59 protein-coding genes and 4 pseudogenes (2 of these 63 only partly in view) are annotated in these 56602 nt (G+C 42.9%); 23 read left to right on the top strand and 40 right to left on the bottom strand.

Translation table 11 applies throughout. The features are described 5' to 3' along the window. The 4 genes from V5G28_RS21170 to V5G28_RS21155 all read right to left on the bottom strand — a co-directional run. Positions 1 to 1460, bottom strand: the 5' portion of a protein-coding gene (locus V5G28_RS21170; protein ID WP_332988121.1) for a serine/threonine-protein kinase. Its footprint begins 304 nt before the window's first position; 1460 of the gene's 1764 nt are visible here — the first part of the coding sequence; its start codon is at positions 1458 to 1460; the stop codon falls past the left edge of the window. Positions 1461 to 2401: 941 nt separating this feature from the next. Then, positions 2402 to 4084, bottom strand: a complete 1683-nt coding sequence (locus tag V5G28_RS21165) for an iron uptake porin (protein WP_336231278.1) — start codon at positions 4082 to 4084, stop codon at positions 2402 to 2404. Positions 4085 to 4238: 154 nt separating this feature from the next. Then, a complete protein-coding gene (locus V5G28_RS21160) occupies positions 4239 to 4844 on the bottom strand; it encodes a Crp/Fnr family transcriptional regulator (RefSeq protein ID WP_332988148.1) in 606 nt (201 codons plus the stop codon). 518 nt (positions 4845 to 5362) lie between these two features. Further along, positions 5363 to 7609, bottom strand: a complete 2247-nt coding sequence (locus V5G28_RS21155; RefSeq protein WP_332988119.1) for a PhoX family protein — start codon at positions 7607 to 7609, stop codon at positions 5363 to 5365. Between the two features lie 496 nt (positions 7610 to 8105). On the opposite strand from V5G28_RS21155, the gene V5G28_RS21150 reads away from it, so the two are divergent. From V5G28_RS21150 to V5G28_RS21140, 3 genes and pseudogenes are all read left to right on the top strand, one after another. After that, complete coding sequence (locus tag V5G28_RS21150) at positions 8106 to 8507, top strand: transposase (protein WP_332988118.1); 402 nt, start codon at positions 8106 to 8108, stop codon at positions 8505 to 8507. A 121-nt stretch (positions 8508 to 8628) separates the two neighbouring features. Beyond that, a complete protein-coding gene (locus tag V5G28_RS21145) occupies positions 8629 to 9780 on the top strand; it encodes an IS4 family transposase (RefSeq protein ID WP_336231280.1) in 1152 nt (383 codons plus the stop codon). Positions 9781 to 9981: 201 nt separating this feature from the next. Then, positions 9982 to 10887, top strand: a pseudogene (locus V5G28_RS21140) (RNA-guided endonuclease InsQ/TnpB family protein); the annotation flags it as partial. A 353-nt stretch (positions 10888 to 11240) separates the two neighbouring features. Here the strand turns inward: V5G28_RS21140 and phoU are convergent. Genes phoU through V5G28_RS21125 form a run of 3 tightly spaced genes read right to left on the bottom strand, consistent with a single transcriptional unit; the run spans position 11241 to position 14045 of the window. Beyond that, entirely contained in the window at positions 11241 to 11927 is a 687-nt protein-coding gene (gene phoU, locus V5G28_RS21135) for a phosphate signaling complex protein PhoU (protein ID WP_332988147.1), read from the bottom strand. Positions 11928 to 11937: 10 nt separating this feature from the next. Then, a complete protein-coding gene (locus V5G28_RS21130) occupies positions 11938 to 13251 on the bottom strand; it encodes a sensor histidine kinase (RefSeq protein WP_332988116.1) in 1314 nt (437 codons plus the stop codon). 41 nt (positions 13252 to 13292) lie between these two features. Further along, positions 13293 to 14045, bottom strand: coding sequence for a response regulator transcription factor (locus tag V5G28_RS21125; RefSeq protein ID WP_332988115.1), 753 nt, complete (start codon positions 14043 to 14045; stop codon positions 13293 to 13295). Positions 14046 to 14578: 533 nt separating this feature from the next. Between V5G28_RS21125 and V5G28_RS21120 the strand changes: the two genes are divergently transcribed. Continuing rightward, on the top strand, positions 14579 to 16504 hold the full coding sequence (locus tag V5G28_RS21120; RefSeq protein WP_332988114.1) for a GMC family oxidoreductase: 1926 nt from the start codon (positions 14579 to 14581) through the stop codon (positions 16502 to 16504). A 16-nt stretch (positions 16505 to 16520) separates the two neighbouring features. Here the strand turns inward: V5G28_RS21120 and V5G28_RS21115 are convergent, their stop codons facing one another. Then, complete coding sequence (locus tag V5G28_RS21115) at positions 16521 to 16727, bottom strand: hypothetical protein (protein WP_096567584.1); 207 nt, start codon at positions 16725 to 16727, stop codon at positions 16521 to 16523. A gap of 849 nt (positions 16728 to 17576) precedes the next feature. Between V5G28_RS21115 and V5G28_RS21110 the strand changes: the two genes are divergently transcribed. Continuing rightward, positions 17577 to 17723: a hypothetical protein gene (locus V5G28_RS21110; RefSeq protein WP_332988113.1), complete on the top strand. Its 147-nt coding sequence runs from the start codon at positions 17577 to 17579 to the stop codon at positions 17721 to 17723. A 125-nt stretch (positions 17724 to 17848) separates the two neighbouring features. Here V5G28_RS21110 and hisA read toward each other — a convergent pair. The 4 genes and pseudogenes from hisA to V5G28_RS21090 form a co-directional block, all read right to left on the bottom strand. Continuing rightward, a pseudogene (gene hisA / locus V5G28_RS21105) lies at positions 17849 to 18621 on the bottom strand (1-(5-phosphoribosyl)-5-[(5-phosphoribosylamino)methylideneamino]imidazole-4-carboxamide isomerase). Positions 18622 to 18664: 43 nt separating this feature from the next. Next, positions 18665 to 19855 carry an alpha/beta hydrolase gene (locus tag V5G28_RS21100; protein WP_332988112.1) on the bottom strand — a complete coding sequence of 397 codons (1191 nt, stop codon included), beginning with the start codon at positions 19853 to 19855 and terminating at the stop codon, positions 18665 to 18667. A gap of 9 nt (positions 19856 to 19864) precedes the next feature. Continuing rightward, a complete protein-coding gene (locus V5G28_RS21095) occupies positions 19865 to 20212 on the bottom strand; it encodes a DUF3593 domain-containing protein (protein WP_332988111.1) in 348 nt (115 codons plus the stop codon). After that, positions 20209 to 20556, bottom strand: a complete 348-nt coding sequence (locus V5G28_RS21090; protein WP_332988110.1) for a DUF2499 domain-containing protein — start codon at positions 20554 to 20556, stop codon at positions 20209 to 20211. The genes V5G28_RS21095 and V5G28_RS21090 overlap by 4 nt, the downstream gene beginning before the upstream one ends. Before the next feature lie 39 nt (positions 20557 to 20595). Between V5G28_RS21090 and csaB the strand changes: the two genes are divergently transcribed. Then, positions 20596 to 21639, top strand: coding sequence for a polysaccharide pyruvyl transferase CsaB (gene csaB / locus V5G28_RS21085; RefSeq protein WP_332988146.1), 1044 nt, complete (start codon positions 20596 to 20598; stop codon positions 21637 to 21639). Here csaB and V5G28_RS21080 read toward each other — a convergent pair. The 5 genes from V5G28_RS21080 to V5G28_RS21060 all read right to left on the bottom strand — a co-directional run bounded on the left by V5G28_RS21080 (position 21632) and on the right by V5G28_RS21060 (position 25100). Next, on the bottom strand, positions 21632 to 22198 hold the full coding sequence (locus V5G28_RS21080) for a Uma2 family endonuclease (RefSeq protein WP_332988109.1): 567 nt from the start codon (positions 22196 to 22198) through the stop codon (positions 21632 to 21634). The genes csaB and V5G28_RS21080 overlap by 8 nt on opposite strands. Positions 22199 to 22242: 44 nt before the next feature. Continuing rightward, positions 22243 to 22593: a luciferase domain-containing protein gene (locus V5G28_RS21075; protein WP_332988108.1), complete on the bottom strand. Its 351-nt coding sequence runs from the start codon at positions 22591 to 22593 to the stop codon at positions 22243 to 22245. Between the two features lie 133 nt (positions 22594 to 22726). Then, on the bottom strand, positions 22727 to 23440 hold the full coding sequence (locus tag V5G28_RS21070) for a rubrerythrin family protein (protein WP_096567572.1): 714 nt from the start codon (positions 23438 to 23440) through the stop codon (positions 22727 to 22729). Positions 23441 to 24034: 594 nt separating this feature from the next. Beyond that, on the bottom strand, positions 24035 to 24334 hold the full coding sequence (locus tag V5G28_RS21065) for an antibiotic biosynthesis monooxygenase family protein (protein WP_332988107.1): 300 nt from the start codon (positions 24332 to 24334) through the stop codon (positions 24035 to 24037). Between the two features lie 22 nt (positions 24335 to 24356). Beyond that, positions 24357 to 25100 carry an SDR family oxidoreductase gene (locus V5G28_RS21060; RefSeq protein WP_332988106.1) on the bottom strand — a complete coding sequence of 248 codons (744 nt, stop codon included), beginning with the start codon at positions 25098 to 25100 and terminating at the stop codon, positions 24357 to 24359. A gap of 236 nt (positions 25101 to 25336) precedes the next feature. Between V5G28_RS21060 and V5G28_RS21055 the strand changes: the two genes are divergently transcribed. The 7 genes and pseudogenes from V5G28_RS21055 to V5G28_RS21025 all read left to right on the top strand — a co-directional run bounded on the left by V5G28_RS21055 (position 25337) and on the right by V5G28_RS21025 (position 30116). Next, positions 25337 to 25765, top strand: a complete 429-nt coding sequence (locus V5G28_RS21055; RefSeq protein ID WP_332988105.1) for a MarR family winged helix-turn-helix transcriptional regulator — start codon at positions 25337 to 25339, stop codon at positions 25763 to 25765. A 103-nt stretch (positions 25766 to 25868) separates the two neighbouring features. After that, positions 25869 to 26483 carry a Crp/Fnr family transcriptional regulator gene (locus V5G28_RS21050; protein WP_332988104.1) on the top strand — a complete coding sequence of 205 codons (615 nt, stop codon included), beginning with the start codon at positions 25869 to 25871 and terminating at the stop codon, positions 26481 to 26483. Positions 26484 to 26657: 174 nt separating this feature from the next. Beyond that, on the top strand, positions 26658 to 27554 hold the full coding sequence (locus V5G28_RS21045; RefSeq protein WP_332988103.1) for an AraC family transcriptional regulator: 897 nt from the start codon (positions 26658 to 26660) through the stop codon (positions 27552 to 27554). A 10-nt stretch (positions 27555 to 27564) separates the two neighbouring features. Next, positions 27565 to 28296 (top strand): annotated as a pseudogene (locus V5G28_RS21040) (aldo/keto reductase); the annotation flags it as partial. A 616-nt stretch (positions 28297 to 28912) separates the two neighbouring features. Next, positions 28913 to 29323 carry a response regulator gene (locus V5G28_RS21035; RefSeq protein WP_332988102.1) on the top strand — a complete coding sequence of 137 codons (411 nt, stop codon included), beginning with the start codon at positions 28913 to 28915 and terminating at the stop codon, positions 29321 to 29323. Positions 29324 to 29512: 189 nt separating this feature from the next. Further along, positions 29513 to 29665, top strand: coding sequence for a hypothetical protein (locus tag V5G28_RS21030; protein ID WP_332988101.1), 153 nt, complete (start codon positions 29513 to 29515; stop codon positions 29663 to 29665). A 16-nt stretch (positions 29666 to 29681) separates the two neighbouring features. Next, entirely contained in the window at positions 29682 to 30116 is a 435-nt protein-coding gene (locus V5G28_RS21025; RefSeq protein ID WP_332988100.1) for an RrF2 family transcriptional regulator, read from the top strand. Positions 30117 to 30140: 24 nt separating this feature from the next. On the opposite strand, the pseudogene V5G28_RS21020 reads toward V5G28_RS21025, so the two are convergent. From V5G28_RS21020 to pgeF, 10 genes and pseudogenes are all read right to left on the bottom strand, one after another. Next, positions 30141 to 30251: pseudogene (locus tag V5G28_RS21020) on the bottom strand (peptidoglycan editing factor PgeF); the annotation flags it as partial. Between the two features lie 152 nt (positions 30252 to 30403). Next, positions 30404 to 30877: a hypothetical protein gene (locus V5G28_RS21015; protein WP_332988099.1), complete on the bottom strand. Its 474-nt coding sequence runs from the start codon at positions 30875 to 30877 to the stop codon at positions 30404 to 30406. Positions 30878 to 31175: 298 nt separating this feature from the next. Then, complete coding sequence (locus V5G28_RS21010) at positions 31176 to 31433, bottom strand: hypothetical protein (protein ID WP_332988098.1); 258 nt, start codon at positions 31431 to 31433, stop codon at positions 31176 to 31178. Positions 31434 to 31842: 409 nt separating this feature from the next. After that, positions 31843 to 32244, bottom strand: coding sequence for an HNH endonuclease (locus V5G28_RS21005; protein WP_332988097.1), 402 nt, complete (start codon positions 32242 to 32244; stop codon positions 31843 to 31845). Beyond that, entirely contained in the window at positions 32241 to 32603 is a 363-nt protein-coding gene (locus V5G28_RS21000) for a hypothetical protein (RefSeq protein ID WP_332988096.1), read from the bottom strand. The genes V5G28_RS21005 and V5G28_RS21000 overlap by 4 nt, the downstream gene beginning before the upstream one ends. 123 nt (positions 32604 to 32726) lie before the next feature. Continuing rightward, positions 32727 to 33146 (bottom strand): putative toxin-antitoxin system toxin component, PIN family, encoded by a 420-nt coding sequence (locus tag V5G28_RS20995; RefSeq protein ID WP_332988095.1) that lies wholly within the window; start codon positions 33144 to 33146, stop codon positions 32727 to 32729. Then, entirely contained in the window at positions 33136 to 33369 is a 234-nt protein-coding gene (locus V5G28_RS20990) for a hypothetical protein (protein WP_332988094.1), read from the bottom strand. The genes V5G28_RS20995 and V5G28_RS20990 overlap by 11 nt, the downstream gene beginning before the upstream one ends. Before the next feature lie 76 nt (positions 33370 to 33445). Further along, the gene (locus V5G28_RS20985) at positions 33446 to 33817 is read right to left on the bottom strand and encodes a hypothetical protein (RefSeq protein ID WP_332988093.1); all 372 of its coding nucleotides are present in this window, start codon (positions 33815 to 33817) and stop codon (positions 33446 to 33448) included. A gap of 24 nt (positions 33818 to 33841) precedes the next feature. After that, positions 33842 to 34030 carry a hypothetical protein gene (locus tag V5G28_RS20980; RefSeq protein WP_332988092.1) on the bottom strand — a complete coding sequence of 63 codons (189 nt, stop codon included), beginning with the start codon at positions 34028 to 34030 and terminating at the stop codon, positions 33842 to 33844. Positions 34031 to 34182: 152 nt separating this feature from the next. Continuing rightward, positions 34183 to 34986 carry a peptidoglycan editing factor PgeF gene (gene pgeF, locus V5G28_RS20975; RefSeq protein ID WP_332988091.1) on the bottom strand — a complete coding sequence of 268 codons (804 nt, stop codon included), beginning with the start codon at positions 34984 to 34986 and terminating at the stop codon, positions 34183 to 34185. A 78-nt stretch (positions 34987 to 35064) separates the two neighbouring features. Here pgeF and V5G28_RS20970 point away from each other — a divergent pair, with 78 nt between their 5' ends. Then, positions 35065 to 35877: a biotin--[acetyl-CoA-carboxylase] ligase gene (locus V5G28_RS20970; RefSeq protein ID WP_332988090.1), complete on the top strand. Its 813-nt coding sequence runs from the start codon at positions 35065 to 35067 to the stop codon at positions 35875 to 35877. A 146-nt stretch (positions 35878 to 36023) separates the two neighbouring features. Next, positions 36024 to 37742: a M23 family metallopeptidase gene (locus V5G28_RS20965; protein ID WP_332988089.1), complete on the top strand. Its 1719-nt coding sequence runs from the start codon at positions 36024 to 36026 to the stop codon at positions 37740 to 37742. A 59-nt stretch (positions 37743 to 37801) separates the two neighbouring features. Here the strand turns inward: V5G28_RS20965 and V5G28_RS20960 are convergent, their stop codons facing one another. After that, positions 37802 to 38482, bottom strand: coding sequence for a riboflavin synthase (locus tag V5G28_RS20960; protein ID WP_332988088.1), 681 nt, complete (start codon positions 38480 to 38482; stop codon positions 37802 to 37804). Between the two features lie 338 nt (positions 38483 to 38820). Between V5G28_RS20960 and V5G28_RS20955 the strand changes: the two genes are divergently transcribed. Further along, positions 38821 to 39318, top strand: a complete 498-nt coding sequence (locus V5G28_RS20955) for a bifunctional nuclease family protein (RefSeq protein ID WP_096567512.1) — start codon at positions 38821 to 38823, stop codon at positions 39316 to 39318. A gap of 74 nt (positions 39319 to 39392) precedes the next feature. Further along, positions 39393 to 40520: an aldo/keto reductase gene (locus V5G28_RS20950; RefSeq protein ID WP_332988087.1), complete on the top strand. Its 1128-nt coding sequence runs from the start codon at positions 39393 to 39395 to the stop codon at positions 40518 to 40520. A gap of 17 nt (positions 40521 to 40537) precedes the next feature. Here the strand turns inward: V5G28_RS20950 and V5G28_RS20945 are convergent, their stop codons facing one another. The 3 genes from V5G28_RS20945 to V5G28_RS20935 form a co-directional block, all read right to left on the bottom strand. Continuing rightward, positions 40538 to 40984: a DUF3574 domain-containing protein gene (locus tag V5G28_RS20945; RefSeq protein ID WP_332988086.1), complete on the bottom strand. Its 447-nt coding sequence runs from the start codon at positions 40982 to 40984 to the stop codon at positions 40538 to 40540. Between the two features lie 483 nt (positions 40985 to 41467). After that, the gene (locus tag V5G28_RS20940; protein WP_332988085.1) at positions 41468 to 42070 is read right to left on the bottom strand and encodes a Uma2 family endonuclease; all 603 of its coding nucleotides are present in this window, start codon (positions 42068 to 42070) and stop codon (positions 41468 to 41470) included. An 86-nt stretch (positions 42071 to 42156) separates the two neighbouring features. Then, complete coding sequence (locus tag V5G28_RS20935; RefSeq protein ID WP_332988145.1) at positions 42157 to 42507, bottom strand: winged helix-turn-helix transcriptional regulator; 351 nt, start codon at positions 42505 to 42507, stop codon at positions 42157 to 42159. A gap of 200 nt (positions 42508 to 42707) precedes the next feature. On the opposite strand from V5G28_RS20935, the gene V5G28_RS20930 reads away from it, so the two are divergent. After that, positions 42708 to 43424, top strand: a complete 717-nt coding sequence (locus V5G28_RS20930; protein WP_332988084.1) for an SDR family oxidoreductase — start codon at positions 42708 to 42710, stop codon at positions 43422 to 43424. A 98-nt stretch (positions 43425 to 43522) separates the two neighbouring features. On the opposite strand, the gene V5G28_RS20925 is transcribed toward V5G28_RS20930, so the two are convergent. Together V5G28_RS20925 and V5G28_RS20920 are read right to left on the bottom strand one after the other, a co-directional pair. Continuing rightward, positions 43523 to 44539 (bottom strand): ribose-phosphate pyrophosphokinase, encoded by a 1017-nt coding sequence (locus V5G28_RS20925; RefSeq protein WP_096567499.1) that lies wholly within the window; start codon positions 44537 to 44539, stop codon positions 43523 to 43525. A gap of 521 nt (positions 44540 to 45060) precedes the next feature. Beyond that, positions 45061 to 45312 carry a hypothetical protein gene (locus V5G28_RS20920; RefSeq protein WP_332988083.1) on the bottom strand — a complete coding sequence of 84 codons (252 nt, stop codon included), beginning with the start codon at positions 45310 to 45312 and terminating at the stop codon, positions 45061 to 45063. Positions 45313 to 45484: 172 nt separating this feature from the next. On the opposite strand from V5G28_RS20920, the gene V5G28_RS20915 reads away from it, so the two are divergent. Then, a complete protein-coding gene (locus tag V5G28_RS20915; RefSeq protein ID WP_096567495.1) occupies positions 45485 to 46090 on the top strand; it encodes a DUF3318 domain-containing protein in 606 nt (201 codons plus the stop codon). An 80-nt stretch (positions 46091 to 46170) separates the two neighbouring features. On the opposite strand, the gene V5G28_RS20910 is transcribed toward V5G28_RS20915, so the two are convergent. After that, positions 46171 to 46362: a hypothetical protein gene (locus tag V5G28_RS20910; RefSeq protein ID WP_332988082.1), complete on the bottom strand. Its 192-nt coding sequence runs from the start codon at positions 46360 to 46362 to the stop codon at positions 46171 to 46173. A 59-nt stretch (positions 46363 to 46421) separates the two neighbouring features. On the opposite strand from V5G28_RS20910, the gene V5G28_RS20905 reads away from it, so the two are divergent. Then, complete coding sequence (locus V5G28_RS20905) at positions 46422 to 47600, top strand: RNA-guided endonuclease InsQ/TnpB family protein (protein WP_332988081.1); 1179 nt, start codon at positions 46422 to 46424, stop codon at positions 47598 to 47600. Between the two features lie 65 nt (positions 47601 to 47665). On the opposite strand, the gene V5G28_RS20900 is transcribed toward V5G28_RS20905, so the two are convergent. From V5G28_RS20900 to V5G28_RS20875, 6 genes are all read right to left on the bottom strand, one after another. After that, the gene (locus V5G28_RS20900; RefSeq protein WP_332988080.1) at positions 47666 to 49456 is read right to left on the bottom strand and encodes a glycosyltransferase family 39 protein; all 1791 of its coding nucleotides are present in this window, start codon (positions 49454 to 49456) and stop codon (positions 47666 to 47668) included. Between the two features lie 61 nt (positions 49457 to 49517). Then, a complete protein-coding gene (locus V5G28_RS20895; RefSeq protein ID WP_332988079.1) occupies positions 49518 to 50768 on the bottom strand; it encodes a glycosyltransferase in 1251 nt (416 codons plus the stop codon). Positions 50769 to 51072: 304 nt separating this feature from the next. Beyond that, the gene (locus V5G28_RS20890) at positions 51073 to 51639 is read right to left on the bottom strand and encodes a hypothetical protein (protein WP_332988078.1); all 567 of its coding nucleotides are present in this window, start codon (positions 51637 to 51639) and stop codon (positions 51073 to 51075) included. After that, the gene (locus tag V5G28_RS20885; protein WP_336231277.1) at positions 51593 to 52042 is read right to left on the bottom strand and encodes a hypothetical protein; all 450 of its coding nucleotides are present in this window, start codon (positions 52040 to 52042) and stop codon (positions 51593 to 51595) included. Before V5G28_RS20885 ends, V5G28_RS20890 begins: the two co-directional genes overlap by 47 nt. Positions 52043 to 52088: 46 nt before the next feature. Further along, positions 52089 to 52448 (bottom strand): hypothetical protein, encoded by a 360-nt coding sequence (locus tag V5G28_RS20880; protein WP_332988076.1) that lies wholly within the window; start codon positions 52446 to 52448, stop codon positions 52089 to 52091. A 70-nt stretch (positions 52449 to 52518) separates the two neighbouring features. Continuing rightward, positions 52519 to 52743, bottom strand: coding sequence for a hypothetical protein (locus tag V5G28_RS20875; protein ID WP_332988074.1), 225 nt, complete (start codon positions 52741 to 52743; stop codon positions 52519 to 52521). Positions 52744 to 53229: 486 nt separating this feature from the next. Here V5G28_RS20875 and V5G28_RS20870 point away from each other — a divergent pair, with 486 nt between their 5' ends. The 3 genes in view from V5G28_RS20870 to cofH are tightly spaced (at most 46 nt apart) and all read left to right on the top strand, a layout consistent with a single transcriptional unit that may run on beyond the window. Then, positions 53230 to 54831, top strand: a complete 1602-nt coding sequence (locus tag V5G28_RS20870; RefSeq protein WP_332988073.1) for a glycosyltransferase family 39 protein — start codon at positions 53230 to 53232, stop codon at positions 54829 to 54831. Positions 54832 to 54867: 36 nt separating this feature from the next. Beyond that, positions 54868 to 56121: a glycosyltransferase 87 family protein gene (locus V5G28_RS20865; protein ID WP_332988072.1), complete on the top strand. Its 1254-nt coding sequence runs from the start codon at positions 54868 to 54870 to the stop codon at positions 56119 to 56121. 46 nt (positions 56122 to 56167) lie between these two features. Further along, positions 56168 to 56602, top strand: the beginning of a protein-coding gene (gene cofH, locus V5G28_RS20860; protein WP_332988071.1) for a 7,8-didemethyl-8-hydroxy-5-deazariboflavin synthase subunit CofH. 708 nt of this gene lie beyond the right edge of the window; 435 of the gene's 1143 nt are visible here — the first part of the coding sequence; the start codon lies at positions 56168 to 56170; its stop codon lies off the right edge, out of view.

The following is a 56602-nucleotide window of genomic DNA, read 5'->3' as shown; positions in this document are numbered from 1 at the left end:
ATCGTGTATCTACCAGTAAAAGGCAATGTTCCTTGGTAGAATGAAAACTCTCTGGCTGCATTATCGATTGGTTCTTGATTTGGAGCCAAAACTGATAACAAAACACTGCCTTTTTGAGCAAGCAATACTGTTAACTGTTGCCCTTCTTCACCAGAAAAGGTGTACTTAATTGTTTGATTAGCTTTGAGAGTCCCCTCAACGTTAGCAGTGTTAGATGTTCCAAAATTTAGGCGCTTGCTATAGACAACAGGTTCATTGTTGGTAGCTGTGGGTGTCGGCGTAGGTGTGGATGTGGGTGTAGGTGTTAACGTAGTTTCACCAGGAATCACAGGTGAAGGGAAAGCTTGCGGCTGTGTTGATGCTGTTTCTGGTGTTGCTTGTGACTTATTACGGATGGACATCACCACCGCCCAAGAACTGAATCCAGCGACAAGAATAACAATAATCGTGATTCCTAAAAGTGCCAAAGGATTATCTAAAACTGAACGGTTGGTTTGTTGTGGAATGACTGGCTTAGGTTTGTTGGGAGTAGATGGTTGTACTGATGGTTGTACTAAATCCGGGCGGCGACCAACGGCAATTGTTTGTACATTGGACAGATTAGGAGTTGAAACGTTGGGTTGTTGGGGAGCTTGTAATGCTTGTAAGACATCAGCAGCATTTTGGTAGCGATCGCCCGGTTTTGCATTTAACATGCGATTCAACACAGACGCAAATTGTGGATTGACACTCACCCAGCGTTGCCAATTCCAAGTAAGATGGTGTTCATCGAATAAATCTTGAGGTTCTTTCCCAGTCAGCAACACGATTGCTGTCACGGCTAGCGCATACAAATCACTGCTAGGATATGCTCGACCTGTTTGGATTTGCTCACTAGGGGCATAACCATATTTTCCTACAGTGGTTGCTGGCGTTGTCTTATCTGGAGATTTTAACTTCGTTGCCAGTTCTTTGACCACCCCAAAGTCGATTAACACTGGTAAATTGTCCCTGTCTCGCAGAATAATATTATCTGGTGCGATATCCCGGTGAATAATTCCTTGGCTGTGAAGATACTCCAACACTGGTAACAAAGAGCGTATAAGTTGCAGCACTTCTTCTTCTGTAAATGCACCTCCAGAGGCTTTGCGCTCATCGAATAAAGTACGATAAGTTTTTCCGGCTACATAGTCTTGCACCAAAAACAAGCGCTGGTCTTGTTCAAACCTTTCCCGGAATTGAGGTACTTGCGGGTGTTTTATTTGATACAAAATTGCGCCTTCTCGCTCAAACAGTTCTTTTGCCTTCTCCCAAGCGTAACCCCCCGTTACTGTTGGAATTAATTCCTTAATGGCACAAAGTTCGTTAAAGCGTCTTTGGTCTTGAGCGAGATAGGTTCTACCAAATCCGCCCTGACCGAGAGTTTGAGTGATCCGGTAACGGTTTTGCAAAACAGTGTCAGCTGTAATGGGTGGTTGCATCGTCAATGAATTGAGTGTAATAGCAACAGAGGAGGACTTCACTAGGATACGGATAGTTTCCAGACCGACACCGTAGATAGAAGTTTATATATTTATAGCGATTTTCAATTGGATCGAACACACTCACCTATTTGCGCTGCGGAGGCTGCCACTGTACCTGAAAGCTCAGTGGTGAGACGGCAGGCGCGGGACTGTCGGGAAACCCGCAAGGGCGGACTGCCTCAGGAATTGCAGGTTTCGCCGTGATCTCAGCCGAACGGTTAAAAACGAAACCCCCCGTGACCAATTTCTTGCCCTGGACAGGGAAAGGGGGCGGGGTCTTATACCAATTCAAAATTCACTCGTTCCCAGGCTGGAGCCTGGGAACGCCGTCATTCCTAGGCTCTTGCCTCTCGTGTTTGGAGGAGGCAGGGGCTAGGCTGTTGATTCTGAGGGTTTTGAGTTAAATAAGAGTTTCGTCTAGGGATTTCCAAAAATAAATTATTCATCTTGTGAGGTGAGCATCGGGTGCCCGCCCTCGATCTGAACAGGCGAGACGGCCGTTCCACAATAGATTAGATTTTTGGATACTTTTTTATTTGGAAGTCCCCTAAGAATTGACCGCATAAAACCTGGATGAAAAATTTTCGGCTAATTACCCACAAAATCAACACCCTAGGCAGGAGCCTCCAAAAAAAAGCATTCCCAGGCAAAACCTGGGAACGAGGGAGGGGACTTACGGCGAATTAGTTAAGACGCTCCCCATAAATAGAATTTATTTGCTGTGCGCCCTCGGATATTCGGACATCATTTAACCCGGTAAATTCTAGTAACAGGTACTAGTTTCTACCGTGTATCGGGCTATGTCCTGGTCGTAACGGTGATATTGAAAAAGCCTGCTTAGGCAGGCTTTGTTTGCATAACCCCACTCCATAAGGGTGAGGGTTGCCGTATGACTAATTTTAGAAAGTGAAGGTGGTACGCAGTGTACCTACATAAATAGTGTCGTTGTTGTCGTTGTGTTCTGGGTTCAAGATGACTAGTACACCAGGGGTGACAGCAATATTGTCACTGAGTTGCAGTTTGTACAGCGCCTCTAGGTGATATGAGGTGTCCCTATCTTGACGACGAATGCCATTTGCTTGGACGAAATCGTTGCCAGTCGCTTTGGGTGGTTGACCAAAGATAAAAGCAAGCACGCTACCTTGTCTGCCAAAGTCTCTGAAAGAGAGGGTAGCAGCATAGGTCTCAAAGTATGCATTATTACCACTTGCAGCCCCCTTACCTTGTGCCTCACTGTAACCATACCAACCACCAATGGTAATTTTGGGTCCTAGTCTCAAGGCGGCTTCTACGGCGTAGTGGTCAGAACTCAGAGCAGCACCACCGAAGGGGTTATTGGCATACTGACTACCAGTGGAGTCAAAGAGGCTAATAGTACCACCACCAGCAAGACCTCCTGTATTCTGATAGGTATGAGCGTAGGTCAAACCGATGTTGAACGCTTGATTGGGCTGGAAGGCTATCTGACCGATAGCTGAATAACCACCATCGAACAGACCTGAGCCATCGTTAGGGTTATTCGCTCTGTTCGATAAATAACCCGCTGACACAGTGATAGGTCCTTTGGGGTTCACGGTAATTGTCGCACCTGAACCGCCATTACCTTGGCGGTAAATGGGGTTGAAGCGACCAAAGCGGGAGATGGCACCTCTACCAGAACTCGCGAGGTCTGGGTTGAAGGTGTTGATGTTCTCGTAGAACTCACCACCAAATGCATCAACCTTGATGCGTATAGCCTCACTTAAGTTAAATGCGTAGTTGAGTTTGTCAATCTCAATGTCGTTGGCACCTACGTTTCGATTAGCGCCAGAGCCGGCATCCCCATCAAATGCCAAACGGGTCATGTTAGTACCCGTTACGTTTGTACCGTATGGGGTGATATTGCGAGCCTGTAAACGGGTTTGTAACTGGTCTGTGCCAAAGAAGCTAGTGTTCAAGTTCAAACGAACTCGGTTAGCGAAAATGGTGTTGGAATTTAACTCAGGAGCTGTTGCCGGGTTGACACCAGAAGGAACAGCCCTATCATCGCTACCAAAGATATCAGATATATTGAAAATCGCTTCCCCAACCAGCTTGGTGGTGGTGGAGAATTGATTTGCTTCCAACTCAGCAGTACGAGCTTCTAAAGCATCGACACGACCGCGTAGGGTAGCCAATTCAGCAGAGAATTCTTCTTGCAAGCGCTGCAAAGTAGCTAAGTCTTCTTTTCTTACCAGATCAGCGGTAGCTGTTGCAATCAGTTCGTTCACCCGATCCAAACAAGCATTCAAACCAGCGGCAAACTCATAACGGGTCAAAGCACGGTTCCCGCGATAAGTCCCATTGGGATAACCAGCAATACAACCGTAGCGCTCTACCAGAGACTGCAATGCTTGGAATGCCCAGTCTGTTGGTTGTACGTCGGAAAACTGAGAAACAGATGTTACTTGGCCGAGGTTGTCAGATTGTGCCGTCAACTGGGACACGGAAGTCACCTGTTCGTTAACTTCAGAAGCCATAGCGCTATTTGCAGCGAAAAATGTGGCGGCGACAACAACTGGACTCAGCTTGAGAAAGTTTTTAGCCTTAAATAGTTTCTTCATGATTTATGTCTCACTCACACCTACCGACTTAATCATGGTATAATTCCCTAAAGCAGATAATTTTTTGGGAATTTACTAATGATTTTCTGTCAGAATTGTACCAGATGTGAGTGGTGATTAAAACAAGTTAATCACCACTTAATTTTTCATATCGCTATTTGCATTCTTTATTTGATAAACGCAGAATAATGCGACGTTTGTGACGTACAAGGGTTCCTTCTTCCTCAAACTGCTGGAGCAGTCGAGTTACGGTTACCCTTGTTGTATTTAGCACCTCTGCCATTTCTTGATGAGTCACATTGAGGTCGATGAGCTTTCCTTGCTCGACGTCGCGACCGAACTTTTCACTTAGCCAGACCAGAAATTGCCATAAGCGCAAAGACATTGGCTTACGGTGTACGATGCTCAGTAATTCTTCTGCCTGTTGGATGTGAGACAATAGAGCCTCGACATCCTGATTCCACAAATGAGGTGGTACGACACTCACTTCGACGCTAGTCAGGCATTCAATTTGATAAGGCTTGACTTTGGACAAAGGATAACCAACCAAATCCCCAGTTCCCCAATAACCCAAAGTGATAAACGTTCCGTCTTCACTCCAGGTTAATGTGCGAACTGCTCCGCGCTCAATGCGCCACAGTACGTCATTCCGCGCCGGAATAATTTCGCGTCGCGTCAGCAGTCGTTGCGGCAATTGTCCAGTAGAGGAAGAATGATGAGACTGGGCAGAATTTTGAGAACGACTTGTGGAATACATCATGATATTTTGTAGACTAAAACTAATTAAGTGCTCAATTTCGAGGTTGTAGTCGCCATCTGGGGTAGTTGGCATCAGATGTTGCCTCATGGCGAAATTGGTTCAGTGAATTACACTGGCGCTTTTTGCCATCAAGCTAAGCCATAAGGTAGATTTCAGCACTCGGAAGACTTTGGTAGCTTAAGAACACCATTAGGCTGGTTGACTAAAATAGTAAAAGTGGGTTAATAACTAACAATTCAGACTCTATGATTGCTGTAAACACGCTAACCAGTGGAAAACTTGAGTTGACGGTAGGTATGTAAGAACAAGTCATAGGGTTAACTAGTGTTCAGAGCATACTGTTGTTGTCTGATATGAAATCATTTTCGTGTAAAGTTGATGCCTTGTGTTATTTTTATTTCTAAAGATTTATTGAGAAATGATCTAAAAAGCAAAAACGCGTGTATAAAAAGTAATTCTTTCAGCAGAGAAAAAGAAAGATAGATAACTTAATATAATAACATTTTTCAGTTTTTTTGTCAAGTCAATTGGGATTTTGATATAGCAACAACTGCTGGTTTGGGCGAAGCATCAGGATTTTTGTTGGGCCAATTGGAACCAATAGGAACCTGACGAGATTGTAAAAATTCTTCACCTGTCGTAGTCGTGATCAGAAATTCTCTGGTTTCAGAAGCCTGGTTTTTACGAGTTCCATTGGCTTCTCCAGGATGCTGTATAGAAAGAAACATAGTCTGCTGATCTGGAGCGAAGCAAGGTCCTGTGGTTTCGCATTCCATTGGTCCGATACTAAAGAGAAAAGCTTTACCTGCATCCTCCCCGCTTGTGGGGATGTACCAAAGGGCGTTGTTACCAAACAAACCAGATAGATTTGCTGGTTTTCCCTGATCATTTGCGCGGCTTTTGACAGATTTATTCATTTTGCTAGTGGACATATCTGTTACCATCCAGACATTACCGTTGTTATCTAGCAGTAAATTATCCGGATTAGCAAAACCCAAACCACCCACAGATGGCTCACCGCCAGTTGCTACCATTTGCCAGCGAAAGGTATTTGCGGCTGGATTGTTACCGTCTTCTGTTAGGCGCATCACCCAGCCATACTCGTAGGGAGTTTCGTCTTTGGGACCTTTGAATACTCGTATATCTGGACCACCTTCATTGTCGGGAGAACCAGAGGTGAAGCTAATGTACAAGTCGCCATTAGGAGCAATTTCTGTATCTTCAGGACGAGCTGTGCAGGTTGCACCAGCAGCATTGGCGGCATAATGGGCGTCAATGAGAATCGCACCTTGTTGTTCTTCAGGGTTTCCAATGTAAAGGTCGCCCAGTTTTTTGAACCTCTGCTTGTACTGAGCAATTTCCTCGTCCTTACTCACTTCAAAATCACCGCCTTCGACACGCGGCGGTAACGGCTGGAAACTTTGTCTTCCTTTTTCTTGAGCTTTTGCAGGACCTTTTGGCAAACGAATCAGGTTTCCAGCAATTGTGCTAGGAAGGTCTGGATTGATAGGTGTGTCAGTTTTTAAAGGTATCCAACGACCTGTACCATCGGGGTTGAATTTTGCAACGTAGAGCATTCCTTGGGAAAGTAACCGGGAATTCGCTTTGTCTTTGGGGTCGTTCACCTGATCGCGGCTGACAAATTTGTAAATGTGTCCGCCTCGGCGATCGCATCCTGAATAAAAAGCCAATGGTTTCCCCGCCTCTACACGGACACCCACCGCTTCATGATGATAGCGTCCCAGCCAAGTATGTTTCGTTCCGTAGTCGTTGGGATTAGCGGGATCGACTTCGACGATCCAACCATATTTATTTCCTGCTAATCCAAAAACGTTACCTTGTCCGAAGAGTTCCTCATCACCTAAACCGAAAGGTCGCTGACCAGGGTCAAACGACGTGCCATCAGCATACACTGGTTCTGGGACTTGTGCCTGAAAGTTTTCTTCAGCGCTGAGGACTGTCCCCCAAGGTGTGGTTCCACCAGCACAGTTACCATAAGAACCAATGATGCGATCGCCTAACTTATCTATATATCCCAATCCCTGCTGCTTGCGGAAAACTGCTACCGCAGGTCCAGTTGATTTAAGATAACGCCCATCTTCTAAACCAGAGATACCACTAATTCGTCTATCTGCTTTGGAACTGGTACGTTCCCACTTTCCGTCGGCTGTTTTGCGAATGGAAATAACACCTAATCCTTGGTCTAGCAGTGCTTCTTTGCTAATCTCGCGTATTTTCGCTTTTATCGGGTCTGAGTCTGGCAAAGAAAAGGCGTTTATCTCGTTTTTTCCTGATTTCTTTTCTTTCAGCGCTGCTTTTACCTCATCAAACGGCAGTGATTTCCCAATCACCTGTTCGTAAGTTTGCATCCAAGGTATGGCGCTGATGTATTCAAAGTTTACTGACAGATACCCTTCATTGTCACCAGTTGGGACGAAAGACAGATAGTCGTTGTTGTAACCGAAACGAGAATCACCGACTTTATCACCCCACGCCGCAATCACTTGGTACTGATATCCTTGTGGCAAGACCAAATCATCCCGCACTTCATAGGCACTATATTGCTCTTTTTGCTGTTCGGGTCGGAACCCAGCTGTTTCTAGGGGAATCGGACCTTGAATTGGTTGAAATGCAAATGCTGCTTTCACTTCTTTTGTGGTAGGTTGCACTGCGATTTTTTTTTCGCATCCTACTAAAGAATTGAGCGCTACTGCACCTGCGCTGCTTCCCAGCAACAACAGGAAATCCCGACGTGTGATGCTCATCTGGTTTATCGATTACACTGAAGCCATCTGTTGGATAGCTCACAACTTTCACCTGGTCATTGCCTAATCTAAGCGGGAAAGTTTAAGAATAGGTAAGTTTTTTGTAAAAATTTTGTTAAATAGTGAATATTTAAGCCAAAGATAATGTAGTGTCTTTCTATTTTCAAATTAACAAGGAACAGGTTACAAGGAAGAAGGTCTTCTTTGTGACCAAGCGGGGGAAACATCACACGCCTGTTGAAAATTCGCGGTCTATAATTCTGTCTGTGATCCGCTACTAATTGCCTTCTTCGTTCTTTCTTCCATCTTCTTCCTTGGGCTTTAACTTACGGGGAGTTTGAGGGGCGGTAAGTCCCGCGCTGTACATGCAAGGTCAGCGTCGGGATACACGGATCCCTCATGCCAATATTGGGGACTCGATGTCCGCAATATTGGTATTTAGAATCTCGACTTTTCCTGTTAATATGGTTTTCTTTCGTTGATAAAAACCTGATTCATGAGCCTAGTTCTGAACTACACCTACCGACTATATCCAGATGCTGAGCAAGAAGCTAAGCTTCTTGACTGGCTAGAGATATGTCGTGGTAGTTACAACTATGCTCTGGGAGAAATCAAAGATTGGTGTAATTCACGCAAGTGTGCAGTAGATCGTTGTTCTGTGTCGTCAGAATATATCATTGCCGCCGATGCTCCATTTCCTGGATACTATCGGCAACAAAATGCCCTGCCTCAGGCAAAGAAAGAATATCCAAGGCTTGGTGAAGTTCCATCACAAGTATTGCAAACCACCATCAGGCGACTTCACGATGCTTGGGAATTCTTTCAAAAACAAGGATTTGGCTTTCCAAGATTCAAAAAGCAATACAGTTCAGTTAAGCCCCAAAGTCGTGTAAATTAAGGATTATCCCCAAGAGTGGAAATTAACCGTGGTGCATCTCAAAGATTTCTCACTGTTGTCTCCAACGATACAAAATAGCGATTTACTCAAAGCGATAGAGACAGCCATTCCTGCAACTGCGATAGAGCGAGCGAGCATAACAAGCAAGGCCAGTGAAGAAAGAAATCGTTCTTTACCAGCACATTTGGTAGTCTGTCTACTAGTAGCAATGAGCCTTTGGTCGAGAGATTCGATGCGGGATGTACTCAAAAACTTAATTGATGGGATGTCTGAGGCATGGGTAAAGGTTGGTAAATATTGGCGAGTGCCATGTAAATCAGCAATCACTCAAGCTCGGCAGCGGTTACGGCCAGGGGTAATGAGCCGATTATTTCACCAGTTAGTACAACCAATGGCGACTGGGGAGACAATAGGAGCATTTCTAAATGGACTACGAATTGTGGTGATTGATGGCACTTGTTTTGATGTTCCAGACAGTGATGAAAATGCGAGAGTTTTTGGTCGCCCCAGTAGTCGTCCTGGGACAGTTGCCGCGTTCCCTAAAGTTAGATTAGTGATATTAGTAGAAGCAGGAACACATATAATATTTGATGCATTGATGTGTCCGTATCGCATAGGAGAACGAGTGCGGGCATTAAAATTATTACGCTCTGTCACATCAGGGATGTTGTTGATGTGGGATCGGGGATTGCATTCGTATGCAATGGTATATGCAACAGTGTCTAAGGGGTGTGACTATTTAGGGAGAATTCCTGCCAATGTTAAATTCTTGGCAGAAAAATCGTTGTCAGACGGCTCTTATCTGTCATGGATTTACCCATCTGCAAAGCTACGAAAAAAGGGTTGTCAGCCAATATCAGTACGAGTTATCGAGTACACAATTGAGCATCCTGAAAACCCAGAAGAACAAGTGACATATCGCTTGATTACTAGCCTATTAGATATTGAAAAATTCCCAGCAGAGTTGTTAGCGAGGGAATACCATCAGCGTTGGGAAGTAGAAAACACGATTGATGAATTGAAAATACATCTTTTGGGGCGAAAAACTCACGTTCGTTCCCAAAAACCACGCGAAGTCGTGCAAGAAGTATACGGTTGGTTGTTGGGACATTGGTCAGTAAGGGTGTTAATGTTTCAAGCTGCAACCACTACCGGGGTTGCACCATTACGTCTAAGTTTTACAGGGACATTACGAGTCATCCGTCGTGCTATCCCTAAGTTCCAACGTTTACACCAAGAAGAATTCCCCCTTTTTTCGATTGGTTGCTCGTAGAGATTCTAGATACATTGTTACCCGAACGGGTTCACCGAAATAACCCTAGAGTTGTGAAAAAACCTGTATCAAAGTTTCGTTCTAAAAAGCTAAAACACAGAGGTACTGGACAACAAGTCGAAGCTCCCAAATTCCACATCACTAATCAGCCTTTTAGCCTTAACTGAACCGTATTGATTCAAAAAGTACGGGCAACTTAAATCAATCTTGTTTCCTCAGATAGCTCCCGATGCTATTACTGGGTGGCAGGTCAAGATTCCTAAATTAGGATTAGTACGCATTAACTTACATCGACCAATCCCAGAAGGATTTGTTGTTAAACAGCTAAGAATCATCCGTAAAGCAGTACGATGGGAAGCTGTGATCACAATTGAATCCGATGTAAAAATCCCTACTGTTCAACCACATGGTCGAGCGGTGGGGATTGATCTAGGGCTTAATAAATTCTTGACAACGTCTGAGCGAGAATTCATCGGTAGACCCAGGTTCTTTGTAGACAAGCAAAGGAAGCTGAAATTGCTCCAACGCCGATTATCTAGAAAGACGAAACGGTCTGCAAATTACGAGAAAGCTCGCTCTAAGGTTGCCAAGCATCACAACAATATAGCCTTCTCACGCAAAAACTACCACTACAAGACGGCACACCATCTGTGTTCCGACAAGCAAGTAGGGATGATATTTGCTGAAGATTTGAATTTGAAAGCAATGAGTCGAGGAATGTTGTGTAAACATACTCTCGACGCTGCTTTTGGACAGTTCTTGAATATCCTTGAATTTGTGTGCTGGAAAAAGGGTGTATTCTTTGCGAAGGTTAATCCGAATGGCACGTCTCAGACTTGTCCAATGTGTTTGGAGGAAACTGGAAAAAAAGACTTATCGCAACGAATACACGAATGTTACTTTTGTGGCTATAAAACAGACAGAGATCACGCTGCTGCTGAAGTAGTGCGACAACGTGGTCTTGAGCTTATTAGTACGCAGGGACTCTGCGGAATGGAAACTGCCTGTGCAGTCGGTCTGCCGGGGGTGGAGAAAACTTCATCTAGGTCAGAGGCGAAATCTGACTCTCGTAAGGGAGGCAGAAGAACCAGGAATGCCCAACCGTAAGATTGGGAAGCCCGCGCTGTACCGTAAGGTCAGCGTCGGGAAGATGTCACTAATATGCAATACGTATTGCCTTTAGCTTGTCTTTTCGATTGAAGGGTGATTGATGCGTTTTAAGGGGCAGCAAGCTAATTTGCAATAATTATATTACATCTAATATTTAACTATCTTGCATACATCTATCTAAAGTACTATTTTGAAGAGAGTAGTCAGCTTGTGACCAATTCGGAGTCCCCACAGAGGAGCCAAGGCGTTCCAAATGAGGGATTGTAGGCAGAGTGGAACTGCTTCGCCATAGCTTACACCCATATCGGCACAATACCTTGCGCTCCTACTTCCTAGCTATGAAGAAATATCTAACTCCGTTGACCAGTCACAATATATGCCACACGTTGACCGATGTTGGTCGCATGATCTGCCATGCGCTCCAAACAACGAATCGCCAGTACTAGTAGCAAAATAGGCTCAACCACACCTTGGTCGTACTTTTGATGAGCTAAGGTCTGATAAAGCCGTTCATAAGCACTATCTACAGCATCATCGAGTCGCTTTATACCTCGTCCGTTGACTTCATCTAAATCTGCCAACGCCACTAAGCTCGTTGCCAACATTGCTTGGGCATGGTGAGACATGACTGCAATCTCTGGTACACAGGGATGAGGCGGATACGGAAGGATTTTTATGGCAATTTCAGCCAAATCCTTGGCATAGTCGCCAATACGTTCGAGATCGCGCACGAGCTGCATAAAGGCACTCAAACAACGTAAATCTTGAGCTGTAGGAGCTTGCAGCGTCATGATTGCTGTACAGTCGGATTCTATTTGTCTGTAAAAGCGATCAATTTTTTTATCTAATACAGGAAGTTCCTCAGCTGCTGTCAGGTTGTTGCTAAACAAGGCTTGGTGGCTTAGGCGAAATGATTGTTCGACCAAAGCCCCCATACGCAAGACATCCTGCTCTAAGCGCCTAATTTCGCGAGCCAGCTGGGGTCTGTCAGGATTGGGACTATACAGGGGGAGTTTCACACTTGTAGTCTCAAACATGAAGATATTTTCAAATATAGTCTTGGCTGTCATAATTTGCCACGATGCCAGGTAGTTCTACTTGCAACCAAGCACCGCCTGTCTCCGGATGGTTCATGGCTTTTATAGAACCGCCATGTGCTAGAACAATTTGCTGGACAATTGCCAAACCCAAACCACTACCAACAGTTGCTGTAGCGGGATTACTCTCTGAGGGTGTCACACGCGAGCGTGCTTGATCCCCTCGGAAAAAGCGCTCAAACACATGGGGTAAATCTGCTTGGGAAAAACCCATTCCAGAGTCAACAATGTCAATTTCTAGCGTTGATTCCTGATTATTCTGTCCCGGAACGATTTTTGCTTCAACGAGAATGGTTGTACTTGGAAGACTGTATTTGATACTGTTGTCCAGCAAATTGAGAAACACCTGGTAAATGCGAGATTCATCGGCGTTGATCCAGATATTTTCTGGACCACAATACCTTATTTGAATCTGATGTCGCTGTGCTAGGGGTGTTAAAGTTTCCCACACAGAGAAAATCAGCGATCGCACTTCCACTTTTTGACGATGCAGTTGGATGGTTGGGTTGGTTTCCAGTTGAGTGAGTTCTAACCAACTTTGCACTAAGTGAATCAATCTGTCAACCTCCTGTAAGAGGCGGTTAACCCAACGATCCAAGGGCGGTTGCATCCGGTCTTGTAATGTTTCGACAACCAGACGTATGGAAGTCAGGGGAGTTCTGAGTTCGTGAGCCAGATCAGAAAAAGCGCGATCGCGTGCTAAATTCATATCCAGCAAAGGCTGACGGTTTTCTATAAAAACTCCCACTTGTCCCTTGTCTAAGGGTAAGCTTGTCGCCTGTAACATCAAAGGCTTGACTTCTGATATCGCCGCTGCATTCTCGTAAGAAGGATGGAACACCCACTCCTTTGACTGTGGCTTTTGGCGATCGCGAGTTTTCTCAATTAATCGGTCAAGTTCGTAAGACCTGACTAACTCTAGCAACAAGCGCACTTGTCCGGGTTGCCATCTTTGCAGATCCAACATTTTCCGCGCCTGCTCATTACACCAGAGCAATTGATTTTCTTCGTCAACCTGTAAATACCCCACTGGCGCGAACTGCAGCAGATCTTGATATGTTTTGAGCAACTGCTGCAATTGTTGGCGTTGTTGCTTGACCAATCGAATTTCGTGCCGCAACCCAGGAATCAGCAGCGCCAAGTCAGAAGAATGCCCGCTTAACGGTCGCAATACTTGCCCTAGGTAGCGGTTCAGTTGAAACTGTTGCCACACCCAAAAACTTACGCCTACCGCTAAACCCAGTAAAAATCCTAGTATAAGCATTGCTAGTTGTTAGTTGTTCTCTGACAACTAAAAACTAACAACTATCCAAATCGATAGCCAAAACCTCGTACTGTCACAATATATTCTGGACGACTCGGGTCTTGCTCTAATTTTTCGCGTAACCAGCGAATATGAACATCCACAGTTTTGCTATCGCCAACAAAATCTGGTCCCCAAACTTGATCTAACAATTGCTCGCGTGACCATACCCTCCGGGCATAGCTCATAAACAGTTCCAGCAGTCGGAATTCCTTAGGCGACAAATTCACCTCTTGAGCGCGAACCAGTACGCGACATTCTTGGGGATACAAACTAATTTCTTTATACTGTAGCACTGGTAGCTGAGGCAAAGTGCTTAAGCGTTGGCGGCGGAGCAAAGCACGACAACGAGCCACCAGTTCCCGCATACTAAAGGGTTTGGTGAGGTAGTCATCTGCTCCCACTTCCAGCCCCAAAACGCGGTCTGTTTCACTCCCCTTAGCGCTCAGCATTAATATCGGTACTGGGTTTCCTTGATATCGGAGCAACCGGCAGATATCTAGCCCATTGATTTGAGGCAGCATCAAATCAAGAATCACCAGATCAAAAGAAAGTTCTCCGGAATTTGGTTCATAACTTTTCAGGTATTCTACAGCCAACCGCCCATCAGTGGCAGTTACCACTCCATAACCTTCTTCTTCCAAAGCTAAAACAAGCATTTCCCGGATAAGTTCTTCATCTTCTACTACTAGGATGCGGCTTCTTTGTCCAATTTCTGCTGTATGGGGATACTTGGGTGATTCGCTGGTATACATTGATATCACAGAATTTCCTGGTTGTGATTGTATCAATATTAATTATCTAATTTCAGTGTATTTACGCTTTTTCAAAGCGATTTTACTTTGCAATTTGTAACATAAGCAACAGGATTGCTTTTATTATAAACCAATACAACACAAAGCTAACAATTGTTTTTTTACAGTTCTGCTTTTTTAACGTTAAAAATACAACAAATAACCATAGCTAAGGAAACTTCGCGCCCCGGATTTATGACAAAGCTGATATGAATTTATGTAGCAACTAACTTGATAAGTAGGTCGGCACAAATTAAAGTTAACTCGTTCAATGCTACGGGGTCAGCAGCAATGGTAAGTGCATAAGTTGATGCGTGCTTCACCTATAAATTCACGTCCACTTTAATCATGCTCCGTGGGCAGCGATTGCCCGAAGGGCAGACGCCAAAGGCGTATCGAGCGATCAAAAGCGAGCTGCACTCTTTTGATGACAAGCATGAATAACTTGACAAACGAATTTGTCGCTCTATACCGATTAGGATGAGGAAAAATCTATGCTCGATCAGTTTTATAACCGTCGTCGCTTTCTTCAAAATGCCGCTCTATTCTCTACTGGTTTAGTAACTTCATTAGCTTATCAGAAGAAAGCTACTGCCATTAACCCGTCAGCGCCTGTCGAATACATAGTAGTTGGTTCTGGTGCTGGCGGCGGTCCTCTGGCGGTCAATCTTGCAAAGGCGGGGCATAAGGTAGTTCTAATAGAAGCTGGCGGTGAGGACGGTGATGATCTGATCTCGGTGCCATTATTCAGCCCGCTCGTTGGCGAAGATCCAAGAGTGAGATGGGACTACTTCGTTCGGCAGTACACCGACGAGGCGCGTCAAAGCCGCAATAGTAAATACACCGCTGACCGAGGCGGTGTCTTGTATCCACGAGCGGGTACGCTTGGCGGATGCACTGTGCATAATCTGATGATTACGATTTATCCAAATAACAGTGACTGGGATGCGATCGCAGATCTGACTGGCGACCCCAGCTGGAAAGCCGAGAATATGCGAAAGTACTTTGAGCGGCTTGAGGAGTGCCGCTATGTTGAGCGACCAATAAGCACGGACAACCCAACACGTCATGGATTTGATGGTTGGCTGACAACCGAGATTACCGATCCCGCGCTGTTCTATAAGGACAGCAATATGCAGCGGATATTACTCAGTGCTGCCATTGAGGCTGGTGACAAAAGCCTACTTGACGCATTTTTACGCAAAGAACTCGATCCAAATTCTTGGGCGCGTAGCTTGCGGGATACCGAAGGATTCTACAACGTCCCGCAAGCTACTCGCAATGGTCGGCGGCGTGGTCCGCGTGACCTGATTAGAGAGACTGCTGCCGCCCTCCCAAACAACCTGATTGTTAAAACCAACACCCTAGTAACTCGCGTACTTTTCCGTGGCAGGAATGCAGTTGGTGTTGAGTACCTTGAGGGCGCTCATCTTTATCGCGCCGATCCCCAGGCTCCGACCGATGGACCTGAACCCGGACCTAGAAAGGTAATGTATGCTTCTCGCGAAGTGATCCTGGCGGCAGGTGCTTTTAACAGCCCGCAGATTCTTAAGCTCTCCGGCATTGGTCCGGCAGATGAACTGCGCAAACATGGCATTAAGCCAATCATTAACCTTCCGGGAGTTGGCGAGAACCTGCAAGACCGATACGAAATTGGTGTGATAACGCAGATGAATTCGGATTTCACCCTCACTCAAAACTGCACCCCCGGACAACCGTCAGATCCTTGCATGGCTGAGTTTGAGCAGGGTCAGGGGATTTATACGAACAACGCCACCTTCGCAGGTCATATCCGCAAGTCAGATCCAGCGCGACCCGTTCCCGACCTCTTCATCTTTGGCTTACCTGTACCATACCAAGGCTATTATCCTGGTTGGTCTACACCCCTCGCACAAAATAAAAACCAATTCAGCTGGACTGTTTTGAAAGCGCACACCCGTAATCGCGCCGGAAGCGTGAAACTGCGCTCACCTGACCCACGGGATACTCCTGAAATCAACTTCCATTATTTTACCGAAGGCAACGACATCGAAGGCGAGGATCTGGAATCGGTTATTAAAGGTGTCGAATTTGTGCGTCGTATGAACGCGCATATCGCGGATATCTCAAAAGAGGTGATTCCCGGTCCAACTGTTCAATCACGCGAGGAGATTATCAAATTTGTGGAGGCTGAGGCGTGGGGTCATCATGCCTCATGCACTAACAAGATAGGTCCAAAGAATGACCCAATGGCTGTGGTTGATAGTCAATTCCGCGTTCATGGTACGCAAAATCTGCGTATCGTAGATGCTTCGGTCTTCCCGCGCGTTCCCGGCTACTTTATCGTCACACCAATCTATATAATTAGTGAAAAAGCAAGTGACGTTATATTAGCAAGCGCTAAAAGTCAAAAGATCTTGCCTATATATGAAAGTAGCTGAGTATCCTTCAAGCTGCTTACCGAAAAATTGGGTTTAAAGCCCCGTCCTTCACTTCGACAAGCTCAGTGACCACTAGGACGGCTTTATTGATTTCAAGCACGATGCATGAGATTATGGTGATGGCAACGCGGTAATACGCCCAGATAGCCAAGGTTGGTAGCTCGCCCTTCGGGTTCAGCAGTCGCTCATGGGGGAAACCCCCAAGACCGCGCTGCTTCACCATCCACAATGTTCAGCTTCGTGCGACATACTGTGGGAATGAAAAATAGAAAATTTGAATAAACCCTTTCAAACGCGGTCGGACAGTCCGTGTGCGCTTGTGGACGTATCCAAACGGGGATATTTAAGTGCTTGCATTTGGATATCTAGGGAGGACGGATGAAGCAAGAATCCTCATGCCTTCAGGCTGAGGAGTGTCAAAAAGACAGCGATAGTAAATGCATACTAAGGGTGCATTTGTAGAGTGCATAAGTCCTGCACGCAGCCGTTTCAAGGCGACCTGAATCTATCCCACTAAGGGACTTGCAAAAAATAAAATCACCAGGTATAAAAATCATAATAATTGTGATAGGGAGGAGCAGCCTTTAGCTGCTCCTCCCTCCCCCTTTTTGGCGTAAAAGTAGCGAAGGTACATTTTGCCGCCCAGCTTCTTATAAGAGAGGGAGGAGCAATGTAAAAATTATGGTTTTAATAAGGGAGAACGCGTTGAATATTCTGACTCCTGAGTTCTTTCTTGGTCAAAGTATTTTTTTTATGGAGTCAGTCGATTTTTTCTTGAAATCTGAATTAATGAAACCAGGTTCAGTCTTTTTTGGTTTATCTTTTGGTTGTGGAACTGATTTTTCGGTAGCCATATTATTATCCTCGCGATTAAGTACAAAGTTATCTACAATGTGTTTAGGAATAATTCCGTAAAAAGAATTTTCAAGAAATTGATTTTCATACAAAAGAAAATAGAGACGCATAAATCAAGCGTCTCTACCAGAGAGGAAACCCATTAACTATAAAAATTAAAAATTAAAAATTAAAAAATTTCTTTAATAAGCGCCTGATTTTAACGAAGAATCTTTTAATGTTGATTTTTTTGAACCTCGAAGTACCAGGAATCATCGAAAATCTTTTAATGTCGGAATTTATTAACCTGGTAGCACCAGAGTTGGTTTTGACTGGTCTACCTTTGTTAGGAGGTTTTTTACGAGCCATATTAAGAAATGGATAATTGCTTACAAGTTGGGATACACGGCGGGAAATGACTAATCCGGAAAATTTCCAAAAAGAATTGGGTTAAAGGAACAAGAGACGCGCTAGAGATGAAAGCGTCTCTATACTGCAGGGTAAGTGATATTAGGCAAATGCGGAAAAATCTATATTAGGTGGAATATCCTGAATCCGCCCTTGACCTACCGCACGCAATGCTTCTCTAAGAGAAACATCACCAGTGTACAGTGCGCGACCGACAATGACACCAATCACGCCTTGTGGTTCTAATGCCAATAGACTTAACAAATCGGTGACAGAACTGACACCGCCAGAAGCAATGACAGGAATGGAAATTGTCGCCGCGATCGCTCGCAAAGCTTCTATATTTGGTCCAGAAAGAGTACCATCACGTTGGATATCGGTGTATATTATGGCGGCTGCTCCTAATTCTTGCATTTGTACAGCCAGTTGAGTTGCCAAAACTTCCGAAGTTTCTTGCCAGCCGCGAGTTGCTACCATTCCGTTACGCGCATCGATACCGATAACAATCTGTCCGGGAAATTCTTGGCACAGTTCTTGTACGAGTTGGGGTTGTTCTACGGCTATAGTTCCCAAAATGACGCGCTGTACGCCTAAATTCAGTAACTGTTGCACACGAGAGCGATCGCGCACCCCCCACCAACTTGAACGGGTACCGACACTGCTTGAGTTATTGCCTCAATTGCTGGCAAATTAACTAATTCACCTGTTTTTGCTCCATCCAAATCAACTACGTGTAGTCTAGTGGCTCCCTGTTCCACCCACTGTTGAGCCACTTCAACTGGATTGTCGTTGAAAACTTGCGATTGTTCATAATCTCCCTGATAAAGTCGCACGCAGCGACCTTCTAGTAAGTCTATTGCTGGAATAACTTCCATTTATAACTTCTCCTTTTTTCCCAGTGTAAAATTTCCTAACAAATCAATTTTTATTTGCCGAACCACTTGCCAAAATTTCTAATAACGCTTGGCGATAAATCTTTAAACCTTCGGCATTGAGATGGTCGCCATCACTTGTTAAATTGTCTTTTAGAACATTATTTTCATATAAAGATTGTATGCCTGACGATTGAACTGGCACATTTTCCGTTGTCGCAACTTGATTGATCACAGTATTAATTTCCTCCACTTTCGATTGTGGAGCGGCGACAGTCGGATCTTTGCTAGCAGCAACTGTTGAGTAGAAAGCAGGAATGAGAAAAATTTCTTTAGTTCCCATTCCTCTTACTAACGAGATAGCCTCTTTCAATTTTTCGGTAAATACCTCGTTACTTAGCCCATACAAAGCATCATTTCCACCAATGGCAATAATGGTTTTTTGGCATTTTACATTGCCTGTAGCTAAACTTTTCAGTTGTTCAACTAATGAAATTGTACTCAATCCATTTAAGGCAAAATTAAAAGTTCCTTCACCAAGGGAATTCCCAAGTTGAGCAGAAACAGAATCTCCAAATAAGCAGCCTGAAAATTGCTTTCCTTTACTTGCCAGTCTTTGATATTGGGTTTGAATTTGCCATATAGGTGTAGAAGTTAGGTTATCCTTTTGTGGCGTATTTTGTGACCCATTAGATGAACTCGAATATAATTTTGATTGATTCAGTATTTCTAAAGCTTGCGGCAAATCCACTACTAGTTTTTCGCTAGGATAAGCTTTTAGAAAGCTGATGATTCCCAGACCTTCTCTTGATTTGGCTCCTAGGATAATGGCTGAACGTAGTGCTTGTATCCCAGCTTTGTCGCGACGCGTAACGCTTTTAGAAGCAGCAGATAAAAGCATTTTGCCAAGACTTGTGTCTAATAGCTTATCCACAGCCACAATATCAAGAGACATATTTACGTGAAGTGCCTGTTGCAATCTCTGTTGCTGTTTAGGATTTAGGTAACGCAGGAAAGAGTTGAGTTCGGAAGAAACCTGTTGAGTTTCAGCATACTTACGCAAATCTTCCACAGGAAGTGATTGCTCAAACAATCCATACCTGACAACAAATTTTTCAGCCGCAAAACTAGAAGATGAACTCAGAAGACTATCAACAGCTAAAAATGTTACACAACCTGATAGACCTAACAGAGTGCGGGAAAAATATTTAATAACAGAAGATAGTTGCAATGACATAGGTGATTTTTAATCTTGAGAAGTAGGTGATGACATTTGCGATGACATTTGCTCAGGGGGAGTAGCGACAACAGCTTGATTTTGAATCACAGCTTTTCGGAAACCTAGGACAATGAAAATATTAAAAAATGTCAAGAAAAATTCTGCGCTTCCGTGCAGCCAATCAACATTTGCTAGAGACTTACCATAATGGACTTGGGCATAAATTCCCGCTGGAATGGTAATGGCGACAAACACGAGAGTACCGTAGAAACCATACAGCGCCAAACGAGGCATTTGACTACTGCGGCTGATAAACCACAAGAAACCCAAGTAGGGAAACAATGAAAGGGCAAACAGGGCTTCTTTTGAAATCATCGCTCTAATTTTATAGTTTTTGTAGACACAGGATTGCTATCAGTTCTGATTGACTGATTGGAACGCCAAATTAACACCGCAGCTGCCCAAAGCGTAAAATTACCGACTAAGGTCATACTTGCTTGCAACGTTACCAGCCATTCTAGAGATTCGGAATTATCAAAATAGTGCCAAGTGCAAGCACACATGGCGCTGACTAGAGCAGGTAACATAGCAAAGGACAATGCCCACCAAGCACGGTTACCTGTCACTTCTCCGTATTTCCAGATTAACCAAATAGCGGCAATCCATTCTATAACGCTAGATATATGAATAATCCAAGTAGGAATCGAAAGAGCGTGCATAATATTCAAGATTCAAAATTCAAAATTCAAAATCAAAGTATGCGGGTGTTGTTGTCGGGGTATTACGGTAAGGGAAACGGTGGGGACGAAGCTTTATTAGCAACGCTTCTACAGATGCTACCACCATCAGTCACGCCTGTGGTTCTCTCTGGCAATCCCGAGGAAACTCGCGATCGCTACAACGTTGAAGCGCACGATCGCATGGCACCTTTCACCGTACTACAAGCTTTGCGCTCCTGCGGTGCTTTTATTTGGGGTGGTGGTAGTTTGATTCAAGATACAACCAGTGCCGTTAGCCCATTTTATTATGGGGGAATCATGGCATTAGCTCAAACAATGGGTTTGAAAACCGTTGCTTGGGCGCAGGGAATTGGTCCATTGAAGCGTCCTGTGACTCGTTGGTTAGCACGGCAAACTTTTGGTGGTTGTACAAAAGTGAGTGTCCGTGATCGCGCTTCTGCGGCTTTGCTTACTGATTGGCAAATTCCTTTTATACTGGCTCCAGATCCCGTCTGGGCGTTGGAAAGTAAACCCGTTCCTGGGCTTTGGGATTTACCTGCTCCCAGAGTTGCGGTCACTTTACGAACCCATCCCCAGTTAACCCAAACTCGCCTTGCTCATCTGACTCGCGCACTGGTTGATTTTCAAAAAGCCACACAAACTTTTATATTACTCTTACCTTTTCAAAAAAGTGAAGATTTAGGCATAGCCCAAGCAATTCAACCGCAACTCAAAGATGTCAGCCAAATTATGTGTTTAGAAGAACCGCAACTTTTGAAAGGAGTGTTTCGCGGTGTAGAAATGGCAATTGGGATGCGTTTGCATAGCTTAATTATGGCAGCAAGTGAAGGGTGCCGCTGCTTTGCTCTGAGTTACGATCCCAAAGTGAATCGATTGATGGAAGATGTAGATATGCCTGGCTGGGATTTGGCTAATTTGCCAGATGATCCCAATCTCATTGGTAAAACATGGATAGAACACTACGCCAATGGCGACCCATTGTCAACAGAAAAAATTCAGTTTTTGCTAGATAGAGCACTGATTCACCGCGAGGTGTTGAGCGAAGCATTGACTTTTAGCTAAATATACGGGCAACAGGGCAAGTGAAACCAGGTAAGAGTGGTGAATTCAATTCATCATTGCTTAGTAAAGTTCCCACTAACACCAGTGTAGCTTGCTGTCGTCGATAAACTTGAATTTGCTGCAACTGCCAATCAACAATCCAGTATTCTTGCACACCTTGAGTTGCGTAAAGCTTGAGCTTCACTTGTTTATCGCGTCGTTCATTGTTCTCGCCAGGAGAAAGTACTTCAACCACTAACTCTGGTGCAGCAGTAAGGTGTCCTCCATCATCTATCACTAATGCTAGTCGCTCATTGCTGATCCACACCACATCAGGAATGACGTTATCAGCATCCGTGAAGATAATACCAGCTGCTGTAACAGCTTTTCCCAAACCCGTCTGTCGAGACCATAGTTTTAACTCTGTACAAATGCTGTCTGCAGCTTCTTGATGTTCCCAGTGTGGTGCGTGTGTCACAAATAACTCTCCATCTACAATTTCGTAGCGCTTACCGTTATCTGGGAACAGTTCTAGATCGGCAGTTGTCCAGCGTACCTGCTTACTCGTAGTCTGGTTCATATGGGCATCTTTTGAAGTCTGTTTTTCTAATGTACCAAACAATACTAATGTACTAACAAAGCTGCCTCAGCTTTAACTGTCAACCGATTCTTTGCCAATCGGTCATAATTCATCCGCAACAGTTCTAGCAGCAGAGAAACATCCTCAACACCATGAATGTAAAAAGAAATCCAACCACTGTTGGGATAAATGTGATGCGCTGAAGCTTTATCTGATTCTACGAGTTCTTTGCGTATGCGAGCGGTAAAAGGAATGTCTGCTTGATAATCCCCATGCAAGTGACCAATTTCCCGATTGTTGATCTGAAACTCTATACCTCCAAAGCGATGGGGTGCTACTGTCACACCTTGCCAGGTTTGTACTTCCCCCACAATTGTGTCTTTTATATTACTCATAGTTATCAGTTCTCCTAAGGCATAACTTAAATCTTCTCAATATTTTTAATCTAAATGATTATAAGTTGCAATAAGACCTGAGGCGATCGCATAAAGCGCGATCGTCTCACGCACCCTCTGCTATAGTGAATGCTTACGCAGCAACTGCTTCCTGATAAGGGACAAACGTTTTCTTCGTAGCGCCACAAATTGGACACAGCCAATCTTCAGGAATTGCCTCAAACGCTGTTCCAGGAGCAATTCCAGAATCAGGATCGCCCTCCACAGGATCATAAATCATCGAACACTGGCGACAAATCCATTTCTGAGTTGCAGGATCGCCACTTGCTGCTTTCGCTGTTGGAGCGATACCATCAAGAGCTTGGAGTGCTTCTGCATATTGATTCGCGTGATGATGTTCGATTGGTGTCAGCAATCCAAAGTTGTGTGCTGCTTTGCGGAAAATTTGGGCGTGTTCGCGAGACTCTACTTGTTGTGCTTCAAACTCTACGACAGCCTTATCGTCCCGGTCTGTACGCGCCGCTGCGGTAAACTCTGGATACATGGTAGTGTACTCATAGGTTTCTCCCTCAATCGCTAACTCTAAACAACGAGATGCGATCGCCTTCTTTTGTTCATCAGTTAACGAAGCGACATCCTCCACCACCAACTCTGGATGCATTAACCGGAAGTGAGCAAAAGCGTGTTCTGTCTCCTGGTTTGCAGTTTCCCGGAACAGCTTTGACAATTCACTCAGCCCCAGCTGGCGAGTCACTTCCGCAAAGAACAGATACTTACGATTTGCCATCGATTCTCCAGCAAAGGCTTCAGACAGGTTCTTTGCGGTGTTCGAGTTTGATAAATCCATTATTTCTCCTCTCAATTATTCACTCATAGACTGCCTTTACAATAGCAGTCTGTTGAAAACGTACTCATAACGACTTCGTTTAAATATATTGTACTCATTATCAGTATGAAATGCCAGATTTTTCACAATATCTTTATGCACGCAGGTTTAAAAACCTATAGCGATTGCCACTTAAGTGAGGTACAGGAGGAAACAATTAACTGTAGACGAAGGCAAATAAATTTGTACTTCAGTAGACTAGGAAACGCTATGATTTCATTTTTTACCTAATTTCTACTTCACACCAGGCAAGATAAACATTTTTAGTATTAATTTTAGAAGCGATCGCATCGCTGACGAGATTGAAGCACGGCTGTTCTCGAACTTCAGCCCACAGGAGCAAGAATGTTTAAACGAGTACCTCCTGCGCTGCATCGACACTTTGGACACAAATAAGTTTGAGAGGAACAACAAGTGGAACGTAGGGGAGAGACTTTTGTTAACTACTCAATGGAGAAATTTCTAAAAAATCCTGTCTAACAAGTTGGTAAAGCGATCTGCAAAGTGCAGCAGCGCACTCGTGCAAAGCACACGCTCCGCCTAAGCATTGCAGAATCAGTACTCCACCTCGACTCTGTAAAGAGCGGGGTTTTGCTCGAACGGCAGCTGTTTGACTATTTCTTCTTGAAGCGCCAGCTTAGAGAATGCTGCCTTCCAAGCTTCCTGGCTTTCCCAATGCGCTACGTTGATAAATTGAAACCGTGCACCTGAATCTAGACTGCGGTGAAGTTTTGCGTCGATGAAGCCTGGCTCGTTTTTTATGAATTCCAGAGCCTCAGTCCACATATTGACGAAATCCTCTTCAGTGCCTTTAGGTATAGAAAATGTGTTGATCAGTACCACAGGTAATGTCATGTGTGCTCCTAACGAACTAAAGCTATGCCAGCCCACCAGTAACGTGGAGGACGTGTCCAGTGACATATCCGGCTTTGTCACTGACTAGAAAGGCGACGACATCTGCAACATCACTAGGTTCTGCCAGACGTTGCAGGGGAGATATCCGTTTTAACTCAGCTTGCTCCTGGGACGAAACCATGTTGCTGAAAGACTCGGTGGTTGTTGGACTAGGCATGACAGCATTGACTGTAATGCCGCGTCCACCCAATTCCCTTGCCAGTGCAAAGGTAAATTGCTCCACGGCTGCTTTGCTAGCTGCAGTCACCCCCAAGTTTGGCTGCGGTTGTACAGTGTATGGAGTCGAAAAAGTGACAATACGTCCGCCGTCTGCCATGTGTCTTGCTGCTTCCTGCAATGCGAAGAAGTTGCCTTTGGCATTGAATGCGAACGCATAATCGAATTCTTCCTCTGTGACTTCAGCAACAGGCTTAACGACCCTGGGCGCACTACCGCTGATGACAAGAATGTCTAGTTTGCCGAAGTGACTGATTGTCTGTTTGAACAAGCCTCGGATGTCATCAAGTTTGGTGAAGTCCGCACCAACAGCAAGCGCCTTTCCACCGTCGCTTTCAATTGCTGCGACTACCTCCTGTGCCTTGTCTGCGCTTTTGGCGTAGGTGATGACGATTGATGCACCCTCGCTTGCCAAACGCTCGGCGACACTTTTGCCTATTCCTATTGAAGCGCCAGTGACAATCGCGACTTTTCCACTTAGAGATGTCATAAGTAATACCTTTTACTTGAACAGAATGCTAAAGTTTCTACTTAGTCATGCCACTAAATGCTTACTAACTGCATCAAATAGAGATTACATGAGCTAGGGCTGGCTGTCTTGCCTAATATTGCTAAAAATATTCCAATGCCTGCAAAATCTTGTCGGGTTTTCTACACTAACGACAAGTTGCTAAATGTTCATCAAACATTGTAAATTTTATTTAGCTGGCTAAATATAACTCATGTATGTCTGAAAAACCCATACAAGAAACCATGTGCTGTTTGATGGTGCAAGTGTGTAAGGCACACCGCAATCAAGCTGCTACCGTTTTGGCTGAACTAGGATTGCATACTGGGCAAGAAATTTTGCTCATGCATCTGTGGGAACATGATGGCTTAATTCAATCTGAATTGGCTTCATTGATGCAAGTCGAAGCCCCAACTCTCACAAAGATGATACACAGGATGGAAAAAGCTGGATTTTTGGAGCGACGTAAAGATGGAGAAGATGCGCGAATTTGCCGGATTTACTTGACACAGGCGGGGCGATCGCTCCAAGAACCAGTCACCTGTGCTTGGAATCTTCTAGAAAAACGGATATTAGCTAACTTGACACAGGAAGAGCAATTTGTGTTTCGTCGGTTGCTTTTGCAGGTTCGCAATAACCTAACTTGAAGCTTGTTTTTTAACCATTTATTTAGCCAGCTAACAAATTGCGAAAAACGACAATCTACTCTATTCATCCAAAATCTAAAAATCCAAAATCGGAGAAGGCTGTATGGATTTGTTGACGTTGGATACCTTGCCAGTAGAGTTACGGAATGCAATTGTACACCGTGACTTAGCAGCAGGAGAAAACCTCTTTCAACAAGGAGACTTGGCATTATCTTTTTTTGTTGTAGAAACGGGACGAGTTAGACTTGTCCGCTACACCAGTGGCGACAAAGAGGTGACTTTACAGATTGCTGGTTCTGGGGAGGGTATAGCTGAAATTGCCTTGTTCTCAGAAACCTACCCGTGTACCGCAGTTGCAGAAGTGAATTCGCGGGTGATTATCTATCCCAAAGAACTTCTTTTGTCAGCAATCCGTAACAATTCAGACTTAGCAGAAGATTTCATGGCAATGCTAGTGCGGAAAATCGAGGATTTGAAAATACGCATAGAGTTGCGAGATATTCGCGCAGCGCACGAGCGACTGCTGCGATATTTACGCTATCAAGCACAGTCTGAAGAGCAAACCGTCGTTAACTTTGACCGCCCGCTCAAAGATATTGCTGTTGATTTGGGTCTTACGCCTGAAACCCTCTCCCGGGCATTGACGAGGCTAGAGCGCGATGGGATGATTACGCGAACACGTCTTTCGGTCACGCTTGTGAATTCACCTGCAGCTTGATTTAAATCAATGCAATTTTGCTACCAAATTGATTACCATATCAAATTGGTTTGAATATTGGCTAAAGTCTGGAAATCTAGAAAAATTTAAGTATGACTCACATAGCGCTTGCTCCTGTTGTATCTAGCTTACCCAAAGATGAGCAACTGCCAGCGATTAAACCAGGAAAAGCCTTTGCTCGTTGATTTCAAAGAGCAAGGAGCTTCTCTTGCAATCTTTCCTAACCCACCTCTGTTAACCAGTTTGCATACAGAATGGAGCGGTATTCATTTTGAACATCATCATCAGCCTAGTCACGATACCCCAGAGCATTGCCTGACAATGCATACTATCAGTATTGCCTTAGACGTCGGTTCCACAGAAAGATGGTTTGACGGACATAGAGAAAGCGAATACCAGACGAAAGGAACCACAGCGATTATTCCAGCTGGGACACTCCACCGTTGCTTGTGGCAAGAAGAGGTTCAATTCATGTTTGTGGCAATTGACCCCAAGCTTTTGATACAGTTAGGTGTGGAAGTCGCAGCACCTGAGGACATTGAACTGATTCCTCACTTTGCCACATTACAAGATCCACTGATTTTGGGTATATTATTATCGCTTAAAGACGAACTAGAGTCAAGCAATCAAGGAGATAATTTGTATGTTGAGCAGTTGAAAACGACGCTAGTTCTTCATTTGTTAAAAAAATATTGTGCTAAAAAACCTCAAATATCAACGTATGTTGATGGATTATCTAAGTCTCAATTAAGACAAATCATTGAGTATATTCACAGGCATATTGACTCGGAAATAAAATTGACTACGCTAGCAGAAATGGCGGGAATAAGCCAATACTACTTCTGCCAACTCTTCAAGCAATCATTGGGTATAAGTCCTTATCAATACGTCCTTCAGTTGCGGGTAGAACGAGCAAAGCAGTTGCTCAAGAGCCAAAAGATGACGATTTGTGATATTGCTTTGGCGTGCGGTTTTGCCAATCAAAGCCACTTTACCAAGCACTTTCGCAAGCTGACAGGGACGACACCCAAGGCATATTGGAAAAATTTATCAATGGTAAGCGCACAGTAAGTCTAGCGACTGGCACACACAGAGAGTTCAACCCGCAATAAATGCAAATGAGCATAAGGTAAAACAAGGAGAAAGTATTGACCTTTACTATCAGCATCGAGTTGACCCGAATGTGCCAATTGAAGAAACGATTGGAGCGATGGCAGAACTTGTACAGCAAGGCAAAGTGCGTTACCTCGGTATTTCCGAAGCAGCTCCTGCGACAATTCGTCGGGCAGCTGCAGTTCATCCGATCACGGCGTTGCAGACGGAGTATTCCCTTTGGAGTCGCGAACCAGAGGATGAAATTCTATCGACTTTGCGAGAGTTGGGCATTGGCTTTGTCGCCTACAGTCCTCTGGGACGGGGATTTCTCTCAGGAGCAATCAAGAGTCCAGATGACTTAGCACCAGACGATTATCGCAGAACTTCTCCCCGCTTTCAAGGCGAGAACTTTGACAAGAATCTGCAATTGGTAGAGCAAGTCAAAGCGATTGCCCAAAGGGCAGTGCGCAAGAGCGCAATCGCCGCTGAAAAAGGTGTTACACCAAGTCAACTAGCATTGGCATGGATTTTAGCTCAAGGCGACGACATTGTTCCTATCCCTGGCACAAAACGCCGCGCTTATTTGGAAGAAAATGTAGGAGCAACCGAAATCACGCTCACCCCAGAGGATTTGCGTCTCCTTGATGAGGTGGCACCTAAGGGAATTGCAGCGGGTGAGCGGTATCCAGAGGAACATATGAGTGTAGTCAATCATTGACATCCTCTCACCGCTAACCCCAACGCCACTACCGCCAATCCTTAACGGATGTGGCGGGAGTCTCCTGGGGGTGCTAGATGAAGCTGGTTAATGTTTCATTTATGACTGTTGTGATGTGTGTTGCATCGAGAGCGATCGCTAAGGAGCGTAAGTTACAGTCTGCTGACCCTGCTGATATTTTCTAATTCTTACTCATTACTAAAAAAAGCCCTCTTTAAAGAGGGCTAAAATGTAATATGCTATAGTGCTATATATTCATAATTTAACATTGTTATTACGTATTCTGTAGCCCCTTTAGATAGAGGTATTTCAAATTTTATTTAATTAATAAAAACTAAAATATACATTAAGAAATCCCCCCTATCGGCAATGGAGGAAAATAGCAGGGGGGATTGGCGTGATGTTGGTGTTTATCCTTTTTCTAGTATTAGTAAACGTTAGCGAATCTTTTACCACCATCTGACAGATATAATTGTTAACTTATTATGTACTCTCGGTTACAAAATATTCACAGACACAGAAAAATTTAATAATAATCAATTCCAACAGTAGAAGTTAGAGGAGAACAGAACTAGTTAGTTTGTAAAATGTGGAGTATTTGGGTTGCATTTTACTAATGGGTGAAACCTGCAAAACCATTTTGTTAGTCGAAGACGAGCCTGATGCACGATTTTTAATCGTCACTTCATTTGAATTCGCTGAATTACCAATCTCTTTTCAAGTCGTTGAAAATGGGCAAGAAGCTATAAACTACTTGTCGGGTAAGGAACCTTACGGTAACACAGAGCGTTATCCAGTACCAGTGATGATATTGACAAATATCAGGTTGCCCGCTGTGTCTGGTTTTGAGTTACTTGAATGGGTTAAGCGGCATCCCAAATTGAAACATTTACCAGTTTTGGTAATGAGTGTCTCTGACGATCCAGATGATTTGATTCAAGCCGCTAGTTTAGGGGCTTGCTCCTACTTTGTTAAAACGTCATCTTACGATGATTTGATAGACATTGTGGTAAAACAAATATTGTGACAGCAATGTTCCGTTAGCTTCATATTGCCAATATTTATTAAGTCAAAGTAACGCTAACTATTCTTAAGCACTGCACTTTTTTCTGTTTTTCCCGACGGTAAGAAAAGAAAGTGAGGTGTAGGGTGGATTGTAAGTGATGATTTTGGTGTGATTCCAAGTGCGCCACTTAGTCGCAGACTGGGTTCAGCGATGAACAAACCGTACTTGACACAGGGTTTAGGGGCAATTCTTGAAGCAATATTTTCAAGTAGTGTTTTATTAATAGCTTGTTTTTATCATTATAATAAAGACAAACATTTGCTTTTATCAATAGAAGTTTCTAAAGTAAAAGCAACCAGCTAGTAAGGGCTGTACGCTGATGAAACTTTCAAACAAACTTGAATATGCAATTTTAGCCCTCCTAGAACTGGCTAAGCGTTATCATAGCGACGAATCTTTACACATTCGAGGAATAGCAGCCCTACAAAGTATACCAACACGTTACTTAGAGCAGATCCTAGCAACATTGAGGAATGGGGGTTTGATTAAAAGCGTTCGCGGCTCAAAAGGTGGTTATGTCTTAGCACGAGACCCCAAAAAGATTACGGTTTTGGATGTCTTGAACTGTATTGAAGGTGTAGATGCTGTGTCTACTCCCGATTCCACTCCTCAAACAGTAGACAATGAGGTGATTGAGGAAGTTTGGGAACAAGCAAATCAAGCAGCTTACTCTGTGTTGCAAAAATGTACGCTTCAAGACCTTTGTGAGCGACAAGCAACTAGGCAACAAATGGAAAATATGTACTATATTTAAATTTAATTGAAAAACTTTTACCAACTAAGTATAATTGACGCTAACAATACCTGACGAGCGCACTTTTTTCTGTTTTTCCCGGCGGTAAGAAAAGAAATACTCTGGTATTTGATAAGTACAATAAGGGGCGATCGCTCCCTCAAAAACGATGTTTTCTATGAAATTTATGACTTTTTTTAAGTAGTATTACTTATTGACAAAGGTGCTAATATCTTGTGAAAAGAATGGCACCAGAAGGTTTCGTTCATCCGCTGCATTGCAGTGTTACCTCGTTCACGACAATGCACTTATATAGATTCAATGATCCTAAGAATCTCTTCATCAGTAGCGAAACCATTATTATCAATAATCGCATCCCATTTATGGTTAATGCTTGCTGCTATCTTATTGTATTCTTCTACTTTCTCATCTGATACTGGTATGTGATCTGAATTGTCTCTATTTCTCACTCTTCTCAAACACTCTTCTAAATCAGTAGACACCTTTATCAGTTTTACTTCGTATTTATTTCGTAATGATGAATGCAGCCGATTGAACCCTTCTCCTGCCCCTAAACTTTCAATCATCACCTTACTATGCTGCTGAAACTCCTTATTGATTTCCTGTTCCACTCTTTGCCAACCATCTTCATCAGGCGATAATTTCAGCCATATCGGCTCTACTCTTAAAAACTTTATGTTTGTATTTTTATTTACTTGACTTCCAATATATGTTTTTCCTGCTCCTTTTGGACCAATTAATATGTAGAGTATTTTCCTCATCTTCTTATTACCTCTAACGACTTCTTGCGCTCACTCCATTCACAATGCCTCGATCAACTTGTTGGCTTGTTGGTAGGAAACAAAATTCATAGCGCAAGAATCAAACGAAGGTCATTTTCAACAAGCAAGCCTCAGGTAGCGCCTCAACCTGGAGCCGAAGCCGCCTAACATTCCGAGTCAGCGGCTGCGAGCAACCTTTGCAACTATGCCAGGGACTGAAGGAATTCCCTTAAACTGGGGTTGTTCTACCGCAAAAATACATAGAGTGATGCGTTTTTTTGTAAAAAATACTTATTACTTAGAATGCTCCAGTCTCCAACATACCTCTTATTACGTTGAAAAAGCGTTTTCCAAAAATAGCTGACAGGACTCCACAAATCAAGGATACTGATACAAAAAAATTGATAGTTGCATTATTCCACGTCCAATCGTCTAATGCACCGGAAGAGAACAGATGAAGCAAAACTGGAATTAAACCAAGTACAGCCCCAATCACGAAACGACGTATTATGCCAATTAGAACCTGTTTTTGAGAATTCTTATCTTCAGGTGTCATGCTGGAAAATTCTCCTTGATCGCGCATGGAAAGCTAACGATTGAGTTGAGCCGCCGCAGATAACCTCAATACGGTCAGTTCCAATGACTTGTTAGCTGTTTGCTATCAGTAATTTATCTCCATTGGTTGCATTGCACTTACTCTGTAACATTATTCACTTGTCTCGCAAGCTGGAGTATAAGACGCATAAAGTTTCCTGTGAGGTAAATCATGAACTCCACTTCATCTAAGGAAAACGCTTCATTATGCTTAACAGCATCATTCTGATAGTCCTGATATGTGCTTAATAGTTTTTCATATAAATTGACCACCTGACTATGTAAGCTGAAGTTTGATAAGTACAATAAGGAGCGATGCCAACGCTTAAACCAGCACTCCGGTGCAGCGCACTGTTGGGCTGCTGACGCATTTACGGAAACAAACCTAAACGAATCCATAATTGTCGTGCTGCTAATTGAGAAGGGCTGTTTATCTCCAAATACTCTACAGTCACTTTTCCAATTGAAGTGATACCCGTAACTGTACCAGACTCCACACTGGCTTGGAAATGCTCATCCCATCGGTCTTGTCTTGGATGAAAGAAACGAGCTTCAGTATTTGAATTAGGTTCGATACCACTGATGCGAGTTCCTTTACGGAGATTACATGAGCGACATGCAAGAGCTAAATTGGACTCATCATCTGCACCTTGTCTAGAGAGCGGAATAATGTGTTCGACCTCAAAGGGAAAGTTGAATACGAGTTCAGGTGCATGACAGTACTCACAACGATGATTAGCTCGTTCTGCAACCGCAGCGTAATAAGGGTTCATTGGCTCAATTGCTGCATCAATGCGGCTGTCCGGGCTGTTGCAGCTCTTAGTTCAGTATCAACGAGATTATCTAGCTCTGCTTGTTGCTCTGGCGGCAATGCTTGTCCTTGATCTCGTGCTGTCCGCCATAGACTCATCAACTCCGATAACCGTTTTTGTTGCTCGGCACTGAAGAACAAATCGGGACGAAAGCTTTGAATAACGAGCAGCGCACTGAACTCAGTTTCACCTAACTGAGCCGTCAACGCATCTAGCGCTTGCCCCGCAGTTTTGCCAACCGATTGCTTGTCACCTGCAATAGCGCGATAAGACTTTTCACCGTTTGGATTAGAGATTGGCAAAATAGCTACTGTAGTCATTCTTCCAATTGGGATTCGCTTGCCTCAAATTATAGCCCTAAGCAATATTGCTCTGTGAACTGAGCTACATGGAAAACTAACGATCACGGTCAACTCCCGTGTTAGCCTGCTGTTTGCTGGCGCTTAAAGCAATTCTAATTCCAAAAACTCCTGAACCACCATAATCGGAATATCTCGAAATGGATTTAATATCAACAAATCAGCGTCTCCACTGACAATACAGATTGCATTGCCACTTACAGCCAACTCCAGATACTTGTCATCTTTTGGATCTCGGCAAGCCTCAATCTTTTCTCCAACTTCCACAAATTTTACTGTTTTCACGAAACCTGCTAAGAACAACTTCCGCTCCATTACGGTTACATACTTGTCAAATTTAGGTCTAGCTAAAACTTCTTCCAATTCCGATAAGACAGGCGTTGAGATCAAAACTATACCAGTTGCCTGAGCTTTATCCAAAGCTTGCCGCGCTCTACTTTCCTTGATGAGAACTGCACTGACAATAATATTGGTATCAAGAACAAATAACCGTTCAAGGCTCATTGAGAATAGACTCCAGAATTTCCGGCGTTAAGCCTCTGGCTTTTGCTCTGTCGCTGATTTCATCCATCAGTTCTCGAAGAAAAGCCACATCTTTATCTACTTGTTTTTGGAGCAAGATACTGACTATGGCTTGAATCTTCTTGCGCTCTTGAGGAGATGCAGACTGGTAAGCTTCTGCAACCTCTGGGCTAACTTCAATCGTAATCTCTTGCATGGTTTCCATAAGCGAGAAATGAATTTCTGAATTGAGCCACTGTGAGTAGTTGGATATCAAATAAATCAAATCGGCAATCACAGAACTATAAAGAACTATGACTCAATTGCTGCATCAATGCGGCTGTTCGGGCTGTTGCAGCTCTTAGTTCAGTATCAACGAGAGTATCTAGCTCTGCTTGTTGCTCTGGCGGCAATGCTTGTCCTTGATCTCGTGCTGTCCGCCATAGACTCATCAACTCCGATAACCGTTTTTGTTGATCTCTACTGAAGAACCAATCGGGACGAAAGCTTTGAATAACGAGCAGCGCACTGAACTGAGTTTCACCTAACTGAGCCGTCAATGCATCTAGGGCTTGCCCCGCAGTTTTGCCAACCGATTGCTTGTCACCTGCAATAGCGCGATAAGACTTTTCACCGTTTGGATTAGAGATTGGCAAAATAGCTACTGTAGTCATTCTTCTAATTGGGATTCGCTTGCCTCAAATTATAGTCTTCAAATCTTGTAACGCCTTTTCAGCTAATGTATTAAGCCGACCTGCAGCAACATCGGCTTCAAATTGTTGATCCCACACTGCTGCATCAAACTCGGCAAACCAAGCCCGAAATGCAGCTAGTTCTTCGGGTGAAAGCTGGCTGACAGCACGTTCTATTTCTTGCAAAGTATTCATGCTCAGCAATATTGAACTTAGATACCATTGATCTAACTATACAAGCACCTCCAGAACTGAAACCAGCGCCTTGGACGTATAATCGCCCCACAAATACCCTGTTACATCAAAGATAGACGTCTGGCTGATAACAATTCGTTAGTTCCAGCCACTCAGAGGTTATTGCTAACAATACCTGACCACTGCACTTTTTTCTGTTTTTCCCGACGGTAAGAAAAGAAATACTCTGGAGTTTGATAAGTACAATAAGGAGCGATCGCCACCTGCTCTAAACTAATTCCCATTTGTTCCATCTGTAAAGCATTCACCCGGCGCACATCCAGCCGCACCCGTCCTGGTTCTGGATCTGGAAGTAAGGGTGAATTTGCTAACTCGTACAATGCAGCTACAATTGCTTTTTCGTCATTTTGTGGTATAATACTTTTCCCAACTTCTGCAGCGACTTGCTCGGAGACTTGATAAACCTCACCTGCGATCGCAGGTCCCATCGCTATTCGCAAATCTTGAAGTTTGCTACCTTGTGCTTGCATTCGGTTGATGGCTTGCGGTACTATCTTGAGCGAAGTCCCACGCCAACCCGCATGGATTGCTGCCACCCGTCCCGTTTTCTCATCAACAATAAGCACGGGCGTGCAGTCAGCGCTCGCTACCCATACTGCTTGCAACGACTGGTCAGTGACTAAACCATCTCCCAATGCAACGGCAGAATCACCAACGCCCTCGATCTCGTCTCCACCTTCTGTTAACTTACCTACAATTTCTGTTGGAGTGAGGACAGTATTGCCATGTACCTGTTTTAAGCGATAAACTGATGCCTCAGGATACAGCACCTTTGTGAGTTCCAAAGGAGAACTAGGCGAAAACTGCTGAGTAAAAAAGCCGTGGTGCCAGGATTCCAGTAGACTGCAGGTCAGATAGGGTAGTCCTTCCCAAGTGCGCCAGTGCCAAGAGTGCATCTTCAACCAAACCTAAAAACAAAAATAAATAGCAGTCAATTCATCCTAACTTGAACGAGTAAATTTAGGTAAACTGTTGTGGGATTGGATCGGCAAAAGTTGGAAACTGCCCTGGAAGCAGGGCGCAAAAATACTTATTTACCATTTTCGCTACATCTTTTTGAAACTGTTTCTTCAACGAACCAAATCCTCTGGGACTTACTGGCTCAAGGCGCTGAATCAGGATGTGCCGTCATTGCTACTGAGCAGACAGCCGGACGAGGACAATGGGGTCGTCAGTGGATGTCCGAAAATGGGGGATTATATCTTTCGGTGGCAATAGCTCCCCAGCTAAGCGCGACGAACAGCTACCAACTTACGCTAGCGACGGCTTGGGGAATTGCCAAACAATTGCGAAGCTGCGGCGTTCCTGTTGAAATCAAATGGCCGAATGATTTGGTCTTGCTGGACCGCAAACTATGCGGTATTTTAACAGAAACCAAAGTGCAGCACTTCCAAATCACCCAAGCAGTGATTGGTGTGGGGATGAATTGGGCAAACCCAGTACCGGAAACTGGAATAAATCTGGCAATGTGGCAAGCAAATCAGCACACTAAACTTATCCCATCTTTAGAAATGCTGATCGTTGAAGTGTTAATTGGAATAGAATCTGGTATACAGTGCCTGTTTGAAGAAGGAGCCAATATATTAATATCACGCTATCTAGAGTTGCTAACAAACATGGGTGATAGAGTCTACGTCAATGAGACTGTAGGCACTGTAGTTGGTGTGACAAATACTGGGGAGCTTCGGGTTTGCATGGAAACAACAGAACTTAAATCAGTAAAAACACCAGAAATTTACCTTCAGCCCGGTACAATCAGTTTGGGTTACTTTCATTCATCTGATTAAGGAAGAACTTTACATTGGATAATGGTTTCGTAGTCAGCGCTTCAGCACTTACTACAAGCAAATCTCCCATCCAAAATCTAAAATTAACTGACAAATTACTGAGTTAATTTCTTTAAGCTAAATCTACACACAACACCAGAGAAACAATGACGCAGCGCAATCACTCGACCGAGAACCGTTTGCATCAATTGTGGCACCGATGCCTATCAACAAGACGCTTTGCGTCTACGCTCCCAGCACAAAGCCTGTCTTGGCTTGGCACTATCAGTATGCTCACAAATGGTGGCTTGGTGTTTGCTCAAACCGAATCAGCAATAGACAACATCGTTCCCACTGCTGAAAGCTCGCAACCAGCCTCATCTGCAAATACAGTTAAAAAATATTCTGTAGAACAGAACAATAGCACTTCCGGTTCAGAAGGTACTGGAGGACAACCAGAATTTTCTCAACGCCGCGCTAGACTCAGACAGAGATTATCCAAGTCAAAAGCGTCGAGTCCTGCGGTAGTTATCAGAAATTCCAGATACCAAGCAGAAAGTTCCAGCCCTGCGGTAGTGATCAGAAAATCAAAACGTCAAGCAGAAGATTCACAACCAGAGGTAGTAATTAGAAAATCAAAACCTCAGGTAGAAGTTTCTGTGCCTAGCGAAAGTGTGAGAAAGTTGAGAGCAAGGTTAGGGAAAAAACCTCAAGTAGAGGATTCGCAGCCAAATGCAACTGTAAGAGAAGAAAAACCCCAACAAGAAATTTCCCAAAAGAACTACCCCACTGCTCCTTCTGCTGATTCCACCAGCAAAGATTACAATAATTCCTACATTGACCCCACTGATTATCAAGTAGGCGCGACCAATAAATATGAAGCACCCAGTTCTGTGGTGATCACACAACGGTCTAGTACTTGTAGAAGATTAGTGGGGGAAAATGTTCCCAACAGCGTTTGTGCTAAGCTTCCATATCAAAATCAGCGTGTAGCAGATTCCGATACTGAATCAGCCGACAAGAAAGCGCCTAGTTGGATTAGAAGAAGCAAACCTACCACATTAGCAACTGTTCCACCAGTTAGACGTGTGAAGAGTGAAAGAAACTCTTTGATGCGTCCCACTCGTGGTATTGGTTCTGGTGTTTTGACGAGTAGTCTCAGGCGTCACACTTCTGAAGAGGCTTCTGGTGGTGTAACTAAAAGTACATTCCGCCCGAATCGATTTATCCCCAACTTCAACCAAACCACAACAGTGAGTTCTGTACCGATTGCTCCAGCAGCAGGTGGTTTATCAGCGCCGATGACCGCTGACAATGTTGCTCCTCGTCCCAGTAATCTCACTTACGACATCCCACTGGCAGCAGTACTGCCGCAAATCAACTACGGTGGTGTCTATGGTGGTAGACTCGCTTATGGTGGTACGGGATTGATGTATCCCCTTTCTGCCCCTTCTCCAATTACTTCTTTGTTTGGTTGGCGAGTTCATCCGATTACAGGCGATCGCCGTTTCCACTCAGGTACAGATATCGGTGCCGCAATGGGAACGCCTGTTTTAGCTGCCTACTCTGGTAAAGTAGAGAGTGCTGACTGGTTGGGCGGCTATGGCATGACGGTAATACTTAACCACAACAATGCCCAACAAACTCTTTACGGTCATATGTCAGAAATTTTTGTTCAACCCGGTCAGGTGGTCGAAAAGGGAACCGTCATCGGGCGAGTTGGTAGTACTGGTAACTCCACAGGTCCCCACTTGCACTTTGAGGTGCGCCAACTGACAGCAGAAGGGTGGGTTGCTACTGACCCAGGTACTCAATTAGAGTACGGACTCAGCCAATTAATTCAATCGTTACAGACAGCTCAGGCTCCTCAGCAATCGGGCAGCTAGAATTCGTAATTCGTAATGACCTACTCAATTACGAATTACGAATTGGCAATTACGAATTATCAACCATACCCGTGTTCAACCAAAAACGCGGGTGATATCTCATTTGGGATTGTGTCTGTGGCTTGTGTAAGTTCTTGATTGCCAAAAGAAACGAATTTTTCCACGTATTTGCCGAGAATATCCCCCTCTAAATTCACCCAACCGCCCGGACTTAAGTACTGGAGATTGGTTTCGTCATAAGTGAGGGGAATCACTGCTACCATAAACTGCGAGAGTTCTGGCTGATAGTCCGCGACTGTAAGGCTGATGCCATTGATGGCAATACTGCCTTTGGGAACAATATAACGGGCGATCGCTTTTGGCGCTGTAAACGTCATTTCCCAAGAGGTTGCTGTAGCTTGTGCTGACACCAGTTCACCTACACCATCCACATGCCCCATCACGAAATGACCGCCTACTTTACCCCCTACCCGCAGCGATGCTTCCAAGTTAACGTAGCTTTGTTGTGTTTCCTCTTGTCCTAACGTTGTACGGCGCAGGGTTTCTGGTGAAGCCGTAGCGATAAATCCATCTTTTAAAATTTTTTCTACCGTTAGGCAGATGCCATCGACAGCAATGCTGTCGCCCGTCGCCAAATCTTGCATAATGGCATTAGATGACTCACTCACACAAGTAATTTGCCAAGAATCCCCCCCTAGGGGTCTTACGGTTCCTAATGCTTGGATTATTCCTGTAAACACGGCTTTTTTGCAAAACTAACTCTATTTATTACCTATTTTTGCCTAAAAGCACCTCGTAATTATCTCAAAATTTTAGCGAAATTGAGTATAAATTCAGACAATAAATTATGTCAAAATCTCAAAACATTTCCATCTGTTACTAGGCGACTTGGGAAAATAGATTATTGTCGAATTAGACTTGTTTGACTTACTCTGGTGTTCACATCCATTTAGGAGTTTAATAGAAGCAATTATAGAGAATGAAGAGTTATGTTTATTTTAGCCCTAAGATGGGTTGTTCACAAGTACGATTTGTTACATACTACCCTAGCGATCAAAGGATTTTAGAGGCTTAGCCAATGCTTGAAATGAAAGTCGCTGGCATAGCATTAGATGCCATAACCCGCAGCCCGATTGTCCTTTTAAAGGATGCTTCAGACCGTCGTGCATTACCAATTTATATCGGTCAGGAGCAAGCGAGGGCAATCATGGGCGCACTGGAGAACCAAAAGCCTCCTAGACCCTTAACCCATGACCTGATGGTGAATATTCTAGAGGCATGGAACATGACTGTAGAACGGATCATCATTCATTCGTTACAAAAAGATACATTTTATGCTGCTTTGATTATTAAGCAAGGCGATGTCAAGAAAGAAATTGATGCGCGTCCTAGTGATGCGATCGCTATTGCCCTCCGTACAAATACTCCAATCTGGGTTATGGAAGAAGTGATTGCCGATGCTTCTATCCCCGTAGATCGGGATGCCGATGAAGCTGAACAGCAAGCCTTCCGAGAATTTATATCAAATCTCCGACCAGAGGATTTGATTAAGCGCTTTGGCAGTAGCGAAACATAGATGAGATATAAACGATGAGTTATGAGTGACTTGCTGAAAAACTCCTAACTCCTACTCCCAACTCTAAGTTAAAGATGCAATACCGACGCTTTGGGAAAACGAATCTACGCTTGTCTGTGTTTTCCTTAGGGACAATGCGCTACTTAGCTTCACCCGAAAATGCATGGCAGACTATCCACAAAGCTATAGTGCTAGGGATTAATCATGTAGAAACTGCTAGAGGATACGGTAAAAGTGAGGAGTATTTTGGTGAGGCTATTGCCGTTGGATTACCAGTTAAGCGTTCCCAAGTTCACATCACCACCAAAATCCCACCCACACCAGATGCTGACACGATGCGTCGGTACATCGATGAATCTCTAGAACGACTGAAGTTGGATTATGTAGATTGCCTGGGGATTCACGGCTTAAACACATGGGAACATTTTAACTGGGTAAAAGCCAAGGGTGGCTGTATGCAAGCGGTGCACGAAGCTATTGCCGATGGTAGGGTAAGACACGTTGGTTTTTCTACCCACGCACCTCTAGAGATCATTTTAGCGGCAATAAATACAGATTTATTTGAATTTGTCAATCTGCATTATTACTATTTCTTCCAACGCAATGCAGAGGCAATTCAGCGAGCTTTTGAGAAAGATATGGGAGTGTTCATTATTTCTCCTGCTGACAAGGGAGGACGCCTGTATACACCACCCCAAACCTTAAAGGATTTATGTCATCCTTTTTCACCCTTGGAGCTAAATTATCGATTTTTATTAAGTGACCCTCGAATAACTACTCTTAGCACCGGACCAGCACACCCAGATGAATTAACAGAACCTTTGCGAGTTGCAGACTCTGAACCAGAGTTAACGCCAGAGGAAAGAACTGTCTTTCAACGTCTAGAAAATCACCAAAAGGCTGTGGAAACAGATAAATGTAGCCAGTGCTACGCGTGCTTACCTTGCCCAGAAAATATTAATATTCCAGAAGTATTGCGGCTACGCAATCTTGCCGTAGCATATGATATGACCGACTTTGGACAGTACCGCTACAGAATGTTTGAAAATGCCGGTCATTGGTTCCCTGGAATGAAAGCTAACCGTTGTACAGAATGCGGTGAATGTCTTCCCCGGTGTCCAGAAAATTTAGATATTCCCGCTTTGTTACAAGATGCTCATAATAGGCTTAATGGATCATCAGGACGAAGGTTATGGAGTTAAAGCCAACGAAATCAACTTCAAAAAGATAATTTGACAGTACTAGTGACACGTAGAACAGATTCTTGTTGAAATCTTTGCTTATAACTTGCAATCACCTGTTCAATCATATGATTTTTACTTAAGTTATTTTCGTAAATGAGAATAACTAACTTAGTCTTTTCCTTTATCAGTTTGCCATCCTGATTGAGGTACTGTCCGTAAGCATCCATGACAGTTAATCCTTGCTGAAAGCGGGGCGTAATCACACTGTTTAAAAAAATCTGCCACTCAACATCAGATACCGTTAAACCTCCTGGTTTAGATAAGCCAAAGTACAACTCATCTTTAATAAGAATCTTTTCAGTTGATTTTGAAGCAGATGTTTGAGGTAACTGGGCGCTTGCAAAATTATTTGTATGAGCAGGTTCAAGAAAAAGTAAACCTGCCAGAATAACGCTATTTAAACTTATTTGTAAAATTTTCATTGAAGTCGTATGGTTGATATTGCCAAGCTATGACTTCACCTTTTGATTTTAGCATTCCGAAAAACTGAAGCAATGCGATGGTTTACAATATTTACCATCAACAGTGGAAACAAAAGTGTCCACAGGTAAATCACAATTGCATGAATTTTGGCAAGTAGCAACCGATACTATTAAGTCATAGATTAAATACAATTAATTTAAGAAAGTGACCGAATAAAAAACCCAGAACTCAAAATTCCGAACTCAGTAGTCAGCTTGGAGGAAAAGGATGCAAGCCCCTCAAACAAGTTAAAAGTTAAAATTTAAAAATAAAAATAAATATTAATTTTTTCTTTCTTTTTACTTTTGACTTGGTTCTTTTTACTTGTTGTGGCGTTCTTATTAAATCCCCTAAATTTATTTATGGGGATGTTCAGTTCTGTGTTCTGCGTTCTGACAACTGAATTCTTCTTAATAAAACTTTTGCTGATTTCATGCTGATTTCTACAATAATCTCGCCAAAGGCAACGTAAACCCTACTACAACATCTTCACCGCTTAAAATTGCTGTAGCTGGATACTGGGTGATGGAACCATCCGCACGATAAACTAAAGCTTGCTGATTTTGACGGTCAATTAACCATCCCAACTTGACACCGTTAGCTATATATTCTTCCATTTTTGCCTTGAGTTTTTCCAAGCTATCGTTTTTAGAACGAATTTCAATAACAAAGTCGGGTGCTAAGTTGATAAACTTGTCTTCTTGCTCATCCCAACCTTCAGGTAAACGTCCTTTAGCCACAAAAGCAGCATCAGGCGATTGCGCGGAGCGCAGTGCCTTCGGCAATCGCACGGCAGTATTTGGTAATCTAAAACCCGTGCTTGAACTGAAAACTTCACCTAAGTCGTGACTTTCTACCCAATTGAACAAATAAGCGCCTGCTTTTATTTCTCGATTACCAGAAATTCCCCCTGTTGGTGGCATAGTTTCTAACGTTCCATCAGCATTACGTTCAAACCGAAGTTCTGGGTTGTGCGAACTCGTCAGCATAAGTTCTTCATCGGTGACAGTATACAAAGACTGCACCTGGGCTTTTTTGCTGTTCATAGCAATGTCATAGAAAGCTTAATAGACACTTCAATTTTAGGCTGGAATAACATGACCTCTTTGTCCCTGTACACGCCACCCTAAACCTAAAACGTATCAACATTCTTCATATAACCAAATTGATATCCTGGCATACGCTTTTTACCCCATTCACACATCAAATCTGTAATTGGTCGAACTGATTCGCCTAATGGGGTTAATGAGTATTCAACCCGAGGAGGTTTCTCTTGATAAACTTCGCGGCGTATCAAACCGTGGATTTCTAGTTCACGCAGTTGTTGCGTCAATATCTTCTGTGATATTCCCGGAATTAATTGCTTCAATTCACTAAAACGTTTCGACTCTTGTCTAAGCCACCATAAGATGACACATTTCCATTTACCACTAATAACCTCTAGGGTGACTTCCACTGGACAATGGTATTTCGCTTCACGCATCCTCACTCGTCCTATTAGTATCCATTTGGTAACTATCAACAGTCTGTGATACCTAATATTAAGTCGTCAGACGGAGACACAAGCAGCATTTCCATCTAAATCTACCATTTCGCAAATCTCAAACGAATGCAGCAAATCATGAGTATTTCATGACTTACTGAGCGAGTAAAAGTTAATTATTTTACTGAAGTAACAAACTTATGGAACTACAGAATAAAGTCGCCATTATTACCGGAGCTAGTGGAGGAATTGGCGAAGCAGTCGCTAGGGATTTGGATGCAGCAGGCATGAAATTAGTACTTACTGCCCGCTCTCAAGATAAGCTAGAACGACTTGTGTCTAGTTTCAAGAATGCCAAAGCTGTACCAGGTGAAATTACAGATCCGGGTTTACCACAAAAATTGGTAGATACAGCTATCCAAGCATTTGGTCAGCTGGATGTGGTTTTTAGTAATGCGGGTGTGATGACTGTCGGTTCCATTGAAGAAGTGGACATCGAAAAAATCTGTGATATGGTACGCATCAACGTTGAGTCCGTTTACCGAATGGCTTACACGGCGCTGCGATACTTCAAACAAACTGGTAGTGGTTTTTTAATCCACACTTCCAGTATTTCTGGTTTGAAAACAGTTCCCAACATAGGCGCTTACTGTGGGACAAAGTTTGCGATTGAAGCATTCACAGATTCGCTGCGGATGGAGCTAGCTGGGACTGGCATTGGTGTCGCTTGTATTGAACCAGGAACAGTGGACACGGGACTATACCAAAACTGGGATGAAAAGAACAAAGATTTTGTCTTCTCTGGAGGAGCATTACAGCCTGAGGATATTGCACGTTGTGTCCGGTTTATCCTGGAACAACCTGCTCATATGCTAATTCCCCGGCTGCTAGCTGTACCCGCGAGTGAACCAGTATAAATAAAAAATGAAGGATGAAGTTTTTCAGACTTCATCCTTCATCCTTCATCCTTTACGCTTGATGCACAAATGTAGTTGGAATGACTGTTTTGCCTTCGCTAGCGGAACATACTACTTACAGAACTGTCTTCGTGAATCCGCCAGATGGTTTCCCCAAGCAGATTAGCCACTGACAGCACCACCAACTGTGGAAAGCGTTCGCTTTCTGCGATTGGAATCGTATTTGTGACAATCACTTCCTCAAACACGCCACTTGACAAGCGCTCAATCGCAGGCGGGGAGAACACTGCATGAGTGGCACAGGCATACACCTGACGCGCTCCTTCCTCACGCAGCAGTTTTGCTCCCGCAGCAATGGTACCGCCAGTATCTATAATGTCATCCACCAGCACTGCTGTTTTGTCCTTGACATCGCCGATGACATTTAACACTTCGGCAACGTTGTGAGCCTGACGACGTTTATCGATAATCGCCAGTGGCGCATCGTTGAGCTTTTTCGCAAATGCCCTAGCTCGTGCGACACCACCGACATCTGGGGAAACCACGACAAGGTCAGGCAGTTGTTTGCTTGCTAGATAATCAAGCAACACTGGAGAACCGTAGACGTGATCTAGTGGTATGTCGAAATAGCCTTGAATCTGAGCTGAGTGCAAATCCATTGCGAGAATACGGTTGGCACCTGCTTCTGTCATGAGATTTGCAACCAGCTTGGCAGTGATTGACTCTCTTCCTGCCGTTTTCCGGTCAGCGCGGGCATAACCATAATACGGAAGGACTGCGGTTACCTGCCGTGCGGAAGCACGCCGACAGGCATCAATCATAATCAGCAGTTCCATCAAATGGTCATTCACAGGACGACAACAGGGCTGGATGAGATAAACATCACAGCCCCGTATCGATTCCTGGATTTGAATGTATAGTTCTCCATCCGCAAATCGTTTGCGAATCATTGGTCCCAAGTCCATGCCCAGGTAACGAGCGACTTCTTGAGACAGTGGTACATTGGCAGAGCCAGAGAGCAGCCGCAGGCGATTATTTTCAGCTAGTCCTGTTGCAGTTGGCTGCACTTTTAAAGTTGCAGAACTCAGCACAGCAGATCCTCGATGTGCATTCATGGCAATCTTATCACCAGACATTTGACAGGTTTAACCCAAAATACTAAAAAAAATATCTGTGAGCTTTTTTGAAGCTTTCATAAAATTTTTATACATACCTCTACAAAACTACATTTTGCTAATTCTCCAGCCCTTGCACATACAAACAATTGATAGCTTAACTGACATTAAGTCTGTAAACCATACCCATGATTTAGATTTTTTAGCTTTAATTGCAAAAATCTAACTGAATTTGCATGTATCCTCAGCAGAATGCTCCCCTTTAACCGCCTTATTTATTGCTGTGAACAAGCATCCACAGCTTAACTTACCGTTATCTTGAAAGAATAGTAAGTATAAATACTGAAAAGCTATCCTAAGTAAGGACAGCTGGATATTCAATAATACTAGTTTTGAGTGGAAATAGAAAAACTGTTAAACTTAATTTCCAGTTTTGAATCAAACACGGTGAGTGAAGGGTCGCAGAAGTGAAGTCGAGTACGGCGGTAAATCATAGCGAAAGTCACAGAGCGTGGAGAGTGTCAATATTGATCCTTGAGATTTGTTGGAGGGCGATCGCTACTCCAAGCCCACCATACACAAGCACAATGACACTGGTAAAATTCCTGCCATTTGCGACGATACTCTTCCGTCATCACAGGCGAACGACGATTTATCCAGACTTGTACAGCTTCCAAACTAGTTGAGTGACACTTAGGACAGCAAAATTCATAAGCATGAATTGCCGTGTTTGTCCATTTAGGTGGGGTTGGAGCAAAAGCATCCATAGTCATGAGTTATGAGCCATATGCCATTACTTGTATCAATTATGCATGACTATACAAAGTCGTTAGACTTGTGGTTGCCATTGAAGCCAATAAACCAGGTATTCTAAGCATAAGCATATATTAAAAGGTTTTTGACTCTCCCCGCTATAAACACGTAGGGATTCTAAGCTGATTAAAGATGGAACCAAACGCTGAGATTCGCCGTTTGCTAGATTTGATGCCTGCTTCGGGTCGAATGCTGACAAAAATCGTCAGCAAACCTGAACAGGCAAAAGTGATTGACGCAACATTTCCATTGCCTTGGAACAGTGAACGACCAATCTATATTAATTTCGATTTATGGCGTCGCCTGACGAAACCGCAACGCGATTTATTACTATTACGGACTGTGAACTGGTTGACGGGAGTCAAGTGGTTTAAACCTGACATTTATCAAGGTGTGGCTCTAGCCGGTCTTTTGGGTGGATTTGTAGAATCAGCCCAAGCAGATGCAGTGGGTGTAGTTGTCGCTGGTGGATTAACTACGTTGGCTATGCTTCGCATCTGGCGCACTAACCGTTCCCAGCAAACAGAGTTAAACGCCGATGAAGCCGCCATCCGTGTCGCGCAACGACGGGGTTACTCGGAAGCTGAAGCAGCAGAACATCTGTTATCTGCAATTGAAGCCGTGGCAAAGATTGAAAAGCGTTCTGGATTAGACTTTACTGAGTTGATTCGTAGCCAAAACTTACGAACAATAGCTGGTTTGTCATCAGTACGTGTTCCGGAAAACTTTGATAATTAATCACCAATCACTAATGACTAATGACCAATGACTAATGACTAATGACCAAAAGTTGGAGGGCGCAAGCCCCTAAATTCTATTTATGGGGATAAGCCCGTTGGGGAATTTATTCCCCGTCCAAACTCTTCTATCAACTCACTAGCACTTATCCCACGAGTTTTTGCTGCAATCTTAATATTTCCCCAAGCTGTAGGTGTTAACACTACAGTTCTTTTTGTTTTCACTTCATCATGCAGAATTGGTACATCTCTCAATCGTTTCTTAGTTGCCATATTTAGATATGCCGTATATACTAGATATACGCTAACAAATAAAAGGAGGTGATTCAAGAGTGTTGATACTGGAATACAAAGCGGTCGTCAAGAAGTCCCAAGCAGTAGCAATAAATGAAGCTATTCTTACAAGTCAGTTTGTACGTAACAAGGTGCTTCGATTTTGGATGGATAACCGTGGCGTTGGCAAAAAAGAACTGTACCAGTACAACACTCAGTTACGTGCGGAGTTTGAGTTTGTTAAGAATTTGAATAGCCATGCTTGCCAAGCATCAGTAGAAAATGTAGAGCGTGCTATCTCACGGTTTTTCGATAACTGCAAAAAGAATAGACCAGGCAAAAAAGGTTATCCGCGTTTTAAAAAAGACAGTCGTTCTGTTGAGTACAAAACATCAGGATGGGCTTTGCATCCCACAAGAAGACGTATCACCTTTACTGATAAGAAAGGTATTGGTGAACTCAAGTTGTTGGGAAAGTGGAATATAAACACCTATCCAGTTGAGTTAATTAAGCGAGTTCGGATTGTGCGTAGAGCAGATGGCTACTACGTTCAGTTCTGCATCAAAATTGATGCAACTTGCGAGTCAAGAACAAGTGATGGTGAAGTCGGTTTAGATGTCGGATTAGAACATTTTTATTCTGATTCCAACGGGCATCACGAGGAAAATCCTAGGTTCCTCCGTAAAGCAGAAAAAGCCATCAAGCACGCTCAACGTCGAATTTACGCTAAAGAAAAAGGCAAGAACAACAGACGAAAAGCGTCATGGCGGTATGCCCGGAAGCACTTAAGAGTAAGTAGGCAACGTGAAGAACATGCCAAGAGACTGGCACGTTGCGTGTGCAAGGCTAACGCCTTTGTCGCCTATGAAGACTTAAATGTGAAAGGACTGGTGAGAAATCGTCACCTAGCCAAGTCAATCAGTGATGTTGCTTGGACTTCTTTTCGTTGTTGGTTAGAATACAATGCTAGGAAGTTTGATACCAAGGTTGTAGCTGTTGCACCTCATTACACAAGCCAGAAGTGCAGTAATTGTGGGAATACCGTCAAAAAAGGTTTGTCTACAAGAACTCACAATTGTCCTCATTGTGGAACGGTCTTGCAGCGAGATGTGAATGCAGCTATCAACATATTGCTTAAAGCTAAAAATACCGGAGGGCATCCGGGAATCAACGCTTGGGGAGATGTTTCCTCTACGAATGTTGGTGGCAACACCTGCAAAAGCAAGAAACGTCGATGAGCCAAGAATCCCCCGGCTTTTTGTATGAATGGAGCGGAGCGAAATTCATACAGCCGTGGGGAGTGTCAATAAGAACTACAATGATACACTTTGTATTCGTAGCCATTGACTGCTGGTAAGGATTTTGTGTCTGCAACACAGTTTTTCACTTCCTCTGGTTCTTTAGCATAAAAGTTTACTAACCACAAGTCAAAAGGACGTGGCAGCGTCTTTAATGTCTTTTGCAGTGCAGAGGTGGAAGTACTAGGGTCTTCATCTTGATGTGCTAGGAGAAATAGAGGTGATGTATATTTTGTATTTTCAATTGAATTTTGAGACAAATCTGATCCAAAGTTTCCTCGCTTCAGAACTTCGGTAATTTTGAATTCCCTGGCGATCCCCATCATTTCCCCAATGTGTACATGAGTTTTTTGGGTTGTGGAAATGAGTACAGGGACATGGGATGTTTGCTCAATGAGTTGTACAAATAAGTCTGGACGGTAATATTTTTGATAGCCTAGATTGCAGACAACAGTGATAGCGCTTACCAATCCCATTAACCAAATTATCACCACAGCTTTTTTGCCATTTATTCCCCATCTGCCTTTCGCCAATATGGGATGATGCCAACAAACTGCTAGACTTGCCCCAAGTAGAACTATGACAGCGGGAAAGTAGACAAAGTTATAACGAGCCCCCCGTGTGAGGTCAATACCAAAAAAATAGGTAAAAATAAAAAATAAAGCGATCGCCCCGACAACCAAACCAACAAACACCTGAACCATCAAACTGGTTTGTGGTTGTTTAAGCTGAACTTTAATCCCACGCACTAAAATTGGTACTGCCCAAACGAAGAAAATCAGCATTACCATTCCAGAAGCAATCACAACTGCTAAGTGTGAGGCTTCTACTGGTAGCAACGAAATCATTGTAATCCATGCGGCTATTGCTTGAAAAATTGGGTTGATCCAAGCCATTCCAGTTCGTGGGCCTTGAATCCATTCAGTCAACTTACCTCCATAACTGTTCTGTAAAAACACGGGTAACCAAACTAAAGCCGCTACAAATGTACCCACAGCAACAGCGTAGATTCGCAACCAAGGGCTGTGGGAGATGGAAAGATCAGCAAGCAATTTCTCCCCCTGCTCTTTCTTCTCCCCTTGTCGCCAAGCAAGAAATAGCAAAACCAACGCTTCGCTACAGAGGGTGAGGGTGAAAAAGTAGTGAGTAGCAATGCCCATAGCATTAATGCCCACCCACGAGAGGGCTACCCAGATGGGTATTTGAGTACGGTTTTGGATGTGGCGACTGGCAATGACTAAGCAAGCGAGGGAAGCAATGACCCACAAGATTGCTAAAGTGTAATGACGGGCTTCTTGTGCTAAAAAAATGCCATAGGGTGATGTTGCCATCATCGCAGCCGCCAAATGGCTCACTAAACGGGAACGAAATGCGAGCTTGCTTAAAGCATAAACAGCTGGAATAGATGCAGCACCGAAAACAGCAGCGAGCGATCGCGCTCCCCACAAGGACACCAAACCCTGATGTGTGGGAAACACGCGCATCCACCAGTGAGTCAGAAAAAAGTAAAGCGGCGGATGATTGCTCTCACTGGATAGATGTTTCCATACATCTTTTATGGTAGCTGTCGGCTGTGGTTGTAGTGGTTGTAATAGGACATCGACAGAGATCGGCTGATCTAACGGTACTGGCAAAAAGCTATTACCGAGGCTAAACACCAGAGTAGAAAACTCGTCAGTCCAAGGGGGTTTAGCACTCAAGTGAGTTAAGCGTAAGCCGATAGCGATCAAGACCCATACCGTCAGCAGTAATAGAGTTTTGAGTTTTGAGTTTTGAGTTTTAAGGACTAAATTCATAAATTAGGAGTTATCACTTATAACTAATAACTCATAACTCCTCACTCTTTGTTCCCTTCTATTATTTCACCTGTGTGACGCGCCAACTCAGCTTCAAGTTCACCCAAAAGTTCCAAACAGTAGCCACCGCAATGGCAATCAGGTTAGCAATGTAGCGGTTGGGAATGACGAAATTGAACACCAAGTTCAACACCAACACATTCAACACCAATCCGGCAAGACAGATCATATTAAATTTCAAAAACCGCTTCAAGCGCTGACGCCATTGCCGCTGCTGGCTACTGACATCGGCAAAAGTCCACATATCATTCCACAAGAAATTATTGACAATTGCCACTTCACCTGCAATAATTTTGCTCCGTGTCAGAGGCAAAGCTAAGGTCGTTGGGTCACTGAGCAAGTAAAGCACTACCATATCTACAAATACCCCGGATAGTCCCACCAAGCCAAAACGGAGAAAGCGATCGATGGGGAAACCGACGCGTTGACTGGCTTGACTGAATCGTCTTAGCCGACCTGTAGATACCCGTAAGAGGATGAGGTGATGGATGTAATCAACATATTGCTTCCAAGTGACCTTACTTTCACCCTCTTTGCGCTCACTGAACACATAGCCAACTTCCGCAATTTTGCCGACGTTTCCGCGCCCGATAGTTTCCAGCAGAATTTTGTATCCTACGGGATTGAGCGTTTGTCCAACTATACAGTCGCGACGGAGCATAAAATAACCACTCATCGGGTCTGACACTCTTGAGAGAACCCCTGGTAAGATGATCAATCCTAATAACTGAGCACCCCGTGACAACAAACGCCTGGCAAAACTCCAGCTGCTGACTCCACCGCCTTCTACATGACGGCTGGCGACAGCTAAATCTGCTCCTTGTTCTATGGCTTGCAATAGTTGCAACAGCACATGGGGTGGATGTTGTAAATCAGCATCTATCACTCCTAAAACACGTCCTGTGGCTGCTTGCCATCCACGAATCACTGCACTGGATAGTCCCCTTTCATGCTGTCGTCGCATCACCCGCAGTTGCGGATATTCTTCCATTAAAGACTGTGCAATCTTCCAAGTGCCATCTGGACTATCATCGTCTACGACAATCAGCTCGTAGTTTCCTGGTATAAACTCATCTAACAAGTTGTTCAATATAGAGACGATTTTTTGGATATTTCCAGCCTCTTTGTAAGTTGGAATCACCAGAGACAACAGAGGTTGACCATCTGCGTTTATCGTTGCTTTCGGCAATTCTGGAATTTGTAATGCGCCAGTAGGTACTGGCAAGAGGGAATTAGGTTCGATGATACTCATTTAGATAATGATTATTTGAGAAAGAGATTTTCACTAATTTTGTAAATAATATCAAGGCTGGTAATACAACCTTGAATAATTTCGTACTGAGGGCTTTAGTCCTTTTTGGTTGATATCGCAAGGGATCTTAATCGTTACTACCAAAAAATATGTGGGCAATTAACCATACATAATATAACGACCATGTCAAGTTTTAGTTCAGGTTATTTTCTAATCCTTAATTTGAGCAATTCTATTTTAAAAAAGCATTTCTCAAATCTTAGTATTTTTGATACTATTCGCCTTTCAAAGAAGTTGTACGTAGTTATGCTACCCTATCTTTAAACAGCACGTTTTCCTGCTTGATGTTTGGTTTCCAAATTAAATAAATCAGGAAACCAGTTGCTACATATATGAAGAAGGGTGTCATTAAAGAGAGACGAACATTGTAATACTGAGGCAATACTACTTTGTATAAGTAATCTAGCCAGTGGAGAAAAGGTCCTCGATAAAGAAATATACCTAGATTTATAAGTAAATTACTAGACGGAATCGTAGAGACTCCAGCTAAATTGATAAAAATGGATAGTATCCCCAATAACTTGATATATTTCAGATGACAGTAGACAATTGCAAGAATCATAAACGGGGTAGCGACCACTAAATGACGTGGACCAAAGCAAACATCACCCGACCATGCATAGTAAGAAGCATTTAACACAAAGATAAAAGCAAAGAAGATAAAACAAAATAGTATCGCATTGTTTTTCTTAAAAGTCTTTTTCACAAAAGAAGCAAAAAACAAAAACGTCAGGGAAAAATATATAAAAATTCCTCGGTATGGGCTAAATGTCAAACCCCATATTCTTTCTAAAGAAGGCAAAGAAAACATAGTTTTCTGTATCGATTCTCTCTTGATTCAACTGTAAAAGAAACAGTGAGTTAGGAGTTTTAAATACTGAACCTGTGATGCTTTGGTGATAATACATAATTATTGCTATAAAGATTGAGTAACCTAAAAACAATAAAGGTATGTCTGTAAGCAATTTTTTCTTTTGCTTATCTTTAATCTTTAAATATATCCAAAATCCAATTAGCAAAGATATTGGAACAATAGCAATATAATCAACAAATTGAGCCAAACCTAAGAAAACTCCGATTAAAAAACTATTTGCTTGATTAAGAATCAAATAAAAAGCTATAAAAATAAATGACATTGTGTACACATGAGCCCAAATTCCATTAGTAGAAAGAAAAATACCAAGGAACCGAAAATAAAGATAAAAACGAGCCATATTTTTTTTGTTAAGTCATTTGTGAAATGATTTAAAGTTTTAAACATTATGACTGCCACAATTCCAAGAAGAGGAGCGATGAAGCAAACATTCGACAATATATTAAATATTGACCAGTAAACCTCCCTACTGGAATGCCAACAACCCTCATTAACATTTGGTGAATAAAGTAAATAGGAGCCAGGAGAATTGGAATACCAGGCGGGATGACAGAATAAGCATTATTATTAAGTAGCAAAATATCTATATGAGAACGGTATCCTTTTTGGAGAGCAAATGTACCGAAATTAACAAATGAGTGAATGGCATCAGTATAGCGATTGGTTTGAGGTCCATCAGGGGTTGCATGAAGACCAATCAAAATAAATACTGTGATGAATATTCTATGAGAAATGTGCTTGATCATCTTTAAATAGTTATCAATACAAAGTTTCTCCTACCTTCGGGTAGGAATTACCAAAAAGTGCGCTAAATTTTCATAAAAAATTAAGAGTAAAACCTATTACTCTAATTAGAGTAATAGCAATTTCTACCCCAAAATTTATTTTTTCACTAGATAATGCACCTATTGGCAAATTAATTTCTATACAAGATAATGCACCAACTGGCAAATGAATATCTATAGGCTCCCTGCTTTTTGAAGTGTAGTTACTCCAAACAACTTTCTTACTGCAACCACCAATATGAGCAAAGTATAGCACTCGTATTTGGAAAAAAAATTACTTAATTTACTCTTTACACAATTCCCAAAATATGAAAAAAAGATGAAATGTTACTATATTTTATTCAAATAAAAAAAACAGGGTGGGGAGTGTCAAGTTTTCTTGCTTGCAACAAGTATTTGATTCACGTTTGTCTGGAAAAGAGTATTTCAAATCACTACATACAGCAATTTGCATCTTTATTGAGCTACACCTTTTTAACTTAAGAGCCAGATAGATAAGCCAGCAAATTTTACTTCTAACTCGTTGACACGTCTCCGGTTCTGACTTCTGACGCCAATATTGCTGCTGTATCTTGGATACCAGGTTTGTAAAGTTTTAAGAAATATTACAAAAAAATGTTATAATTAGCCAAACTATGTCTATGTATACTATAAGTATTTACTATGTATTACAGCCGTACTTTTGACACACCTGCTATAAACAGCCGAAAATAAACGGAGCTAGATACTTTGTTTTTTACCAATGCAAACAACCAGTAGAGAACGGCTCTTCCCAAAACACCTAAGAACTTGGCTTAGGGTTCTCATTATTGTTTTGCTAGGTTTGGGGATATTTTTTCGCTTTGTTAATCTTGAGCAAAAAGTCTACTGGCACGATGAGGCTTACACTGGACTACGGATGTCTGGTTATACTAAGAACGAGTTTGTCCAGCAAGTGTTTAACGGACAAGTCATTGGTGTTGAATCTGTCAGAAAGTATCAGTACCCTAATCCAGAAAAAGGTGTCATTGACACAATCAACTCTTTGGCAGTGGAAGATGCTCAGCACCCTCCACTTTATTACGTACTTGTAAGATTATGGGTGCAAATTTTTGGAAATTCAATCGCAGTCACCCGAAGCCTATCAGCAATCATTAGCTTGCTTGGGTTTCCTTGCATTTATTGGCTGTGCCTAGAATTATTTGAATCACCCATAACAGGATGGATGGCTGTCGCACTTTTAGCCGTTTCTCCCTTTCATGTATTGTATGCCCAAGAAGCACGGCAGTTCAGTTTATGGACGGTGACTATCTTACTTGCAAGTGCTACACTGTTACGAGCAATCCGGCTAGGTAGCAAGCGGCTTTGGGTGATGTATGCCATCACAGTAGCACTAGGGCTGTACACATTCTTGTTTTCTGCGTTGGTGACGCTTGCTCACGGTATCTACGTATTTGTTATTCAAGGCTTTCGATTTACTAAACTCGTTAAAGCGTACTTGCTGGCAGCAACTGCTGGTTTTCTCGCTTTCGTACCTTGGATTTTAGTTCTTATTAATAACTTGTCGCAAGTCGAACAGACAACAAGCAGCGCTCAAAAAAGACAATCAATATCAGCTTTAGTCGCAGGGTGGACAAGTAATAACAGTTATTTGTTTGGTGATTTTTGGCGCTATGAACCATTTTTTCCAGATTTAAATCTTCCTGGTTTGCGCTGGGGTCGATATCTAGTTCCCTTACTACTCATATTAGTGGTATTTTCTTTTTATTTTATATATCGCCGAACTGCAAAACAAGTTTGGCTATTTATTTTTACCTTATCTGCAGTGCCTGCTTTAGCTCTCATATTAAATGATGTTATTCTTGGGGGGAAACTGAGTCTTCGCTCTCGATACATCATTCCCTCTTATGTAGGGATTCAACTAGCTGTTGCTTACTTATTAGCAAGCCAAGTTATCTCTAATAAAGTGCTAAAAGGCAGATTTTGGAAATTAGTTTTGGTAGGAGTTATTTGTACTGGAGTTTTATCCTGTGCAGTCAGTTCCCAAGCAGAGACATGGTGGAATAAAGGAAGTCACGCAAATCCCCAAATAGCTCGAATAATCAATAGCTCCATGAAACCACTTTTTATGAGTAGTAATTATTCCCTTAATATTGGAGATATCATGTCTCTGAGTCATCTACTAAAATCAAACGTGCAAATGCAGTTAGTCACAGAACCCAATATACCCCAAATTCCTGATGGCTTCAGTGATGTCTTTTTATATAATGCCTCTAAAAAATTTAAATCAGACTTGGAAAAGACATTCATTCTTGATAATGTTTACAAAAACGGGAGACTGTGGCGGCTAAAGAAGAAAAATTAACCGACGTAAATATTTAAAGTAATAGAGTCTCAAAATATGCTACTCGAAGAAAGAAAAATTCAGAGACAGATATTCTCGATAGTAGCAATCCAAGTGTTAGGGCTACTTATTGTAGGTCTCTTGACTATTTTTAAGATGGTGGGAACTCATGATTTAAATATATACTACAGATCTTCGCTTTACTTACTAGAAGGTAAATTACCTTATCGAGATTTTAATTTAGAATATCCGCCATTTGCACTCTTACCTTTTGTTCTACCCAGAATCGTAGCATTAGGGCTTGCAAAGAATTATTATATATATGCCTTTTTATTTTTGTTAGAAAACATATTATTCAGCACAATAAATATGCTGCTCCTACTACGAGTGGTATCAGTGTATGCTTCTCAACGTCAAACAATAAGAGTATTAGTTTTCTACACATTATTTACATTAATCATTTCACCAGTTCTACTCTGGAGATATGATTTATTTCCTACAGTATTAACAGTTGTAGCTTTAGTTGCTGTCTTATCTAATCGTCCTACCTTAGCAGGTATTTCTCTTGGCTTGGGTGTAGCTGCGAAACTTTATCCTTTGGTGTTGCTTCCCGTCTTTACAGTTTATTTTTTTACGAATAAATCCTACCGTGCCATTCTAAATATATGGTTGGGAACTATTGGTGCAGTTTTTCTAAGTTTTTTACCATTTCTCATCACTACCAAAGACAAGCTGTTTTCCTTTTTGGATTACCATAAAGAACGGGGTTTACAAATTGAATCATTACCTGCTGGAATAATTAGCTTGGTACACAAGTGGGGATTAATAGAACTTAAAACGATCGCTGGCTATGGTTCACGGAATATAGTTTCTCCTTTAGATAATATAGTACTGGCTGTATTGCCCCTCTTATTAATTATTCTCTACATTTCCATGTTAGTGAGTTGCTGGTACCGTTTTCGAGAAGAACGCTATAAAAGTGAATTGATGAAAGTGGATAACTTAGTAGCTTACACACTGGTTGCTTTGTTAATATTTATTATTACAAATAAAGTGTTTTCACCCCAATATATAGTATGGATCATTCCTTTTGCAGCGCTATTAAAACTACGCCACGCTATTTTGATGCTAGCTATTTGTATCACTACCTATATAATGGCGTCATTTGGTAGTTTTCGCGAGCTTGATTATGTTAAAATCTTATGGCTAAATTTAAGAAATTTTTTAATTTTAGGATTTAGTATCTGGATATTTTTAGATTATCTGCCAAGCTCAATAAATTCTGTGCTGAGGCGAAATAATGCCAATTAGCAAGAAGATTGTCAGAATAAGAAATGTGGTTCGCTTTTGATAAACTGTGTCTACTACTGTAACTGTTGATGCTATTCTTGACCGTGCCTTAAGTGGGTACGATTTGTCTCCCGAAGAGGGAGTGATATTGTTGAAACAAACTGACCAAAATGCACTCGCCGCCATTCGCGCTACAGCTGACAAACTACGTCAACAGCAAGCGGGTGACACTGTTACTTACGTTATTAACCGTAATATCAACTTCAGCAACATCTGTGAACAGCACTGTAGTTTCTGCGCCTTCCGGCGAGACGAAGGAGAGGCGGGTGCTTACTGGTTAGATTGGGCGCAAATTTTGGAAAAAGCGACAGATGGGGTGCAACGCGGTGCGACGGAAATCTGTATGCAGGGAGGATTAAACCCACAAGCGCTCTTGAACGGAAAATCGTTGCCTTATTATCTTAAGCTTGTGGAAACTATTAAGCAGGAATTTCCCCAACTG

This window comes from Scytonema sp. PRP1, from assembly GCF_036697665.2.
Lineage (GTDB): Bacteria > Cyanobacteriota > Cyanobacteriia > Cyanobacteriales > Nostocaceae > Kalymmatonema > Kalymmatonema gypsitolerans.
Note: the sequence above shows the minus strand (reverse complement) of the source record. Positions and strands in the feature narration are given on the sequence as shown.

Excerpts from the sequence above, each read along its gene's own strand:
- V5G28_RS21165 (WP_336231278.1), bottom strand. The coding sequence starts at position 4,084 with ATGAAGAAACTATTTAAGGCTAAAAACTTTCTCAAGCTGAGTCCAGTT.
- V5G28_RS21160 (WP_332988148.1), bottom strand. The coding sequence starts at position 4,844 with ATGATGTATTCCACAAGTCGTTCTCAAAATTCTGCCCAGTCTCATCAT.
- V5G28_RS21155 (WP_332988119.1), bottom strand. The coding sequence starts at position 7,609 with ATGAGCATCACACGTCGGGATTTCCTGTTGTTGCTGGGAAGCAGCGCA.
- V5G28_RS21150 (WP_332988118.1), top strand. The coding sequence starts at position 8,106 with ATGAGCCTAGTTCTGAACTACACCTACCGACTATATCCAGATGCTGAG.
- phoU (WP_332988147.1), bottom strand. The coding sequence starts at position 11,927 with ATGTTTGAGACTACAAGTGTGAAACTCCCCCTGTATAGTCCCAATCCT.
- V5G28_RS21130 (WP_332988116.1), bottom strand. The coding sequence starts at position 13,251 with ATGCTTATACTAGGATTTTTACTGGGTTTAGCGGTAGGCGTAAGTTTT.
- V5G28_RS21125 (WP_332988115.1), bottom strand. The coding sequence starts at position 14,045 with ATGTATACCAGCGAATCACCCAAGTATCCCCATACAGCAGAAATTGGA.
- V5G28_RS21120 (WP_332988114.1), top strand. The coding sequence starts at position 14,579 with ATGCTCGATCAGTTTTATAACCGTCGTCGCTTTCTTCAAAATGCCGCT.
- V5G28_RS21115 (WP_096567584.1), bottom strand. The coding sequence starts at position 16,727 with ATGGTGAAGCAGCGCGGTCTTGGGGGTTTCCCCCATGAGCGACTGCTG.
- V5G28_RS21110 (WP_332988113.1), top strand. The coding sequence starts at position 17,577 with ATGTTGATTTTTTTGAACCTCGAAGTACCAGGAATCATCGAAAATCTT.
- V5G28_RS21100 (WP_332988112.1), bottom strand. The coding sequence starts at position 19,855 with ATGTCATTGCAACTATCTTCTGTTATTAAATATTTTTCCCGCACTCTG.
- V5G28_RS21095 (WP_332988111.1), bottom strand. The coding sequence starts at position 20,212 with ATGATTTCAAAAGAAGCCCTGTTTGCCCTTTCATTGTTTCCCTACTTG.
- V5G28_RS21090 (WP_332988110.1), bottom strand. The coding sequence starts at position 20,556 with ATGCACGCTCTTTCGATTCCTACTTGGATTATTCATATATCTAGCGTT.
- csaB (WP_332988146.1), top strand. The coding sequence starts at position 20,596 with ATGCGGGTGTTGTTGTCGGGGTATTACGGTAAGGGAAACGGTGGGGAC.
- V5G28_RS21080 (WP_332988109.1), bottom strand. The coding sequence starts at position 22,198 with ATGAACCAGACTACGAGTAAGCAGGTACGCTGGACAACTGCCGATCTA.
- V5G28_RS21075 (WP_332988108.1), bottom strand. The coding sequence starts at position 22,593 with ATGAGTAATATAAAAGACACAATTGTGGGGGAAGTACAAACCTGGCAA.
- V5G28_RS21070 (WP_096567572.1), bottom strand. The coding sequence starts at position 23,440 with ATGGATTTATCAAACTCGAACACCGCAAAGAACCTGTCTGAAGCCTTT.
- V5G28_RS21065 (WP_332988107.1), bottom strand. The coding sequence starts at position 24,334 with ATGACATTACCTGTGGTACTGATCAACACATTTTCTATACCTAAAGGC.
- V5G28_RS21060 (WP_332988106.1), bottom strand. The coding sequence starts at position 25,100 with ATGACATCTCTAAGTGGAAAAGTCGCGATTGTCACTGGCGCTTCAATA.
- V5G28_RS21055 (WP_332988105.1), top strand. The coding sequence starts at position 25,337 with ATGTCTGAAAAACCCATACAAGAAACCATGTGCTGTTTGATGGTGCAA.
- V5G28_RS21050 (WP_332988104.1), top strand. The coding sequence starts at position 25,869 with ATGGATTTGTTGACGTTGGATACCTTGCCAGTAGAGTTACGGAATGCA.
- V5G28_RS21035 (WP_332988102.1), top strand. The coding sequence starts at position 28,913 with ATGGGTGAAACCTGCAAAACCATTTTGTTAGTCGAAGACGAGCCTGAT.
- V5G28_RS21030 (WP_332988101.1), top strand. The coding sequence starts at position 29,513 with ATGAACAAACCGTACTTGACACAGGGTTTAGGGGCAATTCTTGAAGCA.
- V5G28_RS21025 (WP_332988100.1), top strand. The coding sequence starts at position 29,682 with ATGAAACTTTCAAACAAACTTGAATATGCAATTTTAGCCCTCCTAGAA.
- V5G28_RS21015 (WP_332988099.1), bottom strand. The coding sequence starts at position 30,877 with ATGAGGAAAATACTCTACATATTAATTGGTCCAAAAGGAGCAGGAAAA.
- V5G28_RS21010 (WP_332988098.1), bottom strand. The coding sequence starts at position 31,433 with ATGACACCTGAAGATAAGAATTCTCAAAAACAGGTTCTAATTGGCATA.
- V5G28_RS21005 (WP_332988097.1), bottom strand. The coding sequence starts at position 32,244 with ATGAACCCTTATTACGCTGCGGTTGCAGAACGAGCTAATCATCGTTGT.
- V5G28_RS21000 (WP_332988096.1), bottom strand. The coding sequence starts at position 32,603 with ATGACTACAGTAGCTATTTTGCCAATCTCTAATCCAAACGGTGAAAAG.
- V5G28_RS20995 (WP_332988095.1), bottom strand. The coding sequence starts at position 33,146 with ATGAGCCTTGAACGGTTATTTGTTCTTGATACCAATATTATTGTCAGT.
- V5G28_RS20990 (WP_332988094.1), bottom strand. The coding sequence starts at position 33,369 with ATGGAAACCATGCAAGAGATTACGATTGAAGTTAGCCCAGAGGTTGCA.
- V5G28_RS20985 (WP_332988093.1), bottom strand. The coding sequence starts at position 33,817 with ATGACTACAGTAGCTATTTTGCCAATCTCTAATCCAAACGGTGAAAAG.
- V5G28_RS20980 (WP_332988092.1), bottom strand. The coding sequence starts at position 34,030 with ATGAATACTTTGCAAGAAATAGAACGTGCTGTCAGCCAGCTTTCACCC.
- pgeF (WP_332988091.1), bottom strand. The coding sequence starts at position 34,986 with ATGCACTCTTGGCACTGGCGCACTTGGGAAGGACTACCCTATCTGACC.
- V5G28_RS20965 (WP_332988089.1), top strand. The coding sequence starts at position 36,024 with ATGACGCAGCGCAATCACTCGACCGAGAACCGTTTGCATCAATTGTGG.
- V5G28_RS20955 (WP_096567512.1), top strand. The coding sequence starts at position 38,821 with ATGCTTGAAATGAAAGTCGCTGGCATAGCATTAGATGCCATAACCCGC.
- V5G28_RS20950 (WP_332988087.1), top strand. The coding sequence starts at position 39,393 with ATGCAATACCGACGCTTTGGGAAAACGAATCTACGCTTGTCTGTGTTT.
- V5G28_RS20945 (WP_332988086.1), bottom strand. The coding sequence starts at position 40,984 with ATGAAAATTTTACAAATAAGTTTAAATAGCGTTATTCTGGCAGGTTTA.
- V5G28_RS20940 (WP_332988085.1), bottom strand. The coding sequence starts at position 42,070 with ATGAACAGCAAAAAAGCCCAGGTGCAGTCTTTGTATACTGTCACCGAT.
- V5G28_RS20935 (WP_332988145.1), bottom strand. The coding sequence starts at position 42,507 with ATGCGTGAAGCGAAATACCATTGTCCAGTGGAAGTCACCCTAGAGGTT.
- V5G28_RS20930 (WP_332988084.1), top strand. The coding sequence starts at position 42,708 with ATGGAACTACAGAATAAAGTCGCCATTATTACCGGAGCTAGTGGAGGA.
- V5G28_RS20925 (WP_096567499.1), bottom strand. The coding sequence starts at position 44,539 with ATGAATGCACATCGAGGATCTGCTGTGCTGAGTTCTGCAACTTTAAAA.
- V5G28_RS20920 (WP_332988083.1), bottom strand. The coding sequence starts at position 45,312 with ATGACTATGGATGCTTTTGCTCCAACCCCACCTAAATGGACAAACACG.
- V5G28_RS20915 (WP_096567495.1), top strand. The coding sequence starts at position 45,485 with ATGGAACCAAACGCTGAGATTCGCCGTTTGCTAGATTTGATGCCTGCT.
- V5G28_RS20910 (WP_332988082.1), bottom strand. The coding sequence starts at position 46,362 with ATGGCAACTAAGAAACGATTGAGAGATGTACCAATTCTGCATGATGAA.
- V5G28_RS20900 (WP_332988080.1), bottom strand. The coding sequence starts at position 49,456 with ATGAATTTAGTCCTTAAAACTCAAAACTCAAAACTCAAAACTCTATTA.
- V5G28_RS20895 (WP_332988079.1), bottom strand. The coding sequence starts at position 50,768 with ATGAGTATCATCGAACCTAATTCCCTCTTGCCAGTACCTACTGGCGCA.
- V5G28_RS20890 (WP_332988078.1), bottom strand. The coding sequence starts at position 51,639 with ATGTTTTCTTTGCCTTCTTTAGAAAGAATATGGGGTTTGACATTTAGC.
- V5G28_RS20885 (WP_336231277.1), bottom strand. The coding sequence starts at position 52,042 with ATGGCTCGTTTTTATCTTTATTTTCGGTTCCTTGGTATTTTTCTTTCT.
- V5G28_RS20880 (WP_332988076.1), bottom strand. The coding sequence starts at position 52,448 with ATGATCAAGCACATTTCTCATAGAATATTCATCACAGTATTTATTTTG.
- V5G28_RS20870 (WP_332988073.1), top strand. The coding sequence starts at position 53,230 with ATGCAAACAACCAGTAGAGAACGGCTCTTCCCAAAACACCTAAGAACT.
- V5G28_RS20865 (WP_332988072.1), top strand. The coding sequence starts at position 54,868 with ATGCTACTCGAAGAAAGAAAAATTCAGAGACAGATATTCTCGATAGTA.